We start from the raw sequence: 52,718 nt of genomic DNA, 5'->3' as shown, positions 1-52,718 counted from the left end.
GACGATCTTATACGGTGCTGTCCCGACATAGATCAGGGTCCGGGTGATGCCGTTGGTTGTCGGATAGCCTTGGGAATCCGTGACAACCGAGGTTCCGAGACTTGCGGTCAGATCGGCATCGGCATAGACCGTTTTGGCATTAGTGGTCTGAGCGTCATAGAAATAGATCGTCGCTCCAGAGATCGGAGCACCGGTTGAATCATCTGTGATGCGTTCCCCAGGGGGGAACACATAGGTTGAGTCAGTCATGCGGGGGGTCCTAGATGAGAGAACCGGTATTCAACCCGGGCGGGATTGCCGCTCTGGTTGTCATCATCGGTACGCTTGCGTTTTGCTTCTGGTACGGATCTTACGTTCGATCCTGGATTGATTCCGGATCGTGGTGGCTACTGGCGCTCGCTGGTGTCGCGCCCTTCGTTCTCGGCTATTTCGTCGGTGATGCGCGCGACCGGGAAGACTATCACCGTATTTTCAATTGGCTTGCGCGGAAGTTTGGCTCTCGATGAGAGGCTGCCGCGTGTTCTGTCCAACCGCATTCAGGATACGGATGATCGTATCGCGCTGAGCGGCCGTCGTTTGCCGATGGTTGGCAAGCTGTATCAAGGCATTGACGTAGGTGTCACGATCAATCCCCCGGGCCGTCAGGATACGCGCTTGGTCCGCCATGATGCGCCCGGCACGTTCCCCCAGGGCATTATTCATCAGAGCGTTTACGCCGCGCCGCGCGATCGCGAACACGAGTTCCCCGGTCGACCTCGGAGCCTCGGTATTCACGGGCGCTCCGGCGCCGACCGGCAATCGGCTTTGCCCCGCCTGACGCCGCGCGGTCGCTGAATTCCGCATGATCTCATTGAAGCTTTCGGCCATGCGGTTTTCCGCATCGACCATACGGGCCAAGTGATTGGCGTTTCGTCCACCTGCAATTTGCGCAACGTTCTGCCTGGCAAACTCGCTGTTAAGCGCACGCCTCGCGGTGGCATCCCCGTTGGTTCCGAAGTTCGTTGCCGCGCGGCCCATGATCTGGCGCAGGTTATTGCGCGCGCCGTGGCGGTACATGGTCTGACCGGCCTGTGAGAGGTTCGAAAGTTCGTCAGCAACAATGTTTGGGTCGCGCTTTGACGTAAACACGGTCGAACCCAGTTCCGCCGCTTCCCGGCCTTCCAAGCCATCTCCGGCAATGGCTCGGCCTCGGGCCCATGAGCTTTGCGTGGGATCTGCCGCGTTCAAGTGCGTGTCGACGGTGGTGCGCAGCTGGCGGGCAAGATTGCCGTAAATGCGGGCTTCGTTGCTCCCCCGCTCCGCGCTGCGCGCCAAATCATCCACGGCGCGTTTGAGATAATCGTATTCCAGACCTGTCGGGACAGCTTCGGGTGCTGTTCTCTGTACCCCCGTCATGGCCTGCATCGGATCATTGACGGGCCGCAAACGGAATTGCTGACGATAGCCATCGGCGCGCGCGAGCGTCTGAGCCCGGTTGAACGCTGACGCTGGGATGCTGTCGAGCACATTCTGGATTTCGGGCGTGATCGGAATCGAGGTGTTGTGAAACTGCTCGTAATGCGGTTGTGCGGCTTGACGTGCGCCAGTGTTCACCGCCTCAACGAATTGGCCGAGGTTTCGCTCTGGGCCGAGTGCTCGGTCGACCCCGGCGCGGATACGGTCGGGAGCATCGGCACGACGTGCATTGAGTTCACCACGGACGATCGGAAGCTGGGGACCGTGCGTGTTGGCGAGCGTCTCAGCCGATCCGCGAAGATCCTCACCCATATCGAGCAGCATGCCTTGCGGGCCGAGTTCCTGGGCCTCTTGCGCATAGCGCTGTGGCGTTAGACCTGACGATGCAATGTCGTCGGCAACGCGATTGACTGCGCCTCTTTCAAACGGTTGGAGAGCGGGCGGCAACGTCGCGCCTCGGTTCGTAGCGTAGCTGACGGCGTTGCCGATCCCTCGGGCGACAACTGGAGCGACGCCACCCACAGTTCCGCCGATGGCTGCGCCCTTCACCGCATTCAGTACGCGGTTTTCACCCTCCCCTTCGCCGCCGCCGTACAGCGCGCCATACCCGGCTCCCGTGAGCGCGGCATTGCCTATTTCCGGCAGCAAGGTCGTACCGCGAAAGACGCGAGCAGCGCCAAATGGAGCACTGGCGACGACGCCCCCGACCATCGCGGCGCCCTTCTCGAGGCCACTCGCATTGTTGTCGATGTAGCGTTGACGAGCGTCCTGATAAGCCTTTGCCTCATCATAAGGCGCACCGATGCGGCCGCCGCTGACCTTGTTCAGTCCTGCATCGATCCCTGCCGACGCTTCATCGAGCCAGGATCCGAACGGCAGATATTGCGCCGGGCTCGCATGAGGTGCAAAGCCACCGGCCGCTTCCTTCGCGACGCGTTCGTCCATTCTCTTGTCGAGATCGGATCGTTGCGGTTGTTCGGGCTGCGCCGCTGGTGTTTTTGGGTCCGGAACTGCCGATTTCTGCACGTACGCCATGATGTCGGCATCCGATGCATTGTCCGGCGCATTGACTTCATACTGCGCGCCGTCTGGGCCACTCACATGGAATGTGGCCATCAGTTCACCCTCTTGATGGTCCAGCCGTTATTCGCGGGCGCTTGGGGGGCCGCGGGAACGGTTCCGGGAGTCGTCGGCGTTCGCGTTGCTTGCGTCCTCGCCCGATCCATCCCCCTCTGCACGATTGCGGAATAATCATCGAGCGCGCGGTCGAAGTCTTCCTGGCTCTGTGCTCTGTCCATCCGAGCGAGCGCTTGCGTTGCCTTCGATCCCTCCGCTTCGGTGATCTGGCCGCCACCGCGAAGCGAATTGAAGGCTTGCAAGAAGACTTGCCCCTTTGCCTGATCGACCAGATTGACGAAACCACGCTGTTGAGTTCCCGGGATGCCGGGCAGGACGCCATAAACGCCGACACCGTATTGCTTTCCCGGATGCTTGCGGATCGCATCGATAGTGTCGAGCGCCAACTGTGCGTTATCGATTTGGCGCGGAAGATCGGCTACGGCCTTACCTTCGGCTTCGCCTTGTTCTCGGAGGCTCGCGGCACCGGCCACGTCCTTATTCACCGTCCTGATGGGCTGGCCCGTCGCCTTGTCGATGATTTGCGTTCCGGTTCCGGTATCGATTTCGCCCGTCCCGCGTGATGGCGTCAAACCTCCAAGCTCCGTGCGCTTGACCTGCCCTCGTCCACCAAACTGAACCGCTTCATATCGGCCGGTATCAGGGTTCAGGAAGATCGCACCGGTTTTGCCGTAGGCTTCCCCGCCGTTCGCCGCTTCCGTGTTCAGCTTGTTGATCTTGGCTCGCGTTTCTTGAAGGGCCAGATCCTTCGCTTGGCTGTCTCGCGGGTCGAGGTACATTCCCGCTTGTGCTGCCATGAGCTTTGGACCATTGGCGGGGTCCAGTTCTTCCCCGGTCAATGCCTGACCCGGAAACATCTTTTGATGAGTTGAAATCAAGTTCTGATAGGCTTGCGCCCGGCGGGGATCGCCTACTGGGAACGCCTGATCGATCGCCGTGGCTCGTTTCCCGAACAATTCGACATTCTGACGGTCCGCCGCCTGTTTGGCTTGGCCTTGTTCAAATGCAAATTGCTGATCGGCTCTGTCAGAAGCCCGTTGTTGAAGGCCGAACTGCCGGTTCTGGTTGTTCTGCTGCATGATGCTGTCGAGTGCAGCGTTGACCGGCTCCAGGTTGATCCCTTGGCCGGTACGATAAGCTGGGAGCGGAATGTAAGCCATTAATCAGCCCTCGCAAACGCACCGAAAAGGCTGCGAGCGGCACGGTTATATGCTGCTGCAGCGTCTTCCTTAGTCTTATAGTTTCCGAGAAAGTGATGACGTCCATTCTTCATAATGGATGCGGAAAACATAGCACCACGGCTGTTTTTCTTCACGCCGCGATACCCTGTCTTCGACTTGCGAATTACACTGTTGGCGACATTTTCTCCGTAGGTCGCCTCTCGTAAATTCTCCATCCGATTGTCAGATGGATCGCGATTGCAGTGGTCGATCAGAAGTTTTGGAAATTCGCCATGAACATACAGCCACGCCAACCGATGCGCATAATGGCAGACGCCATCTATCTTAATCTTGCGATAGCGTTTGGCGTCGAGAAAACCGGCAACGGCTCCTTTCTTTCTCATTCTGTCAGTCGGAGCAATCCAACGAAACTCCCCGATCTCTGGATCATATGAGAGAAGTTGCTTGAGACGTTCTTGATCCAGCATCACTTTACTCCGTTGTAGGCGCCGTAAGCCTTGGCGCCTGTCCCGAGCACAGCGAGCACGTTGTTCAGACCAGCGTTACGCGTGCCGGCCATCGCGTTTCCGAAATTTATCGCATTGCCCGCTTTGGTCGCGCCGTAATCAAACGCGTTTTGGCCTTGTGCCGTTCGAACACCGGCCTGCTGTCCCGTGGCCGAGAGGCCCGTCTGGCCCATGCCCTGATATCGGTCGAGCACGTCGTTGTAGTTTTGAAGCAGAACACGTTGACCGGCGAGCGCCGCCGTTCCGGAAGCGCCCATGCCCCGAGCATTGAGGTTTTTCAGGACCGCGTTGGTGTCTTCACCAAGCTTTCCGGACCAGAGCGGATCGGACGTGATGATGTCCTGAGCCGATGACCTCGCGTCGGTGCCATTGAGCCCGAGAAGATCGCCGTACATCTTCTGACCGGCGGTTCCTGACGACACGTACGGATCGAACGAACCTGCCGCCTGATCGTAGTACCCCTGCGAGGTGTTGTAGCCCTGATCGAGAGCCGCGTTGGCGTTCTTATTGGCCTTGTTGATATCAGAGCGCGCGGAGGCGCCCGTGAAGTCCGAAAAGAACCCCATGGGATTTCCTTATTCAGTCAGAGGGAGACGGCTAGCGGAAGGACACAGTGGCGCCGATAAGCCCGATTGCGGTGCCAGCGTTGAACGTCGTCGAAATGTTTGCGGTCGTGTTCGCTATGGCCAGGAGGCTGGCTCCGGAGAGCGCCCCTTCGCTGGCCGTTACTTGCGCTAGAGCAAAGTCCTGCGTTGCCCCGGTCCATGCAACAGAAGAATATGTCCCGCTACCAAGTCGCGCGGCTGACACAGCAAAGCCACCGGCAGGAACGAAAACCGAGGTATTGACGACTTTATTCCAGGTCGATCCGTTGAAGTCCTGATCGATACTTGTGGCGACTGGGACGATGCTCTTGAGCCGCGTCGCGGCATAGACCCCGATAACCGATGTCCATCCGCCCCCCGCCGAAGTCGTGATTGCGATGTTTCCAGAGGTGCCGGTCGGAACTTGCGCGATCCATATCTCGACCGGCAGGGTGTTATTAAAATACCAACTGATGGCGCATCGCGTCGCGCTGACGCCGCCGATGGTCACCGACGTAACCGGAGTTGCTGTCGTGAGGCTCGACGTTAGTGAAACGATGATGCAACGGTCACTGCTAGCCGTTCCGAACGACACGCCGGTATAGGTGTGAGTTCCTGACGTAGTTGGTTTTCGACTCGATGTTAGAAACGTCAGGCTAGCGGGTAGCGCCCCCCCGTAACTGATCGAGCGCCGTCTGACACTCACGTGCGGGTAATCCAGAACGTCAAGCGAAGCCCGGCACAACTGCTATTGGATGATATCGTAACAACGGACGTTCCATTGGCTGCGATGACGTTGTCAGAGGTATGCGTCTTCGTTTGCAGCGTCGAGGAGACTGAATTTGCTCCGCCCCCCAAAGGCGTGGTGCCGATCTTCGTCGTCGCAATGCAGGTTCCCGACCGACATTTGCTGCCAACCTGAGTGATCTTGTATCCGAACGGGCAATCGATCTCGAACAGATAGTCCTGGTTGTCCGGGCTCTCGATGGTGAAGTCGATGGCTTCCTGTTTGGCATTGATTTCACCAATACCCGAGAACGCCCCAGAAATCCCTTTCTGCACACTACCGAGCCACTGATAGAACCGATCCGAGATGTTTCCGTTCGGATCGAGCAAGGCTCTCGGTGGCGGTGGCGCGAGCGGCGTATTCGTCATGCCGCATCCATTTCAAGATCAGCAGAGGCCGCATAGAGCGCCCGGTCGACCTTTGCCGACCACGAGAACCGGTACACCCGGCCATTTTCAGGGGCCTGCCCCAGCCGATGCGTACGGATGCGTGTCAGGTTCCTCCCCTGCTGCCCGAGCTTGATCATCCGTTGCGTGCTGAACGTCTGCCCGCCGTCATGCGACCATTCCAGCATGATCTCAGGATCAACGTCCTGCGGGTCGCCTTGGCCCGTTCCAACGCCCCTCTGCACATCGAGATAGAGCGCGTTATGCGTCACTCTCTGAGGGAAGGCATGAACTGTCGGTGGAATGACGGACGATACCAGCGGATCGCCTGCATCGTCCTTGAACTGCGGTCCCATCTCAAAGAGCGCGCCGGTGTCGGCATCTCCTGCGATGAGTTTCGTGCCGAACGGAACGACGAAGGCAATCCGCCAATTCTCCCGACCGTAGGTCTGACGCTCATGCCACCGCTGCATTCTCGTGTCGTAGACGTGAGTCCACTGCGGGCAGGTCAGAGCATAGAACGTATGACCTCGCGACGACCAGGACGCGGCCCGGATCGTTGACGGGTCTTCGACTTCATGAATGTCGCTTTCGACCTTCGGTGTGGAGATTACCTGCGCGCTGTCGCCTGATCCGAGCAATCGGACCGTGCGATCATGGGCAACCCAGGCAAACGTTTCGGCAACCGTGGCAACTGAATTCGACGCGAGCAATCCAATCGGCATGACGAATGACCGGGCGTATGGGAAGTCCGCGCCACCGCTGTCCTGCCAAACCTCGATTGTCTTCTCGCCAAAGAGATAGAACTGCGCCTGCAGCGCCGCGATGCGGATCAGAGCATCGGGGTCGCCATCGGCCGTGGCAAAGTCCAGTCCATCCCATGCGCTGGCGTCGTCAATGGCGCCGATCTGCCATTTGTTCTGTGCCGTTGTGATCCCGAAATACCCGTCCGAGAATGCGAGCGTGATCGGCGCGAACAGATCGGGGTCCGTTACCTGCGCCAGCACATCGCCCCGGCAGTAGAACATTAGGCCATCGCACACGATCGCGATGTCGGGCACTGCTCTGCGGTTTCGTTCCATGAATACCGGAGCGGTCTTGGAAATGTTCATCGACCCTATGAGGGTCTGAACGCCGGTCGTTGTCACCTTATAGAGCGACACGCCCGCGACGACGTACAGGACGCCATCCACAACGATTCCGGCCCGGCACCCCTGCCCTGCCGCCACGCCTTGCAGAAGCGCGAAACCTTGCAACCCATCCGAGGAATAGATTGCGTTCTTGACCTTCCCCTCCTCGCCAATGGGAGAGAGATAGCAGTTGATGAGCTGCGCCGCGCCACCCTGATTGAACCGGGCCTGGCTTGATCCGGACGGAAGCGCGAGAGGAACGATACCCATCAGAAATCATCCGCATAGGTTGGCATCTCGGCCGAGCGCACATTGACCGTTCGGCGAAGCCTCCGCCGCAAGATGCGCATCCCTTCATCCAGGCTGCGGGCATAGTCAGCAGGCGGCATGGCGGCAGCTTTCCCGAACGCCTTCTCGACCGTCAGGGCGACCATCTGGGTGAGCGGCTCGAAGATTTCGGCCGGCACCTGCCCGATGTTCCAGTACGTCTCGTCGTTCAACGTCATCTCGTTGAAAAGGTCGCGATAGCGGCCGATGACGTACATGCTGTCGCTGGCCGACGGCGACTCCTCCGCTGCGATGATGTTGAAATGCAGCAGGACATTCGTCGCCAGCTCAAGCTCAGTTCGCGTCGTCGCCATTGTCGCTCACGGGTTGAGCGGGCTTGGCGCCGCGCTTCTTCGGCTCTTTATTCGCTTCCGTTCCGTCTTTCTCAAACAGGACGCTGTTGGAAAGCTTCCGGACTGCGTGATCGTCCGTCACGTCATGCTCGGTTCCGGGATACCACTGGAACCCCATGAACTCGGACGGCTCGCTACCGATAAATTTGAATTTCATCTGATCTCCTCAAAGAGAAAGAGCGGCAGTTGCCCGCCGCTCTCGTTTCATCAGGCCGCAACCAGCGGGGTCGTGTCGTAGTCTTCGTCGACGATGCCCTTGAGCACGCCTTTCAGCGTCCCCGCGACACCGGTGGTCGCAGCAGTGTTGACGTAGGCTTTGATCAGCGTGCGGGCCGTATACTTGTAGAGGAGCCCGACATCTCTAAGCGTCTGAGACGTGCCTGCGGCCTGCCCGGAAAACGCCGCGATGAGACGGTCTTCGTCACCATCATCGCCAACGTCCCACAACAGGCCCGTGGATGAGTCCATATCGGTCGTGTTGAAGACGATGCCGGTCGGCATGAAGCCTTTCGGCACCCAAGCCAATCCAACTTCATCGTTGGCGTTGTCGATCATGGCCGTCGAAACAGCCACGATAAACGGGATGACGACTTCCTGCGTAGAAGCGCCGGGACCTTTGGTCTTGCCGCCAGGAAGAGACTGAGAGGTTGCGTAAATAGCCATTGTTCGGGTTCTCCTTAGGCCACGGCCGCGTGGTAGACGGTGACGATGCCAACGTCCTTGCCGTTGTTGATGCCCTGCGGGTTGTTGTTCCAGCGCAGCTTGTCGATGCCGTCCGCAAACTCGATGCCGACGCCTTTCAGGAAGCCGTAGTCATCGTCTGCACGGGTCGTCGGGATCGCGGCCTGCTTGTTGACGAAGCCGATGGCCTGGGAGCCGCACAGGAACGAAACACCACACTGAATGGTGCCGTTCGAGAACGTCGTCTCAGGGTTCGGAGCGTCCGCCGTGTCCTTGCCCTGATAGAACTCAGGGATTTCACGATAGATGACGCCGTCGTAGATCAGGTCGCCGTCCTGGAAGAGCGGGTTCGAGTCCACATCACGAGGACGCGCGTCACGATTGGCCTGCTGCATGACCGGGTCCGCTTTGAGATCGCGGAAGCCCAGCGGATGGCAGAACATCACGTAGAACTCCCGGCCCTGCGTTCCGGTCTTGTAGGGCCGGATCATTGGACGCGCCTGGCGGGCCATGAAGCGCGCCAGCGATCCGACCTTGGTCGACAGCTTGTCGTCCGTGTTGTCGATTGCGGTCAGGCCGGTCGCATGCGTCGGCGAATAGTTCGCCTGCGTGCTGCCATAGAGGATGCGATCCTTGTTCTTGGCAGAGAAAGCGTTTCGGGTGGTCGCATCGGCTGCCGAGAACGGCGTACCGTCCGACATTTTATGGAAGCACTCGATCAGCCGGTATTTGACGTTCTCGGTTGACCAAGTCTTCAGCGAAGGACGGGCCTGGGCCATGAAATCGACGGCAGATTTTTCCCGCTCCTTCTTCGTCGTGAGCACGGCCTGTCGCCGGAAATCCCAGGTGATGTCCTGGTAATACTGATCAAGCGGTTGTTCGCTACCGGTCAACGAGGTATTGCCGGTGACGCCGGAGCCGCCAAGCTTGCCAATCAGAGGAATACGGATCGTGTATCCGTCCGTCTTCAGATCGTTCACGACGTGGATGATGTCGGTTTCGGCATCGCCCATGTAGGTGTCAAAGCCGGTGTCACGGATGTACTCCGTGATGAACTTCGAGCGCCATTTGGTAAGCTCGAGCCCGGAAAGGGTCGGAGTGGTTGCCATGTTGGATGATCTTTCGTGATCAGGGGTTGGGGATCACGAAGCGCATCTGATGCGGCTTACTTTCGTTTTCGGTTTGAACCGAAAACGTTGCCCATGATGGCTTCGTCGCTAACGGGCACAGCAGCGTTCGATCCCGTTCCGGTCGCGTCTGCGAGGGAGCCTGGGAACTGCTGTACTGGGGGCGGCGTCTGTCCCGGCATCACTGCCCGGTTTCCGGTCTTCAATTCTTCCAGCACCTTGGCGCGGATCTTGTCCTCAAGCGTCTTCTCGTAGGCGTCAGGATCTTCACCCACTCGGGCCAAGACCTGCTGATGACGGTGCCATTTCACCAGCTCGCCGTAGCAATCTCTGCTGCCGACGAAGGATTTGAGAACACCGGCCTGCTGCGCTGCCTGAAACGCGGCATCGACGATCTGATCGCCGTGCTTGTTCCGGGCAAACATCTCGGAGGTGTTCAAACGCTGGTTGAGGAGAGCCTGTTGGAATTGTTCCTGCTGGAACGCCATGGCGCCGGCCGGATCGAGGTTCGGATCGGGCGGCGGTTGATGCGGTTGGGCTTGCGCCTGAATTCTGCGCTGGATTTCTTCGACCTGGGCCTGAGTGCGGCGCCAGTTGTCTTCGGCATCCTTGCGCAGACGAGCTTCTTCATCCCGTGCTTTTTCCGCCGACTGGCGTTTTTCACGTTCTGAGGTCAGCTCTTTGAGAGGGACAAATCTCCCTGTTGATGGATCGCGGTATCCTTTGGGCTCCGCGTCGGTTGCTTCAGGCTTTACCTCTGGCTCTGCCGCTTCTTTCGATTGCGGTTCGGCTGTCGGTTCTTCTGCCTTGGCTTCCGGCTCGGCGGGAGCGGCGGTATCTGCCCCCCTCTCGCGGCCACTCGAAAACACGTCATTCAAAAGGGTATCGTCTGCCGACTGTTCAGTCGTCATTGTCTCTCTCCGCAGTATCGTTGCTGGTCACGAAAGCAGCCGATGTCGCCCGGCTGGTGCGAGGTTCATCCGATTACGCGCGGATGGTCGCGAAACGCCGCTTGAGGCGGCGAGTCTTACGCACGTCTACGTAGTGGCAAATAGCCGACGCGCTCGGCATAGGCTTTCTGCTCTGGTGTCAGTTCGGGCGGCTCGCTCCATCGCCCGTTTGAAACGTCACAAATCCACTTCCATGCCGCTTCGCTGCCCTTAAACAGGGGCGAGAACAGGTCGATGGATTCATTCATTCCGGCTTGTAATCCTTGAAGGGACGCTCGTGGCCCGCGGCGACTTCTCTCGTCGCATCCGCCCTGAGCGCGAGTTCATCGAGACGATGCCAGAACGCGTTGCAGTCGCGCTTGGCGTTACCGGCGAGCGCCGCATCATGATTACTAAGCAGCGCCGTGAGATGCCGACGGAGGGAGCCAATGCGGTCGAGGCAATCGTAAACTTCGTGCGCCCGAGCAATCGCGCTCAGTCGTTTCATTTCGGCGTCGAGGCTCATTGCATCCCTGCGATTTGTGGGTTGACGGGTAGTCCGCCCGGCATTCCTGACGGAGGCGGTAAGGCTGCGTTCTGTTGCGGCAACGGTTCCCCGGGTTGCTGCTGATCGTCTGGATCAGCCGGCGGCTGCGGCGGTGACGCGTTCTCCGCGTATTGCTCGATTGTCGGCTGAGCGTAGTGGAATGGGAACATCTGCAACGCTTGCTGAGCGATACCGAGATTCGGCATAGGTGCCGGTGCTTGCGGGATTGCGTTGCCCATCTTGTCAATCATCGGTTTCTGCTGCTGTGGCGTCGATGCCGTCAGCAAGGCCGCCGCCGCTTGCGCCCGGTAGAGTTCGCTCTGCGCCACGTTCTTGTCGACCGTCGATGCCTGTACCAGCTGTTCAAGCCGCGCCATACGCTGCTGCATCTGCTGCACAACCGGGTCCGGCTGTGTCGCTTCGTCGATCATCTTGAACAGACGTTCCTTATTCGGAGCGTTAGAAAGTTCGATCAGCACCTTCGGCGGGACCGCGTTCGGACCAAGCTGCGATAGCGTCTGCAGCAATTCCTCGTTCATCGTGATAACGTCCGGGCCTTCTTCCATGATGATGTCGACATCGATCATGGCGACGACGTTCTGGCTCACCGCCTGCCCGGTCTGAGGGTCGATGTTGTACTGGTTGAGCCCGATGAACTGCGGCGCGTCGTTCTCGTCCGTGATCCTGATCCACTTCTCTGCGGTCCAGGACTGCTTGATGCGCGACCAGAGCTTGCGATAGACGCGGAGCTTCCAGTCCCTGTTGCGCTCGAACACGGGAGACAGTTCCGTCATGCCCGAGTCACGTTGAGCAAGGATCGCCCGGCCGGACTGATCGGCGACGCCGCCACCCTTGCCGATCAGGCCAGGGTTGGGCCCGAGGTTTTCAAGCGAGGCCTGCGCCTGCTCGAGCAATTGCATCTGCCCAGCAACGTCCATCGAGTGGTCGACAATGCCGACCTCATTGCCCCAATCTCCGTCGTGCTCGATCATGCCGTCGGGCTTCGCGAGTTCCGATCGCGTCTTATCGACGTCTTCGAGCGTTCCTCTGCGGAAATGCAGCTGCTTGGTCGTGAACAGGTGCAGAGCCTTGGACCGGCGATGGTTCGCCTCGTCCTGCATCGGCTTCATGCTGCGGATCGGGCCGTAACGGTTGCCTCTCTCGTCAACATACGGCGACCATGCCGCGTACGGGCAATCCGGCTTTCCTTCGTCATCGAGATACGGCGAAACTCCGCCGTCGAGCATCACTTCGCCGACGAAGTAGCAGTACGTCCACCCCCGCGGTGTCTTCTCCCAGAACTCGACGACGCGAACGCGGCGGCTTTCGAACTCAGCCCAAGCAGTCTCTTGGTTCTGATCGACACGGGAGAGGATGCCGCCGGCCGCCACACTGTCGATGACCTGCTGAAGCTGTTGCGCCTTGTCCGGCCATTTCTCCTTGGCGTCGTCAATGTCCATCCAAAGATGCAGGCCCATGTAGCGAGCATCTTCGAAGTCTGGGCGCTTTGAGCGAGGGTCGTAGAAGAAGCGATCACTCTGGACGGATTTGATCTCGGGATCAGGTCCGGTCATGCCCTGCTTGATGCCGACGAAGCAGACACCAATCCCCCGCACGAGGCCATCATGCGTGCCGCCCGAGCCTACGAAGTCCCATCGGTTGATGTCGCAGGCATAGCGCATGCCAGCCGTGGCAACGTCGGCAGACTGCTCGTCATTCGGCGTGCGCGGATAGCCTTTGGGGTCACGGCGCATGCGCTGCTCAACGCCGACGAGGAAATCGATCTTGCGCGCGATGCGGTTGTCGAAGATCGGCGCCTGACCGCGTATCCTGAGCTTTCGGGCTTCTTCCTCTGTCCAGTGCCCCGTGCTGTTGTAGTAGGCCTCATGGACAAGCTGCTCTTGGATTTCGTCCGACTTGTTCGTCTCGTAGGCCGTGAACCATTTGCGGTAGCGGCCAAGGTCGGGCGTAAACGCTTGCGCCTCTGCCGGAACGAGGGCGGTGCTTGGAGTCATCGAGACTTCCATCCGTCGCTATTCCTATCCTCGTTCAATCGCTTGTAGCCGCTGGCTTGGGCCGTCGTGGGTGCTGGCGCCTTCCGAGACCACGGACGTGACATGCAGGCGTACCGCCCCTCGTCGCCCGCGTGGTCTTCGCCGTCCGTATCGATGTCTTCCGGCCTTGTTTGGTCGTGTTGCAGGGCGGGCACCGTCCGTATGAAGTCCAGACAGTTCGAGAAGACCGCCATCATTGGCCGTCCCTCCTCGTCGCCGATCATCCGTTGTCGAACCTGATCCCAACCGCCCATTGCTCCGCGAGCCGGAACTCGCGCATTGTCAGCGCGCCGGAAGACCAACGACCTGGTCTTCGTTCTCGCTGCATCACGCATACGATCTGCTATCGACGGTCCGCCATCAGCTGTGAACGCTGCCGGATCAAGGACGCGGTAATCGATCTTCTCCGTTGTCGGCTCGCGGTCGACCAAGCCAAGAGCGACCTGCTCCGCCGTAAGCTTTAAGCCTGTGTTCGGCTTCCCTGTCTGCATCCCGTACCATTCGCGGTAACGCACAAGGCATCCGCGCGGCAGAACGATCTTGCGCCCCAATGCTGTCTCGGCCTCGAAGTCGTCGCTTACGACGGTCCACCATCCGAAGCTGAACGGCTTTGCTGATCCCCAGTCGCCAGACATCAGCTTCGTCCAAAGCTCCGGCACGGCAAACGGCCGGATCACGTGCCGTTCAGTTGCCCAGCAATCGAAGAACGCGCCTTCAATGACATCCCAGTCGCCAAATCGCATCGCCTGGACGAGTGATTTTGACCCCAGCCCCGACAGCTTCTGCTCGTAGCCAGGGTCGTCCGTCGTCATTGACGGGTTGTCTTCGAGAACGGCGCGTATGAACTGGCGCTTCATGCCGCCGTCTTCGGGCTCCATGTCCCTTACGGCATAGCTTTCGGCACCATCAACGAAGGTCGACTTAACCCAGAGATGACCGACGTTCCCAGGGTTGGCGCCCGCGAGAATACGGGGAAAGCGGCGCTTCCAAGCCTCTTGGAGCTTCAGGCCCACCATGCGAACGCGGGAGCGGAGAAAGCGATACATGCTTTCGGTGAAGTGCGTGAGTTCGTCGATCAGCAGGACGTGTATTTCGGCGCCCTGATATTTGTAGATGTCCTTCTCATCCTTGCAGTGGCAGAGATAGATCTTCGATCCGTTCCAAAATCTAATCTCATCATCAACAATGCGGACGAACCCGCACAGAACCCACGGCGCCAGCATAGCGCGAAAGCCTTTCGGGCCCTCCATGTGGTTCTTGATCAGATCTTCGCGAACGCGGCGGAACAGATAGACCTGCAATCCTGGTATCGCAGAGCACCAGAGCGTTGCCGCGACACGCATAAGGTGCGATTTTCCCCCGCCTGCAGCACCCCCGTACAGAACCTCTGTCGCATCCGTTTCAAGCGCTAAGGCTTGCTTCGGATGGAGTTCAAGGTTGATTTCGGGAGAGACTGACATTCAACACGGGGACTAGCGGGGCGCCGTCTTTGCCAGTCAGTTCGTTCTTGTCGACGACCAACCCATGAAGCTTGGCTTTGCCCATAGTTGCCGACACGGCGGCGCTGGCTTGGCCTTCCTGCTTTGCCAAGTTGCGGGCCTCTTCGAGCTCTATCGTGAGACTTTCAATCGTCACGTTGTGCTTTTCGCGGGCTTCTGCCTGAAGTTCATGAAGCCTTGTCTGAACCTTGTCTTCAGCCAGCATCTTTGATGCCCTCGGATGAACGGTCGTATCCTTCCAATTCACCGCTGCCGGCTTTGCCCTGCGAAAGGCTTCCGACGCATTACCGGTAGCGTGATATTCTTGGACAAACCGCTCTCTGGCGGGGTCGAGCATCATCTGTAATCCCTGCAGCAACAGTCATGGCCCGCAAAGCGTGAGGCCTGGACGTTGAAGTTGCCCTCTATTGCAATCACGTTGCCGTCAGGATCGGTGCCCTCCCAGCGTGTGAACCAGCGCCCGGCACAATTGGGCGTAACGATTGCCGCATAGTTGCCGGCCGATTGCCTCGTGACGTTGGCATCAGTGCCGTAGACGTAGGTGAATGACTGGCAGCTCGGAGACCGGAGCTTGAGGGTGACAGTATCCGGATCAGACGGCGTGACATCGGAATCGGTGAACGAAGCCGATAGCCTCACTGCGGCCCCTACGAAGTATTTCGATGGCGCGAGCATCTATCTCACCTTCCAGAGACCAGGAGCGCCGCTAGCTTGGATATCCAGAACCGGGCTCGCATTCATCTTTGCTTTCCCGACTGCGGCGCCTGACGCAGTGACCTTTGCAGGAAGATCAGCAAAATCTTCATCGAAGATCTGGAAGGCGTCGAACTGGAAGGCGTCTGGCTGAAAGGCCGTGTTGTCTGCCATTTGTTACGGCGTCGCCTCGTACGTATCCCACCATTTGACTGGGTAGCTGACTCCGCTCAGCACAGGACTTGCCGCGGGCAACGATCTGACGATCAGCCCGCCATCGGTCCCGAACTCAATCTGGCCAACACCGCTGGCAGTTCCGACCGGTGCGCGCACGGTCGTATCGATGGGGCGTTCACAGGCCGGCAACTGGCCAGCTGCAAGAATGACGGTATCTGCCGATGTCGTTCCGCCGCTCAGCGCGCCTTCCCAATGAAGGATGCCGTGCTCGTCGACCATGCGTCGCAGATTGCTCTGCGCCCAACTGTTCGAGTACGTCAGTCCGGAAGCGCTGCGCCAAATGCCTTTGTCTTTGTTGATACCTGGGCTTACGTCAAGGATCATGCGGCGGCTGGCGTCAGTCTGATCGCTCCGGATCGAGCGCGCGCCGCGGAACGTGTTACGCGCTCCAATCGTGTTGTATCTTGGTGCATACCCGTCACCGCCATCGACCAGACCAACGTCCGCGATAGCGCAGAGCTGCATTTGATTTTCATCGATCAAACCTGCGATAGAATTCATCAGCCAAATTGAATAGTTTACGTCACTGCCGCCGCCGAAATTGTTGGCGACGATCCGCCAATGCTTCGCCGGGTAAGCGAGACCCTGGACCTGAATGTGCTGACCTAGCAAATTCGTGCCGCCGTGCTGCTCGACCTGGTTGTTCTCGAAGCTCCAGTTCGACCCGTTCGTGACCAGCAGCGCACCGTCGCGCGTCACGATGCAGTTGCCGGAGATCAGCGTCTTATACGCCCCGAGCACGAGGTTGAGGCGAACGCCAGTCCCGGGTCCGAACATCAGGTTGTTCAGAATGCGGTGCCCGTCGGCGCAGCCGTCTAGGTTGATGGCAAGGCCGCCCGAACTTTGAATGGAGATATTGCAGCCTTCGATCGTGTTGAAATTGGTGTCGCCTGCCGGTGTTGCGCCGCCGATGCGAATGCCACAGAGGCCGCCAGTGATCATCCCATTGCGAATATGCGTTTCGAAATGCGGGTTCTGGCCCGGCGTGGAGTTGGCCGGGTTGACGTTGATCGCGCAGTTGGCGCGGGCGTCCGCAATCCAAGTGCCGCCCTCGATGATCATGTTGCGCACGTCGCTGGACGCGGGATTTGTTACCGCGATGCGCAAGAGATCATCGGAGGAAACGGCGCTGCTCAACGTCAATACGGCGTTCGGGTCGAGCTTCAGCGATTTGTGCTTCGACATGACGAGCGGCACCGTGCCGACATAGCTGTCGGCCGGAAAATAGAGAATGTCGCCTTTCGGCTCAGCATCAAGTGCCGCCTGGATTTTCGCCCAGTCCCCGGCATCGTTACCGCCCTTAACGCCGAAATGGTCCTTTACGTTGACGTAGGTATCACTGACCTTGATGACGGAGCGAAATTCGGCAGCTTTGCTGGAATCGAGGCTTGAAGGAGAGACCTTCCCGGGCGCGATTGTGTCTTCGGGCTGGACGGCGGTATCAGCCTTCTCACCCTGGGCAGTCGTCGCGAATTGACCGTCAAGCATCTCCGCTACGTCGGCGCCCGTCAGCTCTTGCGCAGTTCCAACGTCCCCATCCTTGCGACCGAGAATGCGCGATCCTGACATCTTGAGGTCATGCTCGTCATTCCAATTGGAAGGACGAACAAGTCCCGGTTTTGGCTGGTCAGGGACTGTGCTCTCGAACTTATGCTTGAGCGAGATCACCATCAGAGGCTTTTCATAATCCAGCCGGCAGCCGCAACCTCAATCCCGGGATGCGCGAACGCCTGAATGCCGAGATTGATGTTGAAAAAGAACATCGCCAAGCCGAGCGCGCACACGACGCGCCCGGCCAAGTGAACGATCTGCATGAAGTCCATGTTCTGAATGTTCATGCGAACGCTCCCTGCGGATTGAGACGGGCTTGAGCCGCGCGCGCGGCATGGACAATGCGCTCCCGATCTCGTTCTACTGCCGCTAGCGCTTCCGCCCCACGCGGATCAAGGTAGTTCGTCACGTAGGTCGTGTTATCGGGCTCCTGGCCCCAGACCTTGCGATAAGCCCAACGATAGGTGCGCGACAGGAAAGACCATTTCCGGCGCGGTCCTTCCGCCGTCAGGCGTGCCGCTTCATCGCGCATCGATCCGAACGAGATGAACACCGAGATGACGAGAACCGAGATCAGGCCCGTCAACTGCTGCGCGCGGGACTCGCTCATGCCGCCCCAGTCCGTCAGCATGAACAGGTCGGCGCGATCCTCAGAGGTCACGACCTTCGTGCTCGACGCTTCGCTGCGGGCGATGACGACTTCCTGCTCGAGACGCTTCACGTCCTGGTCTGCTGCGTTAGCCGCCTCGATCAGAGCCGGGTGGGTATCAGCCCACGAAAGAGCGGCCTTCGCATCGTTGTAGTCGGCGCAGAACTTCCGCGTCTGAGGGCCTTTAGTCGTCTGGCACTCGTTCGTCAGGTTCCAGTAGCGGGTGTTCGACTTGACCTTGGCGATTGCCGCTTCGGCCTGCCCCCGGTCGGTGATCTTCTGCCCATCGACGACAGGGATCGTCTCCCAGGCGGCATTGTGCTTTTCCTGGGCGGCGTTGCGGGCCTTCTTCAAGGCGTCCTGAGCCATGTCGAGACGCGTGCGCGCATCCGCCGAGTGCACGAAGGCCGCCTTCTGAATGTTCGTCTTCTCAGCCTGCCCTTCCGCCGCGGCGCCGATCCAGTTGAAGATCGAGAACGAGAACGCCGCAACCCAGATGGTGAGGTTGCAGAACATCGAGAACGGCTTGGCTTCCCAAAAGGCCCGCATCATCGATCGGGAGGCGCTCATCTCGTAGAGCAGGCCGGCGATGCCGAGCGAGCAGCCGAACAGCACCATGAAGCTCGGAACGTCGACGCCGTTCTTCTTCAGGATCGTGACGACGCCAGCGAAGAAGACGAGGCCAATGGCGATGCGATCGAGGTTGATCCGGGAAGCAGGGCGCGAGACTGCTGAAAACAGACCCGAGACAGCCGGGATCAGGCCCCGGCGGGCGGGCGCGGGAATGGTGCTCATGGGAATCTCCTGCGGGTAGGAGGTGAATTTACGATTTAGGTTTCTGACGCCTCAATCGGCATATTGAGATCACACGCCACACGTTGCCCTAACGACGGCCTTGCCTTGAGCGCGGCGCGAACATGCGCCGTGAGTGAAGCAAATGGTATCCGCTCCACAAGACGCTCCAAAATCTCGGCAGAGCGGCGGGAGCGCCACCCGCCTGCGAGCCCGTGAAAGTCAAGAATCGCTAATGCTTCTTCTTTCCAAAGAAGCTGCGCGATGATCTTAGCGTCCCGGCCTGGATTAATCCGAGCTTTTCGTTTGTGCTTCAACACAAGACGGTTGTCGGATACCCGCGCTTCCAAACATCCCCACCACTTGGGAATAATCTTGAGCGCTTTCTTTGCGTGCTTACTACCGACAACGAGGGTCATGCGGTCGAAAACCTTGCCGTAAATGTCGGCCTGAGCGGGAAGTCGCTCTAAGGTATCGCTGTCGCTCTTCAGTTCGTAGCCGCTTAGCTCACCGTTTATAACGGCAACATCAATGCGTACGGTGCCAGACCAAATGCCCATCTCTTCAACGAGACGCGTATCCGAAGCACCAGCGTGCTCGGCCCCCAATCGCGCACGAAGCGCCTCGCGCACATCGCTATCGCGCATAATTATTGATCCCACCCCCCAGAGATAGTCTAAGGCGTCGATTGCCGTCTGATCTGTGCTTGGCCATAAGCAAAAGGCGACAAGGGAGGTTGGATTCCCAAGTCGCCTCTGGTGAGCCCTGTTACGGGCCCAACTAGCGCACCATCCCATCCCAGCAGCTTCAAGCGGAGGTGAGAATGACGGCCAAACCATAAACCCGCCCTCGCGGGCACCCAATAGGGCAAAGGGACGGGCGCAAATCGCCGCCCGTCCCGTTTCCGTACTACAAGATGGAGGGCTCAGCCAATGGGCAGCGAGTCAATTTCAACAGCAAGCCCCGCCGCCGCGCATCCATGGCATTGGATCGGGTGCCAGAGCATGTGTCGTGACAATCCCGGGTCAGGAGACAGTCACGGCGACGGGGATTTCAGGATTGTTTGGGGGTCGTTTTGCTCGCATTTCCGGATTCGGCGGCCCGGATTGCGGGTACCACCGTTGGAAATGCGAGCCTGGCCTTGCGATACTGGGCTTTGTTAAGCTCGCGGTCGGCCGACAAGAAACAGAAAAAGCCGATACGCCACGCTAGAATCTAGCAAGAGCGGTGGAGTGATTTGCCTTGTGCGTCAAGGCCTATCCCAGAGGACCGCGGCGCACGCCGCACATGCGTGACATGGCATCCACAGTTCGCTTTGGTAGCTCAGCCGATATCACTTTCCTCTTAATCGAAGGCGGCTTGTATTCGCCAACTTCCGGGCGGGCGAATTCGCCGAAATATTGCGCGGCCGCCGTTTTATAGGCATCAGCTGCCTCATTGAACGTGCCATAGGTCCCGAGGTTCTTCACCTTTCCCCGGACGCCTATATGCGCTTTGAATCTGTTTCCGATCTTACAGACGCCCTTCGCGCCAGACGTATTATTGGACGCGATTTTTCTGTTCTGTTGGTTCTCCGAGTTTGTAGCAAGCCGGAGGTTATCCAGGCGGTTGTTGGAGGGTTCGCCGTCGATGTGATCGATCTGATCTGGTGGCCATTCCCCATAGATGTAGAGCCACGCTAGGCGATGGGCTGGGTATCTCTTTCCGTAAATGGAAATGTACGTATATTTGCCCGTCGTCGGTGAACAGACCACCGTCCCCCGCCTCTTTCCGGGGTAGTTCTCCGTCCACAGGAAAAGCCCGCAAACCGGGATGTATTTGATCACGCTCTTGAGTTGCTGCTGCGTGAGTTCACCCACCAATTTCATTTGCGCTTTCTCCCCGTTAGGTCCTCTATCACACCAAGAAGCTCCGGCCGCACCCGGACTAACTTGATAATCAGCGCAACGGGTCCCGGTACCGCGACACTTGCCCAATATTGGCCGGTGCGGGGTTTCGCCCCCAACAGTTCCGCAAATTCGGTCTGTGTGTATTTCAGCGCCTTCACGGCTTCACGGTATTCGGCCGGGGTCATTGAGGGGCGATCCGCTCTGCGTTGCCAATACGCAACCTTTAGCATCAAACCCGGCTATTTCAAGCAAAAAATACGCAATCTTTGTTGATTCGCTATTGACGAAAAGCGCAATCATTGCGTATTCTATCAATCGAGCCCCGCAACGGCTGACACCGCGGCAGGGCTCTTGATCTCAACCTTAGCAAGAAGGATTGAAACCCAATGTCTGGACTATCACTCCTATTAGTCTTCGTCACGGCATCACCGGTTCTTATTTTAGGCGCGGTCGTTGTTCTGAGCCTCTTCGTCGAAACGATGATCGAGGGGAGCATCGGCAAATGAGCACCTCTCTCAAGGGGCGGGCACTCGCAATCATCGCCGGCTGCGCTTTTGCGGCTGGCGGGTTGACCATCCTGCTCGACAAAGACCTGACGAGGCCGCTCGAATGGGCTTCGTCGCAATGGCTCACGATTCTGACCGTCTTCGGTACGATCGCGGCCGGGCATCTCATGGTCGACGCCGCGCGCGCCCGCCATCTGTTCGCAACTCTCGGCTTCCTCGTGCTGTTTCTGTCGGGAACCGGTCTTGTCGTGTATTCCTCCGTTGGCCGTCAGGTTGAAACCGCTGGCACCACCACACTCTCGGTCGAAGACAACAACACGAAGATTGCTGACAAGACCGAAGACCTGAAAGCGGCTCGAGCCCGGCGCGACTATGCCGACCGTGCTGCGGATCGGGAGATGACCGGGCAGCGTTGCGGCCAGCGCTGCAAGGACTGGAAGCAGAACTCGAAAGACATCACGGTCGTCATCCTACAGCTCGAGGCGGAAATCGCCGCCCTGGGCCCACAGAAGCCCGTCAATGCCAAGGCGGAAGCGATGGCCGACATCGTGCGGCTGTTCCCTGTCCCCGCTTCAAAGCCCCAGATCGTTGCCGTCCTGACGTTGCTGGTGCCCTTCTTGACCACCCTGTTCTTCGAAGTCGGAGCAATCGTCTCGCTCGGATTCGCGTTCCGGCAAAGCAAGCGTCCGGTTTTAGTTGCCGCAAACGATCAATTGCCGAGTCAGATCAAGTCGTTTGCCTCAGTTGCCGACACGCTTCAAACCTCGTTCCCCAGTTCAGTTGAGTTGCCGGAACCGCCCGAACCTCCGAAAGGCAAGCGTCGCAAGCCGTTCCCGAAAGAGGTCATCGACTTTCGAAACCATCCCGTCGTCAAAGCTCTGCGAGGCAACGGAGGATCCGTCACAAGTCACAGGCAACTGGCTGAGTTGCTCGGCATCGATGAAGGGGCTGCAACCCGGCGTCGGCAAGAGGTCGAAGACCTGCTGGAGGTGACGCGTCACGGGAAGCAACTGAGGATCGCTCTCAGGGCTTAGGCAATTATAGCTTCTACTTGATATAATTCAGAGGGGCGGCTCTTCGGGGTCGCCCTTTTCATTTGCAGCCGGAAGATACCCGTATTCCGTTCGCGTCACGACGATATCGCCGTTGTCTTGGACATCCGCCGTCCACGATGCATAGACCGGAGTTTTCGTGTTTGTTCGATCTTCCCACTGCCATTGTCGGCAACCCGAAGCTCTATCCCAGCGGAGCGTCCAGTCTATCGTGACGCCAAGAGCCTGCGTGCGGGCGTTTTGCTGCTTTCGAAATCGTTCCTGATCTGCTGCCAGACGTGCTGCGTATTTCTCGGGTGGCTTGTCAGGATTCATCCTCGTGTTTTACCTTTTGAGGCGGGCTGTCTTCCGCGAGCCAAATCAGGAAGCCGCAGAACGTCAGAAGTAGAGGCCAAAAGATCAGGTCACCGATGCCGTGATCGATGCACCAATAGATTATGGTGGCAATTTTGATCATGCCACGTCCAGCATATCAAGGTCGACTTCAACCTCTCTCGTTCCATTGAAAAGATTCAGAAACACCCGCGCCTTTGTCCCGTGTAGGCCGGCAATCTGCGCAACCTGATGCGCGAACGGACCCGCAGCGATTGCCGCCATCTCACCAACTCGGAAAGCGCGGTGAGTGTTCACCGACCGTCGGTGCGGGATAAGCCCTCCTGACATCTCTCTGAGCTTCGCCATTTCATAGTCAGAGATCGGTGCAGGCCGGCGCCTACCGAACTCATCTGGAAAACCAACAGCAGCGGTGATGTAGTTCTCTGCCATCAGCTCGAGCCATGAGAACCGCCCTCCGACAAAAATGTAGCCGCAAAACATGGGATAGAGGACGGGGATCGAGACGCGGCGGCCCTTCTTGATCGTCTTCCGGAACTTCGTTTCCGTCGGGCAGAATACTTGGTCGTAGCCCTTTTTCTCGAGCACGCCGGGGCGCCATTCCCCGTTCTCGTCATAACGGCCAGCGAGCAGGAATTCACGTTGTGGATTGGTGCGTATGGCGTACCAGGTCAAGGCGTGTTCCTCTTCACGGCCATTTCCGGCGATTGGTAGAAACACTTTATGGAATACCCGGCTTTGATCAGGCCTTCGCTGTGCTCATCGAATGAAATTCCGATAAGTTCCGCCAAAATCATTGCATTCGCTTCAGCGCGTATCGCTGACTTTGCCGCTGCTGACTTTGCTGCTGATGCGCGGTCCCGCTCTTCTTTGATTTGAATAGCGCATGCGTTACATCGGATGCTCCTGAGCGAATGCACGCGGCGTCCGCAGTCGATGCAAAATCTTGGCTTTATGGGCTTCGCATCGACGATCTCACGCACACCTGTGAATTGGTTTCTCAGGGCTTCCGAAACGCTCATGGCACCCTCCTTATCGGTTTCGTTTTCTTCGACTTCTTCTGCTTGATCTTCGCAGATGTGTTGAGCCCGTATCCGGATATCTTCTCAACCTTTCCGGACTTCGTGATGCGGTAGCCGCGAAGGGTTTTGCCGGTCATCTCTTCAACGTCCTGCCGCTACGCATATGCAGACTATCCACAGCGTCGTCCAAAGCGGATGTGCTGCCATGAAATCTCCAATCGTCACGCCGCCTTGCTCCTATTGTGCCGGTCCATCTATCCACTGATATAAGATGTCTCTTTCCGCTGCTTTGATAGGACAGCCGATGCCGAGCCGCTTCTCTGGCGGATCTTCATCGACATGCTCTTCCAGAAATTCAAGATCGCCGTCGGTCAAGCGCACACCGCCTAACTTAGCGGTGTGATCGCGATATATTTGCAGCCATTTCCATAGGGAGCCGGGCATTATTTCTTCCCCAAAATCTTAGGGGCATGCTCTCCGCACCCGTCGTCCATAAAAGTTGTCGGCCATTCAGCTAATGAATGTGATGGCTTCATATCAATGTCATGGCCCGCGCACCAATGCGGCCATACTCCTAAAATATCTCGCTTCTTCTGCGATTCAGGCGACACCGGCATCTCAATCGGCACATGCGAGCGCTCAACAAAAACTCGAAAAACCGCTCTCGGCGCGTGGCGTCTGCATTGTCCTTTATCGAACTCTTCTTGGGCGTGCTCGCGATCCCAAAACCGACACGTGTCGCATCTCTCCATATCCCAGTTTGGGACATCGCTTATGTCTCTAGTTTTGGGCACGGCGGGCCTCCCGAATGATAAAGTCCAAGATCTGATCCCTAGCGCCTAGATCGAAGCCAGCAGCTTTCAGCGTCTCAGCAAAGTCATTGTGGCACCCAATGAGGATATTGAAGAGCCGCGTTTTCTCACTATCGTCGGATGTTTCCTTGACTATTTGAGCGACCATACCGAACGCCGCAGCTAACGCACTGTCTTCTGAAAACGTAATTCTCATGCTGCTTCCTCCTCGCTGCTACGGCGGTTGCTCTCCATGAGCTTCGCCAGCCATCCCGACATATCGCCGGTTCGGACGTTCGCATTCCGCCACTCAGCAGCCTTCCGATAGCGCTCTGCCTGCTGCTTCGCGTACGCGACCCATTCTCGGGGCGGCATCAGTTCGTCGATGTTGTCGTAAGGCTTGCCGTGGCAGATACGGTTCTTAACTGTCAGGATCAGATGGCTGCGAAGTTCCTTGCCCCATCCTTCTGAAATCGCTTCGCGTACCCATGGATGCGGCAGGAAGCGATCGGAGAATTCCCAACCCACCGGCTCTAGCTTTCCCGTCCGCTCGTTTCTTCGCATGGCGTTGACGAAGCATCGCGCGCGGTACTCGGCAATGTTCATGAACTCAAGGGCTTCGTCGGCTGTGCGGCAATCGAAAATCGATCTAGTTGATGACATTGGCGAGCCCCTGTTCAACCATCTCGTTGGCGATCTGCTCCTTCCAGCTTTCGTCGTTGAGATGCAGCAGGCGAGGCGATGCTGTTGGCGCTCGCCCGGTGGCTGATTTGGCGCCGGAAGGAACCGTGGCCGTCGCAATGCGCTTGGATGCCGCTAGGCGCTTCACACGCGCGTCAGCAACGGCGTTGGTGAAATAATCCCAGCTCCACACCCGCCGCCCCTTGTGCGTCGCGGCCTTGGCGCGCAACGCCGGCAGGATGTCGAGTTCGAGATCGCAGCCCGAGTTGATCCACGTTTGCGGGATCATTGTGTTGATCAGGCCTTGGCAGTTTGCAGGGTTGTCGAGGCAGGCGCTGGCGGCGTCGCAAAGCCGATCGTAAAAAACTTTCAAATCCTCGCAGCGTGGCGTGGCGTCATCGCGCGCGGGTTCTGGTAGGGAAGAAGCTACTTGGGTAGTTGTAGTATTTGTATTCCTTGTAAGAGTCTGGTTGGACACTGGTTGGACACTGGTTGCGCTCTGGTTGGTTGACTGGTTGCGCTCTGGTTGACGCGCTTGATATTTGTCGTAATTACATATCGTTGCGATGTTCGCGAAGTGACCGCCACTCTGGTTGATTTCCAGCATGTTCTCGGCCACGAGAATTTTGACGAAGGTTCTGACGGTTTGCTCCGACCATCCCCACGTCTCGGCCAAGAATGCGCGGCCGATGAGAACCTGCCCGCGATCGAGATCGATCATCTTGCCCTTGTGATTGACGCGTTTTGTCTTCCAAGCGGCATTGGCTATCAGCCATTGCCAAGCTGAGCGGCGGTCGAAGGGGCCAACATTCAAGACCGGATGATCGAAGATTTCGACGGACGTTGAGAACCACCGCGTCTTGTTTTCGCCATTCAAATCACCGACGTTATCTTCGGTGACAGCGTTCGGTGTTGCGTCTGTTGGTGTCATCGGTTTTGTACCCCCAAAACTTTAGCGTCAGAGCTGGCTCCAATCCCCCGGAGCCAGCTCTTTTGTTTTCAAAGTGGAATGCCGCCTCGGAGCTGCGGATCGGCGTTGCCCAAGATTGCTGCGCCCGCGCTTTTCAAATCGCTGTACGTGACCGTGCATTCAGCATGGTGCTTCTCGCCGCCGAGATCGTACTTCGCGACCGTCTTGCCGTTCTCATTCATCGCGCAAACGGTGCCGCCGTAAACGTAATAGTCGGAACCGTCCGCGTAGATGAAACGTAGGCGTCCCTTTGAGGGAACACGCCCGATCTCGGTTACTAAGGATTGGCACAGTAAGCGATTTTCGAGGAACTCAATTTCCTTGATGGCGAAGACTCTTTCCGGGCCATCCGGTTCGATGTATTTCACTGTCAGCATTCTGTTTCGTCCTTCTGTTGCTTCTGCGTAGAAAAGTGCCGTGACGATCTGATTTGCGGACATAGGTGTCCCCCCAATTTTGGGGCCGCTCACACCTCCGATCAGATCTCTCTCAGTTAGTAGGATGCACGGCATCACCCCCAGGAAAGCGGTGCGAGCGGAAAACGCAAAACGGCAAGGCGGTCGCGTGGGGCGTGCGTTAGGTGTCTCGGCGGGAGATAAGCGCCTACCGCCCTTTCGGAACGGATCACCTTGGCAATACGCGACCGCCCAGCGGCTTTGCGCCGGGTGTACGCTTACGCAACTGAGACTAGGACTCGTGGTAGGGTCAGGCCCTCAACAGGAGGGACCGACATGGACGATGAGATCAGAGGCCGACTAACAGAACGCGCGGCCGACGTTGCTTTCGGTTCAATGATCAAAATCTTGGTTACAAGATTTCTTTGGAGCGAGGATCGCGATACCTTCCGACGGCGTCTCGCCTCGTTTGAAACCGCCGTTGTCAACGACATCAACGTAGGGCCGCCATGGCCAAAAGTTCCCGACGAATGGAATAAATTTGCGCAGGAAGCCGCCAGCGGATTTGCGACACAAATCATCGCCTCCATCGTCCATAAGACGGACGATCCGTGATGCGTCGACGTTGCAAACCTGAGGCATCTCCTGAAGAGCTCGTAATGCAGCAGCATTGTTCATGCGACTCTCGCCTCCGCTCTGCGCTTAGGGACTTCGATGATCATGCAGTGCACGTCCTATCGTTTTGCGATGCACACTGACGGTTGCATGGCGGAATCATTGTCCCCCGCTCATGGTATGAAAGGCGTCCGCGTAACTTGACCTTACTTTTTTCATTCGCTATGGTCAAGACCTCTGCGCTCGTCAGTTTGCTTGACGTGCATAAGTCCGCGGGTAAGGCAGAATTACCCGCTATGGAAAGGCTCGAAGATCAGGTGAAGAAGGCGTTGGCCAAGAGATTGAAGCTCGCCCGAAAGGAGGCTGGCTTCCGCTTTGCAAACGAGTTTTCGCGAGTGCTCAATATCGAGGAGCACACCTATCGCTCATGGGAGCGAGGAACGCATATGCCCGACGTCTACACGCTTACACGCATCTGTAAGCTGCTGAATGTTGAGCCAAATGACCTTCTTCCTTTGGCTATAAAAAAAAGATCATCCAGCGAGAGTTCGGGTGGGGAATCAAAGGCCGCGTGAAACCATCTACGGCCCCGATTGGTTCCGGTGGGTGCTTGATGCCGCTCAAGAAGCGAGCGCGCTAGACCGATCCGAACTATTCAATCAGAAAGAATAGCTTTCCAGAGCACACACGCAACGCTCCACGTCACCAGCCAAAATGGGCAGGCGATGAGAATGCCGGCCAATAACCCATAATCCCCGGTGGCGCGGTCAAAGATCCAATAGCTTACCCAGATCGCTATGATTGCGATAAGGCCCATCAGAGCTAGAGATATCAGCGCTCTCAGGGCGGTGCCCGCCAACTTCCACACCCAAACAATGCCGTCGATCGCTCGTCGCCAGAACGGAAGCGCCCGACGAGCGGCACACTTTTCGGCTTCGCGCGCCATACGTTCCGCAATTATTCTCGCGCGCGGGTCTTCTGGCGCTAGATCGTGCGTCACCCACGCGAGTTCCGGCGGAGGAACACTGAGGCCGTCTCGATACAGAAAATAGGCGCCGCGCATCGCGCTAAGAAGACCGAAAACCGTTAGCGCACCAGCAATCGGCACTACTCCCTGAGCGATTTCGCTTTCCGGCCACCACAGCAAGCATGCGCCGATAATCAGGACCCCAGAAACAACGGCTGACATCCCGCCTTTCAGAATCTCCATGCCATCTGGCGTGGCCAAGTAGGTGAGCAACGCTGCTGTCTCGTCGTCGATCTCGCGATCGTTTCCCATGCCATCCCCCACTACGATCGATAAGCGCAAGTAATTGGCACCATACAACAATCGCTCGAATTGTGACAGACTTCGGCCCATGCGCGTAATTCTATCTTACTTTTTATGTTGACGCGCAGAGAAAAGTAAGTCTAAGTTACTCACATCAACGAGCGACAGACCATCCCGTCTCCATCGTCGATACCGCTGCCCTGGGGTGTTCCCACCGTCTTAGCAAACCGCCACTGGGGCAGCGGTCAGCAGATTTCCAATCTCGTGCCGTGCGTATCCAAGCGGGGGCGGCATGAGCATCGAAGCCGGGTGGGCCAGTGGATGAGAGGGACACTGTCCTCTGTCTCGCCCGGCACTTAGGGGGGATTACAAAATGCAGACCCGAGACTGCTATGGCATCCGAGCCATTCCATTCTGCGACACGGAATTCGAGGTCGATGGCCTCAAGATGATGTGGGGCGGTGAAGCTCACATCGAGACCGATGGAACGATCATCTTCATATCGCGGGAATGGCTCGGCGAAGGCGATGACCGCATTACATACCGCGTTCCGAACTCCCACGCCGTTACCGACAATCTGACAGATCGCGCCGTGAAGGCGCTGGCCAAGGTTCTCGAAGTCGATTGCAAAGACGAGATCACCGACGCCGTTACGGATCACGCGGTTTCAAATCTTGAGCAGGTCTGGTCGCCCCGTTCCGAGTGGGGAACCCATCGCACTCTCCGCGGGAGGGTCGCCTGATGCTCCCTCTTCAATTCGATTTCAAACGCCGTCCGGCAATCGACAGCAAGTGCTTCGACCTTGCCGAGCACTTCATTCCGTTTGCTCCGACTGCTGACAAACGCACGCTTGCCGGTGAGTTGCAGCAGGTCGTCGACGACTTCTTCTTCGACAAGACGCAGGCAATTCAAAGCAAGGTCCGGGCAATCGCTGAGGACATCGCGTGATGCTCGAACACTTCCTCGAATTCGTCCGGCAGAACCCTGGCTTCTCGATCTTCGTTACGGTCGCTCACACCATGGCGTTCTGTTGGGCTGTCGCGATCTTCATCAACCGTCGCTGAGTTCAATGTGGAGTTCGTCATGCTTTCAAAGTTCGATCTCGGAATAACACTGCTCGTGCTCTGGGCCATCGGTGTCATGGGAATGGCCCTCTACTACTCAGGATAAAATGATCGACCGCCGACTGTGGGAGGCCTTGGGCCTCGCAATTCTAGCGAGTGCATTCGGGTGGTTTGCGTTGGGTTTGTTGTACGTTTCAGGGGGATTTTAGATGCTGCCGTCGTTCGCAAAGTCATCGTTTCGAGAACTGCTCGAACGCGCATCCAAGACGCAGCCGACAAGCAATATCCGTCCGCTGCATTCACTCGACAGCCTTGCACGCGCCGCACTCGATTCAACGCCAACCGTCGTTGATCTCGAATGCCAGTGTGACCGCCTGAAGAAGGCTTACGAAGATGCGAAGGCGGAAGCGGAAGCTTATCTCGAAACTCTCAAAACCGAGTTCGAAGCAGAGATTACCAAGGCTGAAGTTGCCCTGGCGCAGGCCAAGGATGATCGGCTGCGGGCTCAGTATCGCGCGCTCCGCCAGCAAGTTGATCTTGGCGTGTTCGAGGGCGTGAGAAGCCTCGACGAACTCGTGCGCAACAAAGACCTGAAAGAGGCCTCCAATGGCACTGACTGATTACGCCAAGAACATGCAATCCAACTTCGAACTCCGGCGCGAGATCGAGCGAATGTTCACTGAGTTGAAACGTCGAAGCTCCGCTGAAGCCACCGTCGTCGTTCAGCGGCTCTCGAACATCAATCGTCAAACATCGGCAGGGAGGAATGTCGGATGAGCGCTCTCGCAACAATAACTCAAACGCCCGTCGCTATCACGCCAATGGAGATGTTAAACTCCGCCATTACCCGCGGTGACAGCCTCGACAAGCTCGAACGTCTCATGGATCTAAATGATCGGTGGGAGAAAGCGCAAGCCAAGAAGGCATTCATCGAAGCCAAGGCCGCGTTCAAAGCGTCCGCTCCGGTGATCACGAAGGACAAAACGAACAATCAATATAATTCCCGATACGCGTCGATCGGGAGCGTCGTCAACGCCGTCAATGAGGCGCTGAGCAAACATGGTCTGGACGCCGACTGGCAGTTTGATCAGTCGAACGGCATCCGCGTCACCTGCATCCTAACGCATGTCGCTGGTCATTCGGAGAGCGTCTCGCTTGTCGGAACTCCGGATACATCGGGCGCGAAGAACCCGCTGCAGCAAATCAAATCGACGCTGACCTATTTGAAGCTCGCGACGTTCGAGGCGGTCACCGGCATTGCCACCAAGGAAGGTAATCGCGATGACGACGGAAACGCTTCTGGCGTGGTTTCATTTATCAGTGATGAGCAGGTCGAGGAACTGACCGCACTGATCACCGAGACAAAGACTGACATCGCCAAATTCCTCGAGATCGGCAAGGTCGAAAGTCTATCCGATATAACCACCGCAGATTTCGGGAAGGCGAAAGCCCTTCTTCTCTCCAAAAAGAAGAAGGACGTTTCCAAATGAACGTCATCGACTGTGAGCAGAATAGCGCGGAGTGGCTGGCGGCGCGCTGCGGAAACCTTGGGGCCTCGAGCATTGCCGATATGGTCGCCAAGACGCGAACAGGCTGGGGCGCATCGCGGTTCAACCTAGCTGCCCGTATCGTTTGCGAACGCCTGACCGGAACCCCGCAAGAGTCCTACACGAACGCCGCGATGCAGTGGGGACACGATACCGAGCCGCAGGCGCGCGCAATGTATGAATTCATGCGCGACGTTGCCGTTCAGCAAGTTGGCCTCGTCCTGCATCCGTCCATCAACAAGAGCCACGCTTCTCCGGATGGTCTTGTTGGCGATGCCGGCCTCATCGAAATCAAATGCCCCAACACCGCGACGCACATTGAAACGCTGCTGAGCGAGGATGTGGAAGGCAAATACATCAAGCAGATGCAGTGGCAGATGGCTTGCTGCGGCCGGGCTTGGTGCGACTTCGTTTCGTTCGACCCGCGCCTGCCGGCAGAAATGCAGATGTTCGTTCAGCGCGTTCCCCGCGATGACGACTTTATCGCGGAGTTGGAGCGCGAGGCCCGGTTGTTCCTTGCGGAGATCGACAAAACGATCGCGACGCTTTCGGACAAATACCTAAGTCGCGAGGCCGCCGAATGACCTCCGATGCCACGGGCGTATGCCTGCTCATTCTCATCTTCGTTGTGGCTGCGGTTCTTATTTCAAAAGCTGTTGCGCCTCAGAACGATTCCGAAATCCGACCAAGGATCGTGAAGACGATTGCTATCAATGTGAATGAGGAAGCAGGGCTGTGAGATCACCCTGGCACCATGAGCCGCGCAAGTTCCTGACAGAGCAGCAGGCGGCGAAGCTGTTTCTCGAACGCGGCGGCGTGTGCAGTCAATGTGGGCGCAAGCTCATGCCGGCTGATGACTGGATCGTGGAGCACGCGCTTGCTCTTGAGAATGGCGGCACGAACGACTGGTCAAATCTGACGCTCACATGCGCCTGGTGCAAGCCGAAGAAGGACGCTCACGATCACGCTACAGCTGGCCACGGACGACGCATGGCCGCCAAGCACATCATCTCGAAATCGATGCGTAAGAAGTCGGCTCTCTCAAAGAAGCCGGGAACGAAATTCAATTGGGCCGCTGGACGATACGAGCGCCAAGAGGACGAGTCATGACCACACCCGATAAAGAAGAAATGCCGACAGAAGATAGGACTGCGGGACCTTGGACGATCGAGGGGCCTGATCAGTTTGGCGATTACAACATTCATCATCCGGCGGATCGCCTGGCGATCGGAGCCGTCGTTTCGAATTTGCGTCCGCCCGAGGAAAATGCGGCCAACGCTCACTTCATCGTCACCGCCTGCAACGCCTATGAGCCAATGAGAGAGGCGCTACAACAAGCGCGTCGAATGTGTTGGACCGCTGTTCGGCTAGGGATCGATGACCCGGCATTTGATCCTGACAAGCACGCCATAATCCAGAAGATCGACACCGCTCTCTCCACCCTCCCTGTAAACGATCGGCATCATTCAGGAAGTGATTCCTATCAAGCTGACGCCAGTGCACCTGCTCTGTCCGAGAAAGTCACCTTGCCATCAGAGCAAGAGGCACTCCTGCTTCGCGATTTCGAGAGCTACCGATCTCGCGGCACCGAATTTGTTGGCGCTTATCGTGCGGGACTTTCATCAGCAATGGGCATTTGCGATCTGCTTGCAGATGAGTGTGGTTCACGCACGAAGGCGACGCGACGAGCCTTCGAGGCGTTGAAGGTAGCTGCGGATCGCATCGAACATTTTCGCAGAATGTGTTCTGCCGAGTTGAATTTCTCGAACGACGCCGAGCGCGATGGCGTCAGCTTGAAATCCGATACTTCCTCTCAGCCTTCAAGCGAAGCGGGGAAGCTCAGCACTGATGAGGTGCTGTGATGTCGAGCCGCTTTAGATGCTGGACAAGCTGGTGTCGGCCTGGGCGTCGATGCTGTCTTTGCAAGCACAAAAACCGCGCTGCTCTCAGCGCCCCCTCTACAGATGAAAAGGTGCGCGGATGACGTGCGAACGCTGCCAAGGGAACGGCGAGATTGTCACCGATTGGGATCGGTATTTGAACCCTCGGACCGGCGACAAAGGTGATGAAGCCGTAGCCGAGTGTCCCGATTGCGGAGGCAGTGGCACGGTTGAAGCCCCCTCTACTAATGGAGCGGTGAAGTGAGCGGGACACCTAATCAAGACGAATGTCGCGGGACGCTTGTTCGTGGCTCAGACGGGGTTCTATCGTGCCCTGAATGCGGCTGGCGCTTTGAGCCTGGATCGCCAAAGTCCCGCATGCGCAAACCGACTGCGATCGAAGCCAAAGACGCCGAGATCGCGTCCCTTCGCGCTCAACTCGATGGCGTGAAACGGGCTGCTGAAGTGCGTGACGGAACCGTCGCTGCGCTGAATGAAACTTGCGTCAATCAGGGTTTCGAGATCGCCGACCTCAAAACGAAACTCGATGAGGCGAGAACCGATCGTGACGCCTACAAGCGCGATGCCGCAAGAGCGCTCGAACAACTCGGTAAGGGGCTCGACGACCAAATCGACGCCGTGCGCGCGGCTGCGATAGAGGAATGCGCGGCGATTGCTGAAGCGTGTGACATGCGCCTGCTTGAATACCCGAACGACACAGCGCGCACTCATTATGAGAGCGCAGTCATGGACGCCAGCATGAGCATTGCAACGATCATCCGCACCCTTCTTTCGGAGAGCAAGTCATGCTGAGCGACATCCTCCTGATGAAGAAGCAATTCAAAGTCGGCAGTCGCGTCGTGCCATCGGAGTACGGGCGCGTGCAGCACATCGTGCAAAAACGCGTCAACAGAGGCACGGTCGTTTCCGTCAGCAATGTATCGCCCGCTGGTTATGCGGGGACTGTTACCGTCCAATGGGACTGCTACAAGCGCGCGCACTCTTATGCGGCGTGCTTCATCGATCCTCTGATGACGCGAGGTAAGTCATGAGCATTGAGATCAACGAGGACTATTTCGAGGTGTTCATCGATGGCCCCGCAATCGCCAAATACTTCACCGCGGCTGAACGCGATGAAATCAAGCGACGTGTGCGGACATCATGCTCATCCTCCGAAAGCGCCCGTATAGCAGAGCTTGAAAAGGCGCTGAAACAGGCAAAAGACGCGCTGATCTCGATGCGGGATTTAGCGCGTAGGACATCAGCGCTCCAAAGCCGCGCGCACGTCGATCTTGGAATATCAGTAAACCACGCGATTGACGAAGCCCGCACCACTCTTGAAGCATCTGAACGAGGGGGTGAATAGATGGAAAATGCTAACAACACCGCATACGATCTCGTTGTCAGCTTTTCCGGGCTCTACGGGACAATGCCTGAAGAACACGCTTTTGTTCACGGATGCGAATTCGGCCAGCTCTGGCAGCGCATGACGAGTGGCTCTGAAGCCGAGATCGAAGGCACATTTCATTCCGCAAATCGTGTCGTCATCGAGCGCGCATGTGTATCGCAGGGTTGGTCGGCTGAGTTCGAAGACGCCAAAGATGACGACGGAAAATCGTATGACGAATGGCTTTTTGTCAAACTCAAGAAAGTGAAATCGGCGTCGCACAATCCACACGGACTGCGCGTGGTGGCATCTGAACGTTGGGGTTCGTGATGTTCATTTTGTATACGGCGCAATTCAAGATCAGGCGCGTATCGTATTGCAGCAGCCTACCGGTCGATCCGAGCGCTCGTTATTTCCAGTGCCTCATGGTCCCTGGCACCGTCGACCCGATGCGTGACTGGGAGTTCGACATATGACCGACCTCCCCACACTCAAATCCTTGCAGAAGCAGTCCGCTCTCCGAGTGCGGACTCTGGGAACCGACTACTTCGAGGTGAGCGCATCGAGCGTAGAATGGTGGACGGCCAAGCGGACGGCAGAATGTTGGTACATAACCAACGCGTTCATGCGCGAGGTCACACCAACCGGAAAACGCGGGCGCGAGATCATTGCGGCCATCGAGAACAAACTAAAAATGGATGCTGTTCGCAATTGCTTGAGGGCGTCGAAATGACCGACCTAGAATCCCTCCGCTCCCTACAGAAGCGCATACGTGAGGACTCAGCAAGCGCCGTTGAGACGGATGCGTCACGCTCAAAACCCCGAAGAACACGAACCAATTTATCTGGATTTACTGTCGAGCAACGTTATCAACACGACACAGAGCGCCGTCGAAAATGGCGACAAAACAACCCCGACAAAGAACGAGCCAGACACAAGAGATACTATGCCAAAAATACGGATAAACACCGCGCGACATGCGCCAGGGTGCGCATGGAACGTCTAGAGGAGCGCCGCCAGAAGGACATTGAAACTTATCGGCTGACGCGATCAGACTGGCGAAAAGATATCGTCCACAAAGTTAGTTCTGCGCGCCGTCGCGCCGGGAAACTCGGCATGGAATTCGATTTAGATCATGCATGGACGCTCGAACAGGTCGAGCGTCTGCGGTTGGACCCACGATGCCCCGCAACTGGCGTTGTCATGTCTCCAGGCCGTGGACAGAACAGAGGGAAGCCATTCCCGACTACACCCTCAATTGATCGGATCGACCCTGCTAGAGGTTACACGAAAGATAACGTTCGCTTCGTTTGCTATTTCGTGAATTGCGCCAAGCGAGATTTCGAAAATGCTGCAATCGAAGCCATAGTACTCGATTGGGCCGCGAGAATCCAAGAAAGCGCCGTCTCCGCCCTCATTGCCCAGGAAGAAGCAAAGGAGAAAGCTGATGCCAGCTGAAGTCGGGAAATATCCGAACGGCGATACGTTCGTGCGGGTGCGGCTTTCTCAGGGCGACTATTCGGTTCGAATTGACGCGACGGTTGAGGGCAGCGGAAAAGACGCCGACGTGGCAACTGAAATGCTGCATGTGGCACTCAGAAATCTCTCGGATATGGCGAGCGATGCCGCCGACGCTATGGGCGACGGAGAGGAAGAAGCAAAGCATACGGAGAAAGCGGGATGACAAAGAATTCCGACACTCTTCCAGCTGAACAGTCGGCGCCAAAGCGGTCTCCGTACGTCTACAGGTGCCAAAAGCATAATTACGTTCTTGAGACGACGGCTCCAAAGATCGGTGCGACGCTCAAGATCTTTTGCCCAATCTGCAAGGACGAGTGGTTTGCACAGCATCTCACAGAACTAGAAAACGAAAACCCCGACGCCGGAAAAATGGTCCCGGTTCCTAACATCACCCAGTCTAAGGAAGGGTAGAGAATGGGAAACAGCGAAACAAAATCCGACTTCCCTCCAAGCCCGATCTGGACGCTGGCCGAAGAACTGGCCGATTGGGCGGCGCAAGATTATCCGCTCAGTGGATGGGACGTGATCAACATGCTTTGCGAACGCGGCCTTTTACACCCTGAGAATGCGAAGCAGATCGCTGATGCCGCCATGCGCAGGCACAACGGGCCTCCTGCCACAGAACTGAACAGAGGCGACTTCGACGAAGACGCAAAGATTCCATTCTGAGGACTAAGCCCAATGCAAGAAGCGACAGACACTTGCGCTCACTGCGGCGGACCAAAAGCCGTCCGCAACCCATCCGGATCGTGTGACCACCTCTATTGGCCTGATTGCCTGTCGTACGAAGCACGGCTTGCAAACGGCTTCGAGCCAACGAGAGATCAGATCATCGAGCGCCAGCAGCAAGTCATAGACCTACTGATGAAAGCGGTAGAGCCGTTCAAAGAATGCATCGACGGCTTTGATACTGCGGAAGTCGACGACGAAGAGATCCGTCTCATTCTTCTTGGCTCCGACCTTACAGCCAAGGATCTCCGTCGTGCTCGTGAAGCAAAGGTAGAAGCTCTCAGGATTTTGGGAGAATAATTTGGTGAGCGAGAAATTCTGCGCAGTTACCGCCGAACAATTGCGAGAAGTCCTCCACTATAATCCTGATAGTGGTGTGTTCGTTTGGAAGGTCCGCGTCGCTCGACCTGTCCGGATTGGCATGATAGCGGGCTCTCAACAGAGTTGCGGATATCGAAACATAAAAGTAGGCGGCCACATGTATCTCGCCCACCGGCTTGCATGGCTATATATGACCGGGAAATGGCCGAATGCACTGCTAGATCACATCAATGGCATTCGAGATGATAATCGGTTCGCGAATTTGCGCGAAGCGACCCAAACACAAAATCAATGCAATTCCCGCAAACGCCGCAACAATACCTCTGGACTTAAGGGAGTTAGTTTCTTTGCGCGCCGAAGCTGCTGGCGTGCTCAGATCCGGGTGCACGGCAGATCAATCGGCCTTGGCTACTTTGACACTCCGGAACAAGCTCACGCAGCCTACATTGCAGGTTCACAAAAATACCATGGTGAGTTCGCGAGGACTGAGTGAAAGCCATCCGTTCACTACACCACTCACATCCAGGACTTGAGAGGGAAGAATGACTGAAATCGAAAACCAAACAGCGCTTCTAGAGGCAGAGATAAAGCACCTTCGAGACGGACTTTCTATTCTTGCTGATCCCAACAGCTTCAAAGGCGATGACGGGGCCATAACGGTGAGGACCAGCAACTTTGCGGAACAGATATTGGCAAGGTCACCGATGCAGTTGCTTGAGAGGGAGAAGGAGTAAGGGGAGATGACGAAATCTCGCGCTGATCGCCTGAGCAGATTGCCGGCCAATCTGGCGCCGCGCGGGTTGTCGCGCGAGGAAGCCGCGACTTACATCGGCATAAGTCCCGGTAAGTTCGACAAAATGGTCGATGACGGATTAATGCCTAAGCCCAAACCTATAGGGGGCCGCCGCGTCTGGGATCTCCGCAAGCTTGACTCTTACTTCGATGCTCTGCCCGATACCGATGGCGATCGTGATTCTCTTGGTGACATCTGGGACCGCGCCGCCGTATGACCGTGGGGGCGGACATGCGCATCGGATACCGGTATCTCGTCGAGGATACCGACAGGCACGGCAATGTGCGCATCTATTTTCGGTATCCGGGATATCGGAAGATCCGTCTCCGAGAGAGACCGACGTCGCCCGAGTTTGCAGAACGTTATAGCTCCCTCATCGAGCAGTTTGCGACGGGTTGCTATAAAGAAGCCGAGAAGACATCAGTCAGCGCGGTACCAGGGACCCTAGGGTGGCTCGTCACGGCCTTCCGCGCATCGAAGGATTTCTCCAATCTCGATCCGTCGACACAGCGCACGAGAGCACGCGTACTCGAATCGATGCTGAATGAGCCGATTTTTCAGGAGGCCGCTGAGACATTCAGAAACTTCCCTCTAGACCGCATTAAACTGTCGGACCTAGAAGTTTTGCGCGACCGCAAGAAGGCTCTGCCGGGTGCCGCAACAGACCGGGTCAAGGCACTTCGGCCGATGTTCAAATGGGCGACATCCAAAAAGCATTGCGTTGCGAATCCCGCGATCAGCCTAACTAAACCTCGTTTGATCTCGAACGGTCACCACACTTGGCTACCGGATGAGATTGAAGCGTTCCAGCGCCGCCATCCGTTAGGAACTAAGGCGCACCTCGCCCTATCTATTATGCTGTATACCGGCGCCCGGAGATCGGATGCGGTGCAGCTTGGCCGGCAGCACGAACAAGGTGATTCTCTCCGATGGACGGCCCACAAGAACCGGAACCGGTATCCCACCATCATTCACATCCCCATGCTGCAGCCGCTTGCCGCCGCAATACAGGCCGGGCCCACCGGTGACATGGTCTACCTTTTGACTGAGTACGGTAAGCCCTTCACGATCGCCGGTTTCGGGAACTGGTTTCACGACCGATGCATCGAGGCTGGTCTGCCACAATGCTCCGCACACGGGCTGCGTAAAGCTGGATCAACGCGCGCGGCGGAAGCCGGCGCCACGGCACATCAGTTGATGGCTATGTTCGGTTGGCGAAGCTTGGCGGAGGCCGAGATATATACGCGCGCCGCCGAGCGGAAAAAAATGGCGGCCTTGGGCATGGCGTTCTTGGAAAAGGGTGTCCAGGCAGGAGAAAGCGTCCCACCAATCCCAGATATAAAATCTAGTGGGACAAATAATAAGAAAAAGCCAGCGAAATCAGATGCGGCCGGTGCCGCTGGCGCTCCCTACGGGAGTCCCACCGCAACGTTCGGTTCAGGCGTATCTCACGCGCTTTTCATTGCAGGTTTATACGGTCTCATTCTTTACGCACAATTGCATCTGCGCTTTCGCGAAATCCTGTGGCTAACTGCGGGTGCAGCCTGCGCATGCGTGATCGTCACTTTGGTAGCGGCCCCGCATATCGACGGCAGATTGCTCCTCGTCGGTCGAACCGATAATCCCATTCTCGCGGCTGGAGCGATGGCCGCAGGCCTGTTCGCGGCTATCACCTTGCTCGCCTACCACATCGACATTCGGCGTACGCCGCTGAAAGCGTTGCTTGCGGCGACGATGATCTGCATCACGCTGACCGCAATTTATCTTACCGGCAGCCGCGGACCGCTCCTTGCGCTGATACTTGCGCTCGCCCTGACGACCTTGGTCATTTGTTACGGATCTCGAACGCTGCTCTTCGTCAGCGCGTTTGGCGCGTACGGACTGGTAGCCGCCGGCGTCTTATTTTATGGCCCGATCCGCGACGTACTCTGCCCCGAGATCGAGCTCGCTTGCCGTGATCCGTCGCGATACGGCATCTGGATGCAAAGCCTCGATGCGATCGCGAGCCATCCACTTTGGGGAGTCGGATCCGCCTTTCGCTTCCCGGGTGAAATTCCTCACGCCCACAATACCTATCTTGGGATGGCTCTGCACTTCGGGATTCCGCTCGCCATTTTTTTCATTGCCGTGATGGCCGTCGCGCTTTCTCGCGCATCCGAGCTAAAAAATAAGGATGAGAAGTTTTTCGTCGTAGCGATGCTCATTTTCGCCAATGGCTTCATGGCATCGGATCTGAGCGAGCCGCTGCGTTCGTTCAACACGCACTATTTGTTTTTATGGACGCCGATTTTTCTAGCCATGATCCGGCCGCACGTTGCTCAAGACGAAACGCATATCGAGGAAGAACAGCGATCCTCGGGGTGAATGGCGACAGCCAAACCCGAAGCACATTTATCGCGGAACTTCGGCGATGTGATCAGTGGATCGTTTGCGAGATCGGCTCTTGATCCGGGCTCTGATGCGCACCTTTGCCAGGCTTCGCACCAGACTCCGGCTGATAACCCTCGACAACGCGCGTCAAAACCCTCTTGAGCGCAATCATATCTTCGGCCTCGATCGCCAGCATCAACAGATCGAACTCTCGCTCAAGATCCTTCAACGGCAGAAACGGCTCGTCGGACTTGTAGATGCGCTGATGCTCGGTAGGCTTGGTGCTGGCGCCGATGAGTAGCTCTTCGTACAGCTTCTCGCCTGGCCGTAAGCCGGTAAAAGAAATTTCGATATCGCCGTCTGGATTTTTATCGTCGCGGATTTCGCGATTGGAGAGGCGCACCATGAGACGCGCGAGATCGAGAATGCGGACCGGCTCACCCATTTGCAGCACAAAAACTTCACCACCGGTCGCCATCGCACCGGCCTGTATCACCAGCTCGGCCGCCTCATGGATCGACATGAAATAGCGCACGACATCAGGATGCGTGACGGTGAGCGGGCCGCCATCGGCGATTTGCTTGCGAAAAAGCGGCACCACGGAGCCGGAACTGTCGAGCACGTTACCGAAGCGTACCGCCGTGAAAACCGTTCCGCTTTGACTTGCCGCTTCGGCCTGCACCACGAGTTCCGATAAGCGCTTCGACGCGCCCATCACGTTCGTCGGACGCACCGCCTTGTCGGTCGAGATCAGAACAAAGCGCTCGACCCGGTTGCGTACGGCAGCCTTGGCGATGACGAGCGTGCCAAGCGCGTTATTGATGATTCCGGCGGTCGGATTGCTCTCCACCATCGGCACATGCTTGTAGGCTGCCGCGTGGTAGATCGTCTCGACGCGGTGCTCACTGAGGAGAGCGTTGACCAGCCTTTCATCGCTGACCGAGCCGAGAACCGGAACGACGCGAGGTCTGGCAGCATCTTCAGGCAGCTTCGCCAACGCGTCTCGGATTTCCATATCGATTTTGTAGAGCGCCGGCTCCGAGATTTCGAGCAGCACGAGCAGGCGTGGCAGCTGCCACACGACTTGATGCACCAGTTCGCTGCCGATAGAGCCGCCCGCACCAGTCACCAGAACCGACTTGCCCCGCGTATTCCGAGCCAGAAGCTCAGGACGCGGCATCACCGGATCGCGGCCCAAGAGATCGTTGACATCGACGTTGCGCAAGCTGTTGACACCGACATGCCCGGACGTGAAATCCTCGTACGCGGGCAAAACCTTGACCGTCACCGGAAGCTTCTCGAGTTCTTTCAGAACCTCGCGCCGCTCCTGCCTCTGCGACCCGGGCAAAGCGACCAAGACTTCACACGGTGCTTCGGATTCGATCAGCGTAGCCAAACGGCTCGGCGGATAAACTTTGACTCCACCAGCATACTGACGCCAAAGCGTAGGCGAAGAATCGATGAATGCGATGATGTCGCGATCGCGCGCGCGCCGCACGTTGTTAAGCAGCTCGATCCCCAGCCGGCCCGCGCCGTAGATCAGCGTTGGCCGAGGTGGCACTCGCGTATACTCACGCGCGGTCATGATATCGGCGCTATTGAGGATCGCCTTGATCGCATAGCGCACCGCAATGAGAAACAGCGTGCCGAGTATCCCATAGGGAATGATGATCGAGCGCGGAATGCCATTCTGGCCCGAAAGGAACACCAGCAGCGCCCAGATCAACGTGGAAAGGCCGACGGCAAGCCCAATCTGGCTCGCACCGCGATAGCCGACGAAGCGTGTAACGACCCGATAGACGTTGAAACGCCACAGTATCGCGAGGGTTATGAGCGGCGCGGCTAGAACCAACGCCCAGGTGCCTTCGCCTTCCGGAACATCGAGGTGCCCAAGGCGGATCGCCATCGGCAGCCGCAGCGCAATGATAAGCAGCACTGCATCGACGACAATCAATACCGCGCGCTTGTGATAGCGCGGCATTTCAAAGATGCGGCTCCTCATGGCACCCCGATAGAACTAGACCGCTTAGCAATATTTTCTTTTGATCGAAATGCAAGCCATTAGTGGTTGGCCTGTCTCCATAATTCGTGCCGCAATGTCTGTTTTATTACACAGCAAGACCACCTCAAATCAACGTCACTGCAATCCCGGAAACGATCACGTTTGATTGCAGATGCTTCACGGTGACAAATGCTCCTTGTGTTTAAAGTAGCGACACATGAAACGCGTAGCTTCACAAAGCGACGACGCATCAAATTCCTCTACAGCTTCGATGTTCATCGAATACGACAACGAAACCACGAACGGAACGGACCACCTCGATTTTTCAGCCCACTCGAATTGGAGATTGCAACAGCATCCAATGATGCTGCCGGAAAATGCATAGACATTGCGGGAATATTTCTCCGCATTTCAACTGGATTTGCTTAGCCCAATAATTTGGCATTCGCCGTAATGCCACATCAAACACACTTAGAAGCGAATTCAGCATTTGTTCTATTTCGCACAAATGTCCTCTCGGACCCCGCTCAAAATAGCATCGGATTACGATGCATTTTTCGTCAGTTCAGGGCTACGCCCTCTCGCCTCGGTTCCGCTCGGAACCGACAACGCCACTCGCAACGCGGACTCTCCAACCACCGTTCGATCAAAAAAAGTCGGAGAGAGTTTGCTGCAGAGCACCAAGGAAACTTCATAAGCCCTGCATTATAACACACGAGCCATATAAGCGGCGGCAACGGCAGGATGTGATCAAACAAGCGACAAGCCCAGAAAACACTCGCGCGTAGAAACGGCATCTCGTTGTCACAACGGCAGTGCAGCATAACAAAGATCTCCGCAGCCTAACAATGTTGCTTTACTCGAATAAAACATTCGCTATACGAAACCGCGATTAATGAGCGATAGCCGCGGAGCAGATGCATGTCCCAAGGATCCGACATCGAAATAGCGCGTCGTGCGAAACTGAAGCCGATCACCGACGTCGCCGCAAAATTTGGAATTCCGGCAGACGCTCTCATTCCCTACGGCTGGACCAAAGCAAAGGTCTCCGCGCAGTATCTCGACAGCATCCAATCCTTCAGCAACGGCCACCTGATCCTCGTCACGGCGATCAGCCCGACGCCGGCTGGCGAGGGCAAGACGACGACGACGGTCGGCCTCGGCGACGGCCTGAACCGCATCGGCAAGAAGGCGATCATGGCGCTGCGCGAGCCGTCGCTTGGGCCGTGCTTCGGCATGAAGGGCGGCGCCGCCGGCGGCGGTTACGCCCAGGTCGTGCCGATGGAAGACATCAACCTGCATTTCACCGGCGATTTCCACGCCATCACCAGCGCCCACAACCTGCTTTCCGCGCTGATCGACAATCACATCTATTGGGGCAACGCCCTCGGCATCGACCAGCGCCGCGTCGGCTGGAAGCGCGTCCTCGATATGAACGACCGCGCGCTACGCTCGATCGTCAACTCGCTGGGCGGCGTCTCGAACGGCTTCCCGCGCGAGGATGGTTTCGACATCACGGTTGCCTCCGAGGTCATGGCGATCCTCTGCCTGGCGAAGGACCTGAAGGATCTCGAAACCCGCCTCGGCAACATCATCGTCGCCTACACGCGTGACAAGAAGCCGATCCGCGCCCGCGATCTGAAAGCCGACGGCGCCATGACGGTGCTCTTGAAAGATGCGCTGCAGCCGAACCTCGTGCAGACGCTCGAGAACAACCCCGTCTTCATCCACGGTGGTCCGTTCGCCAACATCGCGCACGGCTGCAACTCGGTGCTCGCGACGACGACGGCTCTGAAGCTTGCCGACTACGTCGTGACCGAAGCCGGCTTCGGCGCCGACCTCGGAGCCGAGAAGTTCTTCGACATCAAGTGCCGCAAGGCGGGCATCGCGCCGTCGGCCGTCGTCATCGTCGCGACGGTGCGTGCGCTCAAGATGCATGGCGGCGTCGCTAAGGATGATCTCAAGGCCGAGAACGCCGCGGCGGTGGCCAAGGGCTGCGAAAACCTCAAGCGCCACATCGAGAACGTCAACAAGTTCGGCGTTCCGGCCGTCGTGGCGGTGAACAAGTTCGTCACCGACACCGACGCCGAGATCGCGGAAGTGCAGAAGGCCGCCGAAAGCATGGGCACGAAGGCGTTCCTGTGCACGCACTGGTCGGACGGCGGCAAGGGCACGGAAGACTTGGCGCACCACGTCGTCAAGGTCATCGACGAGGGCAAGGCGAACTTCAAGCCGCTGTACCCGGCCGAGATGAAGCTGCGCGACAAGGTGAAGACGATCGCGACCGAAATCTATCGCGCCGCCGACATCGCCTGCGACGCGAGCGTCGAGACGCAGTTCAAGGACTTCGAGGCGGCGGGCTTCGGACACTTCCCCGTCTGCATGGCGAAGACGCAGTACTCGTTCTCGACCGATCCGAACAAGCGCGGCGCGCCGACCGGCCACATCGTGCCGATCCGCGAACTGCGTCTCGCTGCCGGCGCCGAGTTCATCGTCGTCGTCACCGGCGAGATCATGACCATGCCCGGCCTGCCGAAGGTCCCCTCCGCCGATAGCATCCGCCTCGACGACAAGGGCCTCATCCAGGGCCTGTTCTGATCCCTATCGGTTCCACAATCGCCAGTCCGCCCTTGCCCAGCGCAGGGGCGGACAACCCATTTAAGCAATCAAGTGAGCTCTGATGACCGCAACGATTATCGATGGAAAATCCGTAGCCGCAAAAGTGCGGTGGCAGTGCCGTGAGCGCGCTGACGAACTCCAGGCTCGACACGGCGTGGTGCCCGGGCTCGCCGTCCTCATGGTCGGAGATGACCCCGCATCGGCCGTCTACGTCCGCAAAAAAATTCAGGCCTGCGCCGACGTCGGCATCCAATCACACAAGTTCTTGTTTTCTCGAGACGAGAAACAAAGCGTTGTGATCGATAAGATCCGCGAGCTGAGCGCCGATCCGAAAATTCACGGCATCCTCGTGCAGTTGCCGCTGCCCAAGCACTTCGATCTGCAGGAAGTCCTCGGCGCCATCGATCAGGAGAAGGACGTCGATGGCTTTCACCTCTATAACGTCGGCGGTCTTGTCGTCGGCGGCACGGTCTTCCCTCCCTGCACGCCTTATGGCGTCATGCTGATGCTCGACAACTCCGGCGTCGAGATCGCCGGACGCAATGCCGTCGTCGTCGGGGCAAGCAACATCGTCGGCAAGCCGATGGCGCTCATGCTGATGAACCGCGAGGCGACGGTCTCGGTCTGTCACGCCAAGACGCGCGACCTGGCGCAGTTCACGATTCTTGCCGACATCCTTATCGTCGCCGCCGGCTGCCCGAACCTCATCACTGGACCGATGGTGAAATCCGGCGCTGTCGTCATCGACGTCGGCATTAACCGCCTCCCCAACGGCCAGCTCGTCGGCGACTGCGATTTCGAAGCGGTGAGCCGCAGAGCATCGAAGATTACACCGGTGCCGGGTGGCGTCGGTCCGATGACCGTGACGATGCTCCTCGTGAACACAATAAGCTCCGCCGAACGCTCTTGCGCGGATCGTTCCCCAGCCATCGCGGGCGCTGTCGGCGCGGCGCTTATCGACTGAATAAAAATATGTTATCTGCGATAAAAATTAGTTCTTCTTGATAATCGATCGCATACACTGGCTTTCAGGTCCTAGTGGTTCCTCCCATTTTGACCCACGAGTCCAACTTGCCGGGGAATTTCTTCCCCGGCCATTTCTCCCTTTATTGTCGTGGGTTTGCATTTCCTGGCCGACGATAGACTCGTCTGATGTCGTCATCGTGCATTCGGCCTAGCAGCTAGCGAGGCGAGAATGACCGGCAGACGCTCCAATTCACGCGAATCCATTACCGCTCCCGTCGTCATCCTTCACGAAGCGGCCGCCCAATGCGGACATCTGGCGGCCCAGACACTCGACGCCGCCGAAACACAAAATCGGCTCATCGAAGAAACGAACCAGCGCACCAGCAGCCTTGCCGAGTCCCTCAGGGCGGCGAACCAGGGCTTGGAAACCTGCAGCGCGAACGCAACGAACATTCAGACTGAAACGCGCGATGCTCTCCGGAGCATGTCCGACGCCCTCGATGGCGATTTCAGCGCGCTGACGGAAATCATTTCCAGAAAATCCGAGGATACGAAAAAGATTCTGGCAACGATCGTCGAGATCGGCCACCAGATCAAAATCCTTTCGATCAACGCGCGGATCGAGGCCGCACGTGCAGGCGAAGCGGGGCGCGGCTTTGCCGTCGTTGCGAACGAAGTCGGCCGGCTCGCGGAAACGACGATGGACCATGCGAAGGAGGCCGAAGTTCTGTTGAACTTCGCCGACGTCGAAGCCCAGATCGATAAATCTGCGCACGAGTTCCGATCCGCGGTGACGTCGGTCCGGCAATCGAGCGATGACTCGCTCGGACGCGTCTCGGCGACGATCGACGAGATGACGCACAATCTCGCGGACGTTGCAGATAATAACAAAGTTATCGACGAACTTGTCGATATGCAGAGAACCGCCGGCCGCCGCCTTCGCGCACGCCTCGGCTGGGCGCTTCAGGAACTTGACGACGTCGCGTCTGCAACGGCCAATGCCGACGATGCCAACGAGCCGCTGCTCGACGTGGCGCGACGATGGAAGCTCTCGCCCGCAACGGACCGCCTCGAACAAATCAAACGGCGTGGCGTGCTACGCGTCGGCGTAGAACCGGGCTTCGTTGGATTGTCATTCCGGCGCCGCCCGCGCGAACCGCTGATGGGCCTCGACGTCGATTACGCCCGCGCCTACGCGCAATCGATCGGCGTAACGTGCGAGTTCGTCGAGTATCCGTGGGACGCGTTGACCGGTCTGCTACACGTCGGCATCAAAGAGGGCGAGCAGCCCGTCGATGTGATTTGGAGCGCGCTGCCGCCGAACGCAACTTATCGCCAAGTCGCATATTCCGACACGTACACGTATCTGCCGTTCGTCCTCGCGCGACGCGTCGGCGATATGCGAATTCGCAAGCTCGACGATCTCGACGGAAAAGTCCTCGGCATCATCAACGACCCCGGCGCGTTCGAAGTCCTCGATACATACGGCGTTCGCTGGTCCGCCAACAAGGACAAGCCCGGGCGAAAAATTTCGCTCGCCAATCTCGTCGCCTATTCCGATCAGGGCCGCATCCACGATTGCCTTGCCGAAGGAAAGGTCGACGCATTCTGCGTGGATTTGCCGATCTACCATTGGGCTTGCTCCAATCCATCGAGCCCATGGTTCGGCAAAATCGAAATCTTACCGGGCAATCTCGCGAGCAAGCTCTACTATTATACCGTCGCAGTCGCGGCGAGCCCGGCGAGCGCGTCGCTTCTCAAAAGCGTCAACGCCTTCATTGGAAGCTTCCGCGCCAGCAGCCGCTGTAACCAAATCGAACAGCAATGGCAGGGGCGAGTGCACGACGGAACGCATTGCTATCGCGACGAGCCGGGCAACCTTCTAGGCGAAGCCGAACTCAGCGCATGGCTCGCGCAGAGCCAGATGAGCTGATAGCAAGGCCAGCTGATCGAACGGCCAGCTGAGCCGGAGTTCAGCCGAGCTTTCGCTGTCGGTGTTGCCTGTAGCACCGGCACGGCCGCATTGTAGGTCACCGCAAAGTCGGCATTTTCTCCCACAGGTTGTTGTCAATGGATAGTTGCCCCTAAAGATAGAAATAGGTATTTGCTTTTCCGCGCTGAGGACATCGCGAGTGCGATGGCCCGATGCGGGCGGGGCAGACATGACCAAAAAGAAAACGGCTTTAATCTCGGGTGTGACCGGCCAGGACGGCGCATACCTTGCCCGGCTGCTGCTCGATAAGGGTTACATCGTGCATGGGATTAAGCGGCGGTCGTCATCCTTCAACACGCAGCGAGTCGACGAAATCTATCAGGACCCGCACGAGGACGACGTATTGTTCTTCATGCACTACGGAGACCTCACGGACGCGACCAACGTCATCCGGCTTGTGCAGGAAATTCAGCCTGATGAAATTTACAATCTGGCAGCGCAAAGCCACGTTCAGGTCAGCTTCGAAACGCCGGAATATACCGCCAACTCCGATGCCGTCGGCGTCTTGCGGTTTCTCGAAGCGATCAGAATTCTAAAACTCGCGAATTCCGTTCGCTTCTATCAGGCTTCGACGTCCGAGCTTTACGGCAAGGTACAGGAAACGCCGCAAAAGGAATCGACGCCATTTTATCCGCGCTCGCCTTACGGTGTGGCGAAGCTTTACGCGTATTGGATCGCCGTCAACTATCGCGAAGCCTACGGAATGCACGCATCGAACGGCATTCTGTTCAACCACGAAAGCCCGATGCGCGGCGAAACGTTCGTCACGCGCAAAATTACACGGGCCGTGGCAAGGATCGGCGCCGGACTGCAATCGACACTTTATCTTGGCAACCTCGACGCCAAGCGCGACTGGGGCCATGCCAAGGACTACGTCGAGGGCATGTGGAAAATCGTTCAGAGCGATCAGCCCGGCGATTACGTGCTCGCAACCGGCGAAACACACGCTGTTCGCGAGTTCGTTGAATTGGCGTTCGCGGAAATCGGAAAAACCATCGACTGGACCGGCGCCGGCGTTGACGAAGTCGGCCTCGACACAAAAACTGGCGCCGAACTGATCCGTATCGATCCAAGATATTTCCGTCCGACCGAGGTCGACGTTCTACTCGGCGACCCAACGAAGGCAAGGAACGAACTCGGCTGGCACCACAAAACGACGTTTTCTGAACTCGTGAAGGAAATGGTTGCGGCTGACATTCAGCTTCTTGATCGTGAGAGCTGGCGCAACACGCTCGCTGAATGAGCTATAGCAAGGCCATGCCCTTCGATCTGAAAAACAAGCGCGTCTTCGTCTGCGGCCATCGCGGCATGGTCGGATCGGCGATCGTCCGTCAGCTTGCTCACGAGGACTGCACAATCCTGACGGCGGATCGCGAGCGCCTCGACCTTCGCGGGCAGACCCAGGTCAGAGCCTGGTTCAACGCCGAAAAACCCGACGTTGTGTTTCTCGCTGCCGCCAAAGTTGGAGGCATTCTGGCGAACGACAGCAAGCCCGCCGACTTCCTCTATGACAATCTCGCGATCGAGTTGAACGTGATCGAAGCCGCTTTTCGAACGGGCGTCGAAAAGCTGCTGTATCTTGGATCGTCCTGCATCTATCCGAAGCTCGCGCCGCAGCCCATACTTGAGAATGCGCTCCTGACCGGCAGCCTAGAGCCGACCAACGAAGCGTACGCGATCGCCAAAATCGCCGGGCTCAAATTGTGCCAGGCTTATCGCCGGCAATACGGCGCGGACTTCATCGCCGCGATGCCGACCAACTTGTATGGGCCGGGCGACAATTACGATCTTACATCCAGCCACGTCATCCCCGCTTTGCTCCGCAAGGCGCATGAAGCAAAGCGAGCTAGCCATTCGGAAATCACAATCTGGGGAAGCGGCACACCACGGCGCGAATTCCTGCACGTCGATGATGCCGCGAGCGCCCTCGTCCACCTGATGAAAGTCTACTCCGGAATGGAGCACGTCAACGTCGGCACCGGCGAAGACGTGACCATCATGGACGTCGCCAAGCTCATTTGCGACGTCGTCGGATTTACTGGAACAATCGCTACCGATCCGAGCAAACCCGACGGAACGCCACAGAAATTGCTCGACATCTCGAAATTGACCGCAACAGGCTGGCGGCCCCGCTACGGCTTGCGGGACGGGCTCGTCGACACGTACCGGTGGTTCGCGGCCAACGAAGCAACTTCCCGCCTCACCGCCCAATCCAACGAATAGCTTGCCCATTGTGGCAAGCGTGGCTGCCGAGGCGCACCGCCATGCCGCGATGGCCTCAGATTGACTTGGGTCATGGTACGCATACGGACCAACGCCCAGCTATACAAATATTGACGCCAGCGCGTACCACCCCCTCGGAACACCCCATTCGGAAACGCCGGTAAGGCTCGCATTTCGCGTATCACATTGTATCGCATAGCGATTTTTAATCGCGTCTGCCTCACTAACTGCCCTGATAGCACACGGTTCAGTCGCTCATGGAGACCCGCGCATGATTCCATCATCTGAAGCGTCGGTCGATGGCGACGTCAGCAGGCCTTCGGAGAACTCCTTAAAAGTAACGGAGACCGAATCTCCGTTCGAACTCGCTGAGCTGTTCTTTTCACGCACCGAGTCGCGCGGACGCATTCAATCGGGCAACGCCGTTTTCCAACGCGTGAGCGAATACCCCTGGGCGGAGATGATGGACCGCCCGCACAACATCATCCGCCATCCCGATATGCCGAGAGCCGTCTTCTTCGTCTTATGGGAGCAGATCCGCGCCGGGCATCCCGTCGGCGCTTACGTCAAGAACAGAGCCAAGAACGGCAACTACTATTGGGTATATGCCGTCGTAACCCCGATTGAGGGCGGCTATCTATCGGTTCGCCTCAAGCCGAGCAGCGATCTCTTCGCCGCGGCATCGACGCTCTATAAGTCGGTCCGGCGAAACGAGATCACCAGCGCGATAAAGCCGGCCGACAGCGCGGCTGCGCTCGTGCACAACCTGCGCGCCAGCGGTTTCCGCGACTACCCAGCGTTCATGACAGCCGCCCTGAGCCGCGAGATGCAGCAGCGGAATGCCGCAATGGGGCGACCGGCTTGGCGGCTGATTGATCTGTTCGATAATCTGGTGAGCGCGGCCGACACGCTGCTTTCGACGACCGATCGCATGCTCGCAATGATTTCGACATTCAATCACACGCCAACCAACCTGCGGATACAGGCGTTGCGGTTGGGAGACAAAGGGCGCGCAATCGCCGAAATCTCCTCAAACTACGATCATATTTCAAAGGCGATCGTGACCAACCTCCAACACTTGGAAACGGCGTCAAACGAGGTGTTCTCAGGAGTCAATGAAGGATTGTTCCTCGCCTGCACCGCCCGGCTGCAGGATGAAATGGCAAGCCTTTTCGATCAGGAAGTCTGTGATGACACAAACGCGGCGAGCGAGGAAGCAAAACGCCTTCGCCAGCAGACCGACGACTACAAAGCGCGCGCAGCAGCGAAGTTCGAGCTGATCAAGGTACGCATCGGACACTTCTTCGATCTGACCAGCGAAATGAAACGTCTTCTCTCAGGACTGATCGCCGTGCGCGTTATGGGCAAGGTTGAAAGCGTCGGTCTGAGCAACGGAATTTTTTCCGATCTCATCGCCGACCTCGAGCAGGGCCAGCAAACGCTGACACGCGGCCTGGAAGACATTGCAAAGTTGAACGATCGCATTCGCGAAACTGTGGTCGAGCTGGACACACTCGCCTAGTCGCGCGACATCGCCAAATGCAATACGCCCGCGGCCTGCGGTGACCTCATTTTGAACTGACGATCTCGAACGCCAACTCCCAAGGCGTGCGCTGCATTGCACGCGGGATCGTCACGCCAGTACCCAGACACTCGGGACAGAAATCATAGACACGGGAAATCAAGCTCTGACACGGAGTGCGGCTGGTTGCGTGCTGCATCGTGCCCCCGCGAAAAACGAAACCCCTGCCGCGGCACGTGCAGCATGTTGCGCCAGGTGTCTGAATATCGGACATGGGCAACCTCGATCCGCTTTACGTCTTGGTGGGTCGTGATGATCCTGCCGTCATAAACCGATGAACCGCATATTAGATGACTGCTTCAACTCCGTCAGCCCGGCTAATGGTCCAAGAATGTCCGTGGTAACAAGTCGTTGAAGGCGATGAAGCTTGTCGCCGAGACGCCGTCAACTCTGTGGCAACAGGGCTGCCAGCCCTTTGACCGATCCAAATACAAACACCTGAGTGGGCTCGCTGGTTCTCAAAGACCCGCGGGAAGTTTGGCTGCCATCATCTTCCGACGGTCATACTTGCGCCCGTCGCTGACGAAAGTACCGTCGCCGACCGCGTGCAGCATGCGCGTCTCCTTTCGTTTGGTGTCGAAATAGGCTGCGACGGCCTCGAGCACGACGATGTCATGCTTCGGCACGAAATCGATGACCTTGCATTCAATGTTTGCAAGGCATTCCGCAAGCAGCGGCGCTTTGACGGCTTTCCCGTCGAGCGCAGTAAACCCGAACTTCGCGAACTTGTCGGTATCTTCCCCCGAGCACGTACCAACGCCAACGACCTGATCGAGCAGGTCAACGGTGGGAATGGCGATCACGCACTCTTTGGTCTTTCGCAAAGCAGCAAAAGAATAGTTCCAGCTGCCGGTCGTCAGCGCAAACTTGGGCGTAAAGTCCATCACCATCGTCCAGGAGATGGTCATGATGTTGTTTTTGCCACGATCGCGCGTCGTGACGAGCACAACCGGACCCGGCTCGATCAACGTGAAGGCCCGGCTTAGTTTCATTGCTCTCATGCCGGACCCACTCTCTACTGTACTTGCCCCGCCGGTACGCCTCAGTGATCTCCGGCGCCGGCAAGATCAAGCCTCGATGATCACCTTCAATGCGCCCGTCTCGGACGCGCGGCTGAACGTGTCGTAAGCCTCGAGGATTTGATCGATCTTGAAGCGGTGCGTGATGAGCTTTGCCGGATCGATTTTCTTCGCCGCGACCGTCTTCAGCAGCATCGGCGTGGTAACAGTGTCAACAAGGCGGGTCGTTATCGTAATGTTCTGGCTCCAAAGGCGCTCGAGGTGCAGGTCGACTTTGACGCCATGGACGCCGACGTTCGCAATCGTCCCGCCCGGAGCGATGATATCCTCGCAGACCTGAAACGTCGCAGGCACACCAACAGCCTCGATCGCCGTATCGACGCCGCGACCGCCGGTCAACTTCATCACGGCGTCCACGGCCTTCGCTCCAGAGCCATTGACGGTCTTGGTCGCGCCGAAGCGCTTGGCAGCCTCAAGCCGATTATCATCGAGATCGATCATGATGATTTCGGCCGGTGAATAGAATTGCGCTGTCAACAGCGCCGCAAGACCGATCGGCCCGGATCCGACGAT

At 57.6% G+C, this 52,718-nt stretch carries 70 protein-coding genes (2 of these 70 running past the window's edge); 32 read left to right on the top strand and 38 right to left on the bottom strand.

The genetic code is table 11. From position 1 onward, the window contains the following. Positions 1–249, bottom strand: the 5' portion of a protein-coding gene (locus HDEN_RS00810; protein ID WP_013214217.1) for a DUF2793 domain-containing protein. Its footprint begins 1,101 nt before the window's first position; only the first 249 of its 1,350 coding nucleotides appear in the window; it begins with the start codon at positions 247–249; the stop codon falls past the left edge of the window. Positions 250–263: 14 nt separating this feature from the next. Here HDEN_RS00810 and HDEN_RS00805 point away from each other — a divergent pair, with 14 nt between their 5' ends. Further along, on the top strand, positions 264–506 hold the full coding sequence (locus HDEN_RS00805) for a hypothetical protein (RefSeq protein WP_041921476.1): 243 nt from the start codon (positions 264–266) through the stop codon (positions 504–506). Here the strand turns inward: HDEN_RS00805 and HDEN_RS00800 are convergent. The 24 genes from HDEN_RS00800 to HDEN_RS00690 form a co-directional block, all read right to left on the bottom strand. Continuing rightward, positions 472–2,571, bottom strand: a complete 2,100-nt coding sequence (locus HDEN_RS00800; protein WP_013214216.1) for a hypothetical protein — start codon at positions 2,569–2,571, stop codon at positions 472–474. The genes HDEN_RS00805 and HDEN_RS00800 overlap by 35 nt on opposite strands. Then, positions 2,571–3,752, bottom strand: coding sequence for a hypothetical protein (locus HDEN_RS17635; protein ID WP_013214215.1), 1,182 nt, complete (start codon positions 3,750–3,752; stop codon positions 2,571–2,573). The genes HDEN_RS00800 and HDEN_RS17635 overlap by 1 nt, the downstream gene beginning before the upstream one ends. Next, on the bottom strand, positions 3,752–4,240 hold the full coding sequence (locus HDEN_RS00790) for an HNH endonuclease signature motif containing protein (protein WP_013214214.1): 489 nt from the start codon (positions 4,238–4,240) through the stop codon (positions 3,752–3,754). Before HDEN_RS00790 ends, HDEN_RS17635 begins: the two co-directional genes overlap by 1 nt. After that, positions 4,240–4,845, bottom strand: a complete 606-nt coding sequence (locus HDEN_RS00785) for a hypothetical protein (RefSeq protein ID WP_013214213.1) — start codon at positions 4,843–4,845, stop codon at positions 4,240–4,242. The genes HDEN_RS00790 and HDEN_RS00785 overlap by 1 nt, the downstream gene beginning before the upstream one ends. A gap of 31 nt (positions 4,846–4,876) precedes the next feature. Further along, entirely contained in the window at positions 4,877–5,458 is a 582-nt protein-coding gene (locus HDEN_RS00780) for a hypothetical protein (protein ID WP_150103158.1), read from the bottom strand. Positions 5,459–5,565: 107 nt separating this feature from the next. Beyond that, positions 5,566–6,018, bottom strand: a complete 453-nt coding sequence (locus HDEN_RS00775) for a hypothetical protein (protein WP_013214211.1) — start codon at positions 6,016–6,018, stop codon at positions 5,566–5,568. Next, positions 6,015–7,436 carry a hypothetical protein gene (locus HDEN_RS00770; protein WP_013214210.1) on the bottom strand — a complete coding sequence of 474 codons (1,422 nt, stop codon included), beginning with the start codon at positions 7,434–7,436 and terminating at the stop codon, positions 6,015–6,017. Before HDEN_RS00770 ends, HDEN_RS00775 begins: the two co-directional genes overlap by 4 nt. Then, a complete protein-coding gene (locus tag HDEN_RS00765; RefSeq protein WP_013214209.1) occupies positions 7,436–7,807 on the bottom strand; it encodes a hypothetical protein in 372 nt (123 codons plus the stop codon). Before HDEN_RS00765 ends, HDEN_RS00770 begins: the two co-directional genes overlap by 1 nt. Beyond that, positions 7,788–8,003 carry a hypothetical protein gene (locus HDEN_RS00760; RefSeq protein ID WP_013214208.1) on the bottom strand — a complete coding sequence of 72 codons (216 nt, stop codon included), beginning with the start codon at positions 8,001–8,003 and terminating at the stop codon, positions 7,788–7,790. Before HDEN_RS00760 ends, HDEN_RS00765 begins: the two co-directional genes overlap by 20 nt. Positions 8,004–8,053: 50 nt before the next feature. Continuing rightward, positions 8,054–8,509 (bottom strand): hypothetical protein, encoded by a 456-nt coding sequence (locus HDEN_RS00755; protein WP_013214207.1) that lies wholly within the window; start codon positions 8,507–8,509, stop codon positions 8,054–8,056. A gap of 14 nt (positions 8,510–8,523) precedes the next feature. Then, on the bottom strand, positions 8,524–9,636 hold the full coding sequence (locus HDEN_RS00750) for a phage capsid family protein (RefSeq protein ID WP_013214206.1): 1,113 nt from the start codon (positions 9,634–9,636) through the stop codon (positions 8,524–8,526). Positions 9,637–9,692: 56 nt separating this feature from the next. After that, complete coding sequence (locus HDEN_RS00745) at positions 9,693–10,565, bottom strand: hypothetical protein (protein ID WP_013214205.1); 873 nt, start codon at positions 10,563–10,565, stop codon at positions 9,693–9,695. Between the two features lie 116 nt (positions 10,566–10,681). After that, positions 10,682–10,852 carry a hypothetical protein gene (locus HDEN_RS18255; RefSeq protein ID WP_013214204.1) on the bottom strand — a complete coding sequence of 57 codons (171 nt, stop codon included), beginning with the start codon at positions 10,850–10,852 and terminating at the stop codon, positions 10,682–10,684. Further along, a complete protein-coding gene (locus HDEN_RS00740) occupies positions 10,849–11,109 on the bottom strand; it encodes a hypothetical protein (RefSeq protein WP_013214203.1) in 261 nt (86 codons plus the stop codon). Before HDEN_RS00740 ends, HDEN_RS18255 begins: the two co-directional genes overlap by 4 nt. After that, positions 11,106–13,145, bottom strand: coding sequence for a portal protein (locus tag HDEN_RS00735; RefSeq protein WP_245256687.1), 2,040 nt, complete (start codon positions 13,143–13,145; stop codon positions 11,106–11,108). Before HDEN_RS00735 ends, HDEN_RS00740 begins: the two co-directional genes overlap by 4 nt. Continuing rightward, positions 13,142–14,644 carry a phage terminase large subunit gene (locus HDEN_RS00730; protein ID WP_013214201.1) on the bottom strand — a complete coding sequence of 501 codons (1,503 nt, stop codon included), beginning with the start codon at positions 14,642–14,644 and terminating at the stop codon, positions 13,142–13,144. The genes HDEN_RS00735 and HDEN_RS00730 overlap by 4 nt, the downstream gene beginning before the upstream one ends. Then, the gene (locus HDEN_RS00725; protein ID WP_013214200.1) at positions 14,616–15,023 is read right to left on the bottom strand and encodes a terminase small subunit; all 408 of its coding nucleotides are present in this window, start codon (positions 15,021–15,023) and stop codon (positions 14,616–14,618) included. The genes HDEN_RS00730 and HDEN_RS00725 overlap by 29 nt, the downstream gene beginning before the upstream one ends. Continuing rightward, positions 15,020–15,358, bottom strand: a complete 339-nt coding sequence (locus HDEN_RS00720; protein WP_013214199.1) for a hypothetical protein — start codon at positions 15,356–15,358, stop codon at positions 15,020–15,022. The genes HDEN_RS00725 and HDEN_RS00720 overlap by 4 nt, the downstream gene beginning before the upstream one ends. Further along, positions 15,359–15,550 carry a hypothetical protein gene (locus HDEN_RS00715; RefSeq protein WP_013214198.1) on the bottom strand — a complete coding sequence of 64 codons (192 nt, stop codon included), beginning with the start codon at positions 15,548–15,550 and terminating at the stop codon, positions 15,359–15,361. A gap of 3 nt (positions 15,551–15,553) precedes the next feature. Beyond that, positions 15,554–17,284, bottom strand: a complete 1,731-nt coding sequence (locus HDEN_RS00710; RefSeq protein WP_013214197.1) for a pectate lyase family protein — start codon at positions 17,282–17,284, stop codon at positions 15,554–15,556. Next, positions 17,284–17,451: a hypothetical protein gene (locus HDEN_RS00705; protein ID WP_013214196.1), complete on the bottom strand. Its 168-nt coding sequence runs from the start codon at positions 17,449–17,451 to the stop codon at positions 17,284–17,286. The genes HDEN_RS00710 and HDEN_RS00705 overlap by 1 nt, the downstream gene beginning before the upstream one ends. Further along, complete coding sequence (locus tag HDEN_RS00700) at positions 17,448–18,608, bottom strand: hypothetical protein (protein WP_013214195.1); 1,161 nt, start codon at positions 18,606–18,608, stop codon at positions 17,448–17,450. The genes HDEN_RS00705 and HDEN_RS00700 overlap by 4 nt, the downstream gene beginning before the upstream one ends. A 35-nt stretch (positions 18,609–18,643) precedes the next feature. After that, positions 18,644–19,252, bottom strand: a complete 609-nt coding sequence (locus HDEN_RS00695) for a sce7726 family protein (protein WP_049775114.1) — start codon at positions 19,250–19,252, stop codon at positions 18,644–18,646. Positions 19,253–19,861: 609 nt separating this feature from the next. Then, the gene (locus HDEN_RS00690) at positions 19,862–20,473 is read right to left on the bottom strand and encodes an HNH endonuclease signature motif containing protein (RefSeq protein WP_013214193.1); all 612 of its coding nucleotides are present in this window, start codon (positions 20,471–20,473) and stop codon (positions 19,862–19,864) included. Between the two features lie 523 nt (positions 20,474–20,996). Between HDEN_RS00690 and HDEN_RS00680 the strand changes: the two genes are divergently transcribed. Next, a complete protein-coding gene (locus HDEN_RS00680; RefSeq protein ID WP_013214190.1) occupies positions 20,997–22,034 on the top strand; it encodes a hypothetical protein in 1,038 nt (345 codons plus the stop codon). Between the two features lie 27 nt (positions 22,035–22,061). Here the strand turns inward: HDEN_RS00680 and HDEN_RS00675 are convergent, their stop codons facing one another. The 9 genes from HDEN_RS00675 to HDEN_RS00645 all read right to left on the bottom strand — a co-directional run bounded on the left by HDEN_RS00675 (position 22,062) and on the right by HDEN_RS00645 (position 26,226). Continuing rightward, positions 22,062–22,367: a hypothetical protein gene (locus tag HDEN_RS00675; RefSeq protein WP_013214189.1), complete on the bottom strand. Its 306-nt coding sequence runs from the start codon at positions 22,365–22,367 to the stop codon at positions 22,062–22,064. Between the two features lie 138 nt (positions 22,368–22,505). After that, positions 22,506–23,060: a transcription termination/antitermination NusG family protein gene (locus tag HDEN_RS00670; protein ID WP_013214187.1), complete on the bottom strand. Its 555-nt coding sequence runs from the start codon at positions 23,058–23,060 to the stop codon at positions 22,506–22,508. Beyond that, positions 23,057–23,407 (bottom strand): hypothetical protein, encoded by a 351-nt coding sequence (locus HDEN_RS17875; RefSeq protein ID WP_013214186.1) that lies wholly within the window; start codon positions 23,405–23,407, stop codon positions 23,057–23,059. Before HDEN_RS17875 ends, HDEN_RS00670 begins: the two co-directional genes overlap by 4 nt. After that, positions 23,404–23,544, bottom strand: a complete 141-nt coding sequence (locus tag HDEN_RS18250) for a hypothetical protein (protein WP_013214185.1) — start codon at positions 23,542–23,544, stop codon at positions 23,404–23,406. The genes HDEN_RS17875 and HDEN_RS18250 overlap by 4 nt, the downstream gene beginning before the upstream one ends. Before the next feature lie 100 nt (positions 23,545–23,644). Then, a complete protein-coding gene (locus tag HDEN_RS17870) occupies positions 23,645–23,851 on the bottom strand; it encodes a hypothetical protein (RefSeq protein WP_013214184.1) in 207 nt (68 codons plus the stop codon). Positions 23,852–24,187: 336 nt separating this feature from the next. After that, positions 24,188–24,415, bottom strand: a complete 228-nt coding sequence (locus tag HDEN_RS00660; RefSeq protein ID WP_013214183.1) for a hypothetical protein — start codon at positions 24,413–24,415, stop codon at positions 24,188–24,190. Continuing rightward, positions 24,412–24,861, bottom strand: coding sequence for a hypothetical protein (locus HDEN_RS00655; protein ID WP_013214182.1), 450 nt, complete (start codon positions 24,859–24,861; stop codon positions 24,412–24,414). The genes HDEN_RS00660 and HDEN_RS00655 overlap by 4 nt, the downstream gene beginning before the upstream one ends. Next, a complete protein-coding gene (locus HDEN_RS00650; RefSeq protein ID WP_013214181.1) occupies positions 24,848–25,810 on the bottom strand; it encodes a hypothetical protein in 963 nt (320 codons plus the stop codon). The genes HDEN_RS00655 and HDEN_RS00650 overlap by 14 nt, the downstream gene beginning before the upstream one ends. A gap of 68 nt (positions 25,811–25,878) precedes the next feature. After that, on the bottom strand, positions 25,879–26,226 hold the full coding sequence (locus tag HDEN_RS00645) for a hypothetical protein (RefSeq protein WP_013214180.1): 348 nt from the start codon (positions 26,224–26,226) through the stop codon (positions 25,879–25,881). A 354-nt stretch (positions 26,227–26,580) separates the two neighbouring features. Between HDEN_RS00645 and HDEN_RS00640 the strand changes: the two genes are divergently transcribed. Further along, positions 26,581–26,859 carry a hypothetical protein gene (locus HDEN_RS00640; RefSeq protein ID WP_013214179.1) on the top strand — a complete coding sequence of 93 codons (279 nt, stop codon included), beginning with the start codon at positions 26,581–26,583 and terminating at the stop codon, positions 26,857–26,859. Positions 26,860–27,059: 200 nt separating this feature from the next. Next, positions 27,060–27,434 (top strand): helix-turn-helix domain-containing protein, encoded by a 375-nt coding sequence (locus tag HDEN_RS00635; RefSeq protein WP_150103156.1) that lies wholly within the window; start codon positions 27,060–27,062, stop codon positions 27,432–27,434. Between the two features lie 80 nt (positions 27,435–27,514). Here HDEN_RS00635 and HDEN_RS00630 read toward each other — a convergent pair whose 3' ends face one another. Beyond that, complete coding sequence (locus HDEN_RS00630) at positions 27,515–28,138, bottom strand: hypothetical protein (RefSeq protein WP_013214177.1); 624 nt, start codon at positions 28,136–28,138, stop codon at positions 27,515–27,517. A gap of 364 nt (positions 28,139–28,502) precedes the next feature. Between HDEN_RS00630 and HDEN_RS00625 the strand changes: the two genes are divergently transcribed. The 22 genes from HDEN_RS00625 (at position 28,503) to HDEN_RS17630 (ending at position 39,735) form a co-directional block, all read left to right on the top strand. Continuing rightward, the gene (locus HDEN_RS00625; protein ID WP_013214176.1) at positions 28,503–28,871 is read left to right on the top strand and encodes a hypothetical protein; all 369 of its coding nucleotides are present in this window, start codon (positions 28,503–28,505) and stop codon (positions 28,869–28,871) included. Next, a complete protein-coding gene (locus HDEN_RS00620) occupies positions 28,871–29,077 on the top strand; it encodes a hypothetical protein (protein WP_013214175.1) in 207 nt (68 codons plus the stop codon). The genes HDEN_RS00625 and HDEN_RS00620 overlap by 1 nt, the downstream gene beginning before the upstream one ends. 325 nt (positions 29,078–29,402) lie before the next feature. Beyond that, the gene (locus HDEN_RS00615; RefSeq protein ID WP_013214173.1) at positions 29,403–29,813 is read left to right on the top strand and encodes a hypothetical protein; all 411 of its coding nucleotides are present in this window, start codon (positions 29,403–29,405) and stop codon (positions 29,811–29,813) included. Then, complete coding sequence (locus HDEN_RS18245) at positions 29,800–29,970, top strand: hypothetical protein (protein WP_013214172.1); 171 nt, start codon at positions 29,800–29,802, stop codon at positions 29,968–29,970. Before HDEN_RS00615 ends, HDEN_RS18245 begins: the two co-directional genes overlap by 14 nt. Continuing rightward, positions 29,967–30,683 carry an ERF family protein gene (locus HDEN_RS00610; RefSeq protein WP_013214171.1) on the top strand — a complete coding sequence of 239 codons (717 nt, stop codon included), beginning with the start codon at positions 29,967–29,969 and terminating at the stop codon, positions 30,681–30,683. The genes HDEN_RS18245 and HDEN_RS00610 overlap by 4 nt, the downstream gene beginning before the upstream one ends. Beyond that, the gene (locus tag HDEN_RS00605; RefSeq protein ID WP_013214170.1) at positions 30,680–31,324 is read left to right on the top strand and encodes a lambda exonuclease family protein; all 645 of its coding nucleotides are present in this window, start codon (positions 30,680–30,682) and stop codon (positions 31,322–31,324) included. Before HDEN_RS00610 ends, HDEN_RS00605 begins: the two co-directional genes overlap by 4 nt. Beyond that, complete coding sequence (locus HDEN_RS18240) at positions 31,321–31,479, top strand: hypothetical protein (RefSeq protein WP_013214169.1); 159 nt, start codon at positions 31,321–31,323, stop codon at positions 31,477–31,479. Before HDEN_RS00605 ends, HDEN_RS18240 begins: the two co-directional genes overlap by 4 nt. Then, the gene (locus HDEN_RS00600) at positions 31,476–31,850 is read left to right on the top strand and encodes an HNH endonuclease (RefSeq protein WP_013214168.1); all 375 of its coding nucleotides are present in this window, start codon (positions 31,476–31,478) and stop codon (positions 31,848–31,850) included. Before HDEN_RS18240 ends, HDEN_RS00600 begins: the two co-directional genes overlap by 4 nt. Further along, positions 31,847–32,602, top strand: coding sequence for a hypothetical protein (locus HDEN_RS00595; RefSeq protein ID WP_013214167.1), 756 nt, complete (start codon positions 31,847–31,849; stop codon positions 32,600–32,602). Before HDEN_RS00600 ends, HDEN_RS00595 begins: the two co-directional genes overlap by 4 nt. Positions 32,603–32,998: 396 nt before the next feature. Continuing rightward, a complete protein-coding gene (locus HDEN_RS00590) occupies positions 32,999–33,433 on the top strand; it encodes a hypothetical protein (protein WP_013214166.1) in 435 nt (144 codons plus the stop codon). Next, positions 33,427–33,672, top strand: coding sequence for a hypothetical protein (locus HDEN_RS00585; RefSeq protein ID WP_013214165.1), 246 nt, complete (start codon positions 33,427–33,429; stop codon positions 33,670–33,672). Before HDEN_RS00590 ends, HDEN_RS00585 begins: the two co-directional genes overlap by 7 nt. Further along, positions 33,669–33,986: a hypothetical protein gene (locus tag HDEN_RS00580; RefSeq protein ID WP_013214164.1), complete on the top strand. Its 318-nt coding sequence runs from the start codon at positions 33,669–33,671 to the stop codon at positions 33,984–33,986. The genes HDEN_RS00585 and HDEN_RS00580 overlap by 4 nt, the downstream gene beginning before the upstream one ends. Then, the gene (locus HDEN_RS00575) at positions 33,987–34,337 is read left to right on the top strand and encodes a hypothetical protein (RefSeq protein WP_013214163.1); all 351 of its coding nucleotides are present in this window, start codon (positions 33,987–33,989) and stop codon (positions 34,335–34,337) included. Positions 34,338–34,479: 142 nt separating this feature from the next. Next, the gene (locus HDEN_RS00570) at positions 34,480–34,740 is read left to right on the top strand and encodes a hypothetical protein (RefSeq protein ID WP_013214161.1); all 261 of its coding nucleotides are present in this window, start codon (positions 34,480–34,482) and stop codon (positions 34,738–34,740) included. Beyond that, positions 34,737–35,465 carry a hypothetical protein gene (locus HDEN_RS18080; RefSeq protein ID WP_013214160.1) on the top strand — a complete coding sequence of 243 codons (729 nt, stop codon included), beginning with the start codon at positions 34,737–34,739 and terminating at the stop codon, positions 35,463–35,465. The genes HDEN_RS00570 and HDEN_RS18080 overlap by 4 nt, the downstream gene beginning before the upstream one ends. Beyond that, a complete protein-coding gene (locus HDEN_RS00560) occupies positions 35,455–35,691 on the top strand; it encodes a hypothetical protein (protein ID WP_013214159.1) in 237 nt (78 codons plus the stop codon). Before HDEN_RS18080 ends, HDEN_RS00560 begins: the two co-directional genes overlap by 11 nt. A 251-nt stretch (positions 35,692–35,942) precedes the next feature. Then, positions 35,943–36,197, top strand: coding sequence for a hypothetical protein (locus tag HDEN_RS00555; protein ID WP_013214157.1), 255 nt, complete (start codon positions 35,943–35,945; stop codon positions 36,195–36,197). A gap of 12 nt (positions 36,198–36,209) precedes the next feature. Continuing rightward, positions 36,210–36,557 (top strand): hypothetical protein, encoded by a 348-nt coding sequence (locus HDEN_RS00550; protein WP_013214156.1) that lies wholly within the window; start codon positions 36,210–36,212, stop codon positions 36,555–36,557. Positions 36,558–36,561: 4 nt separating this feature from the next. Next, positions 36,562–37,071, top strand: coding sequence for an HNH endonuclease (locus HDEN_RS17860; protein WP_013214155.1), 510 nt, complete (start codon positions 36,562–36,564; stop codon positions 37,069–37,071). A 49-nt stretch (positions 37,072–37,120) separates the two neighbouring features. Further along, positions 37,121–37,312, top strand: a complete 192-nt coding sequence (locus HDEN_RS00540) for a hypothetical protein (protein ID WP_013214154.1) — start codon at positions 37,121–37,123, stop codon at positions 37,310–37,312. Between the two features lie 6 nt (positions 37,313–37,318). Next, on the top strand, positions 37,319–37,588 hold the full coding sequence (locus tag HDEN_RS00535) for a helix-turn-helix transcriptional regulator (protein ID WP_013214153.1): 270 nt from the start codon (positions 37,319–37,321) through the stop codon (positions 37,586–37,588). A 14-nt stretch (positions 37,589–37,602) separates the two neighbouring features. Next, positions 37,603–39,735, top strand: coding sequence for an O-antigen ligase family protein (locus HDEN_RS17630; RefSeq protein ID WP_169305470.1), 2,133 nt, complete (start codon positions 37,603–37,605; stop codon positions 39,733–39,735). 52 nt (positions 39,736–39,787) lie between these two features. Here the strand turns inward: HDEN_RS17630 and HDEN_RS00525 are convergent, their stop codons facing one another. Beyond that, a complete protein-coding gene (locus tag HDEN_RS00525) occupies positions 39,788–41,722 on the bottom strand; it encodes a polysaccharide biosynthesis protein (RefSeq protein WP_013214151.1) in 1,935 nt (644 codons plus the stop codon). Between the two features lie 942 nt (positions 41,723–42,664). Here HDEN_RS00525 and HDEN_RS00520 point away from each other — a divergent pair. The 6 genes from HDEN_RS00520 (at position 42,665) to HDEN_RS00495 (ending at position 51,066) form a co-directional block, all read left to right on the top strand. Further along, the gene (locus HDEN_RS00520; RefSeq protein WP_013214150.1) at positions 42,665–44,341 is read left to right on the top strand and encodes a formate--tetrahydrofolate ligase; all 1,677 of its coding nucleotides are present in this window, start codon (positions 42,665–42,667) and stop codon (positions 44,339–44,341) included. An 82-nt stretch (positions 44,342–44,423) separates the two neighbouring features. Then, on the top strand, positions 44,424–45,326 hold the full coding sequence (gene folD, locus HDEN_RS00515; protein ID WP_013214149.1) for a bifunctional methylenetetrahydrofolate dehydrogenase/methenyltetrahydrofolate cyclohydrolase FolD: 903 nt from the start codon (positions 44,424–44,426) through the stop codon (positions 45,324–45,326). 231 nt (positions 45,327–45,557) lie between these two features. Next, entirely contained in the window at positions 45,558–47,261 is a 1,704-nt protein-coding gene (locus HDEN_RS00510) for a methyl-accepting chemotaxis protein (RefSeq protein WP_013214148.1), read from the top strand. Positions 47,262–47,490: 229 nt separating this feature from the next. Further along, a complete protein-coding gene (gene gmd, locus HDEN_RS00505; RefSeq protein ID WP_041921467.1) occupies positions 47,491–48,564 on the top strand; it encodes a GDP-mannose 4,6-dehydratase in 1,074 nt (357 codons plus the stop codon). After that, a complete protein-coding gene (gene fcl / locus HDEN_RS00500; protein WP_013214146.1) occupies positions 48,561–49,544 on the top strand; it encodes a GDP-L-fucose synthase in 984 nt (327 codons plus the stop codon). Before gmd ends, fcl begins: the two co-directional genes overlap by 4 nt. A gap of 271 nt (positions 49,545–49,815) precedes the next feature. Continuing rightward, positions 49,816–51,066, top strand: a complete 1,251-nt coding sequence (locus HDEN_RS00495) for a PAS domain-containing protein (protein WP_013214145.1) — start codon at positions 49,816–49,818, stop codon at positions 51,064–51,066. A 518-nt stretch (positions 51,067–51,584) separates the two neighbouring features. On the opposite strand, the gene HDEN_RS00490 is transcribed toward HDEN_RS00495, so the two are convergent. Continuing rightward, complete coding sequence (locus tag HDEN_RS00490) at positions 51,585–52,127, bottom strand: flavin reductase family protein (protein WP_013214143.1); 543 nt, start codon at positions 52,125–52,127, stop codon at positions 51,585–51,587. A 66-nt stretch (positions 52,128–52,193) separates the two neighbouring features. Then, a protein-coding gene (locus HDEN_RS00485; RefSeq protein WP_013214142.1) for a zinc-dependent alcohol dehydrogenase family protein crosses the window boundary here: on the bottom strand, positions 52,194–52,718 show its 3' portion. The gene runs 513 nt beyond the window's last position; only the last 525 of its 1,038 coding nucleotides appear in the window; its start codon lies off the right edge, out of view — the gene reads right to left on this strand; it ends in the stop codon at positions 52,194–52,196.

This window comes from Hyphomicrobium denitrificans ATCC 51888 (assembly GCF_000143145.1).
Taxonomy (GTDB): domain Bacteria; phylum Pseudomonadota; class Alphaproteobacteria; order Rhizobiales; family Hyphomicrobiaceae; genus Hyphomicrobium_B; species Hyphomicrobium_B denitrificans.
This window is presented reverse-complemented; position numbering and strand designations above follow the sequence as displayed.

Bases quoted from the DNA above. Each gene is read 5' to 3' on its own strand.
- HDEN_RS00625 (WP_013214176.1), top strand. From the start codon at position 28,503: ATGCAGACCCGAGACTGCTATGGCATCCGAGCCATTCCATTCTGCGAC.
- HDEN_RS00770 (WP_013214210.1), bottom strand. From the start codon at position 7,436: ATGGGTATCGTTCCTCTCGCGCTTCCGTCCGGATCAAGCCAGGCCCGG.
- HDEN_RS00590 (WP_013214166.1), top strand. From the start codon at position 32,999: ATGCGCAAACCGACTGCGATCGAAGCCAAAGACGCCGAGATCGCGTCC.
- HDEN_RS00605 (WP_013214170.1), top strand. From the start codon at position 30,680: ATGAACGTCATCGACTGTGAGCAGAATAGCGCGGAGTGGCTGGCGGCG.
- HDEN_RS00745 (WP_013214205.1), bottom strand. From the start codon at position 10,565: ATGACGACTGAACAGTCGGCAGACGATACCCTTTTGAATGACGTGTTT.
- HDEN_RS00785 (WP_013214213.1), bottom strand. From the start codon at position 4,845: ATGGGGTTCTTTTCGGACTTCACGGGCGCCTCCGCGCGCTCTGATATC.
- HDEN_RS00560 (WP_013214159.1), top strand. From the start codon at position 35,455: ATGCCAGCTGAAGTCGGGAAATATCCGAACGGCGATACGTTCGTGCGG.
- HDEN_RS00655 (WP_013214182.1), bottom strand. From the start codon at position 24,861: ATGTCATCAACTAGATCGATTTTCGATTGCCGCACAGCCGACGAAGCC.
- HDEN_RS00695 (WP_049775114.1), bottom strand. From the start codon at position 19,252: ATGCGCGATAGCGATGTGCGCGAGGCGCTTCGTGCGCGATTGGGGGCC.
- HDEN_RS00640 (WP_013214179.1), top strand. From the start codon at position 26,581: ATGGACGATGAGATCAGAGGCCGACTAACAGAACGCGCGGCCGACGTT.
- gmd (WP_041921467.1), top strand. From the start codon at position 47,491: ATGACCAAAAAGAAAACGGCTTTAATCTCGGGTGTGACCGGCCAGGAC.
- HDEN_RS00580 (WP_013214164.1), top strand. From the start codon at position 33,669: ATGAGCATTGAGATCAACGAGGACTATTTCGAGGTGTTCATCGATGGC.
- HDEN_RS18245 (WP_013214172.1), top strand. From the start codon at position 29,800: ATGGCACTGACTGATTACGCCAAGAACATGCAATCCAACTTCGAACTC.
- HDEN_RS00520 (WP_013214150.1), top strand. From the start codon at position 42,665: ATGTCCCAAGGATCCGACATCGAAATAGCGCGTCGTGCGAAACTGAAG.
- HDEN_RS00750 (WP_013214206.1), bottom strand. From the start codon at position 9,636: ATGGCAACCACTCCGACCCTTTCCGGGCTCGAGCTTACCAAATGGCGC.
- HDEN_RS00645 (WP_013214180.1), bottom strand. From the start codon at position 26,226: ATGCTGACAGTGAAATACATCGAACCGGATGGCCCGGAAAGAGTCTTC.
- HDEN_RS00595 (WP_013214167.1), top strand. From the start codon at position 31,847: ATGACCACACCCGATAAAGAAGAAATGCCGACAGAAGATAGGACTGCG.
- HDEN_RS00800 (WP_013214216.1), bottom strand. From the start codon at position 2,571: ATGGCCACATTCCATGTGAGTGGCCCAGACGGCGCGCAGTATGAAGTC.
- HDEN_RS17630 (WP_169305470.1), top strand. From the start codon at position 37,603: ATGCGCATCGGATACCGGTATCTCGTCGAGGATACCGACAGGCACGGC.
- HDEN_RS00765 (WP_013214209.1), bottom strand. From the start codon at position 7,807: ATGGCGACGACGCGAACTGAGCTTGAGCTGGCGACGAATGTCCTGCTG.
- HDEN_RS00705 (WP_013214196.1), bottom strand. From the start codon at position 17,451: ATGAACATTCAGAACATGGACTTCATGCAGATCGTTCACTTGGCCGGG.
- HDEN_RS00610 (WP_013214171.1), top strand. From the start codon at position 29,967: ATGAGCGCTCTCGCAACAATAACTCAAACGCCCGTCGCTATCACGCCA.
- HDEN_RS00760 (WP_013214208.1), bottom strand. From the start codon at position 8,003: ATGAAATTCAAATTTATCGGTAGCGAGCCGTCCGAGTTCATGGGGTTC.
- HDEN_RS00725 (WP_013214200.1), bottom strand. From the start codon at position 15,023: ATGATGCTCGACCCCGCCAGAGAGCGGTTTGTCCAAGAATATCACGCT.
- HDEN_RS00650 (WP_013214181.1), bottom strand. From the start codon at position 25,810: ATGACACCAACAGACGCAACACCGAACGCTGTCACCGAAGATAACGTC.
- HDEN_RS00570 (WP_013214161.1), top strand. From the start codon at position 34,480: ATGACCGACCTCCCCACACTCAAATCCTTGCAGAAGCAGTCCGCTCTC.
- folD (WP_013214149.1), top strand. From the start codon at position 44,424: ATGACCGCAACGATTATCGATGGAAAATCCGTAGCCGCAAAAGTGCGG.
- HDEN_RS00740 (WP_013214203.1), bottom strand. From the start codon at position 11,109: ATGAGCCTCGACGCCGAAATGAAACGACTGAGCGCGATTGCTCGGGCG.
- HDEN_RS00630 (WP_013214177.1), bottom strand. From the start codon at position 28,138: ATGGGAAACGATCGCGAGATCGACGACGAGACAGCAGCGTTGCTCACC.
- HDEN_RS18250 (WP_013214185.1), bottom strand. From the start codon at position 23,544: ATGACCGGCAAAACCCTTCGCGGCTACCGCATCACGAAGTCCGGAAAG.
- HDEN_RS00700 (WP_013214195.1), bottom strand. From the start codon at position 18,608: ATGAGCACCATTCCCGCGCCCGCCCGCCGGGGCCTGATCCCGGCTGTC.
- HDEN_RS18240 (WP_013214169.1), top strand. From the start codon at position 31,321: ATGACCTCCGATGCCACGGGCGTATGCCTGCTCATTCTCATCTTCGTT.
- HDEN_RS00690 (WP_013214193.1), bottom strand. From the start codon at position 20,473: ATGAAATTGGTGGGTGAACTCACGCAGCAGCAACTCAAGAGCGTGATC.
- HDEN_RS18255 (WP_013214204.1), bottom strand. From the start codon at position 10,852: ATGAATGAATCCATCGACCTGTTCTCGCCCCTGTTTAAGGGCAGCGAA.
- HDEN_RS00535 (WP_013214153.1), top strand. From the start codon at position 37,319: ATGACGAAATCTCGCGCTGATCGCCTGAGCAGATTGCCGGCCAATCTG.
- HDEN_RS00715 (WP_013214198.1), bottom strand. From the start codon at position 15,550: ATGGCAGACAACACGGCCTTTCAGCCAGACGCCTTCCAGTTCGACGCC.
- HDEN_RS17875 (WP_013214186.1), bottom strand. From the start codon at position 23,407: ATGAGCGTTTCGGAAGCCCTGAGAAACCAATTCACAGGTGTGCGTGAG.
- HDEN_RS00790 (WP_013214214.1), bottom strand. From the start codon at position 4,240: ATGCTGGATCAAGAACGTCTCAAGCAACTTCTCTCATATGATCCAGAG.
- HDEN_RS00615 (WP_013214173.1), top strand. From the start codon at position 29,403: ATGCTGCCGTCGTTCGCAAAGTCATCGTTTCGAGAACTGCTCGAACGC.
- HDEN_RS00540 (WP_013214154.1), top strand. From the start codon at position 37,121: ATGACTGAAATCGAAAACCAAACAGCGCTTCTAGAGGCAGAGATAAAG.
- HDEN_RS00735 (WP_245256687.1), bottom strand. From the start codon at position 13,145: ATGACTCCAAGCACCGCCCTCGTTCCGGCAGAGGCGCAAGCGTTTACG.
- HDEN_RS00755 (WP_013214207.1), bottom strand. From the start codon at position 8,509: ATGGCTATTTACGCAACCTCTCAGTCTCTTCCTGGCGGCAAGACCAAA.
- HDEN_RS00585 (WP_013214165.1), top strand. From the start codon at position 33,427: ATGCTGAGCGACATCCTCCTGATGAAGAAGCAATTCAAAGTCGGCAGT.
- HDEN_RS00710 (WP_013214197.1), bottom strand. From the start codon at position 17,284: ATGGTGATCTCGCTCAAGCATAAGTTCGAGAGCACAGTCCCTGACCAG.
- fcl (WP_013214146.1), top strand. From the start codon at position 48,561: ATGAGCTATAGCAAGGCCATGCCCTTCGATCTGAAAAACAAGCGCGTC.
- HDEN_RS00525 (WP_013214151.1), bottom strand. From the start codon at position 41,722: ATGCCGCGCTATCACAAGCGCGCGGTATTGATTGTCGTCGATGCAGTG.
- HDEN_RS00730 (WP_013214201.1), bottom strand. From the start codon at position 14,644: ATGTCAGTCTCTCCCGAAATCAACCTTGAACTCCATCCGAAGCAAGCC.
- HDEN_RS00660 (WP_013214183.1), bottom strand. From the start codon at position 24,415: ATGAGAATTACGTTTTCAGAAGACAGTGCGTTAGCTGCGGCGTTCGGT.
- HDEN_RS00555 (WP_013214157.1), top strand. From the start codon at position 35,943: ATGGGAAACAGCGAAACAAAATCCGACTTCCCTCCAAGCCCGATCTGG.
- HDEN_RS00680 (WP_013214190.1), top strand. From the start codon at position 20,997: ATGAGCACCTCTCTCAAGGGGCGGGCACTCGCAATCATCGCCGGCTGC.
- HDEN_RS17870 (WP_013214184.1), bottom strand. From the start codon at position 23,851: ATGCCCGGCTCCCTATGGAAATGGCTGCAAATATATCGCGATCACACC.
- HDEN_RS00620 (WP_013214175.1), top strand. From the start codon at position 28,871: ATGCTCCCTCTTCAATTCGATTTCAAACGCCGTCCGGCAATCGACAGC.
- HDEN_RS00805 (WP_041921476.1), top strand. From the start codon at position 264: ATGAGAGAACCGGTATTCAACCCGGGCGGGATTGCCGCTCTGGTTGTC.
- HDEN_RS17635 (WP_013214215.1), bottom strand. From the start codon at position 3,752: ATGGCTTACATTCCGCTCCCAGCTTATCGTACCGGCCAAGGGATCAAC.
- HDEN_RS00495 (WP_013214145.1), top strand. From the start codon at position 49,816: ATGATTCCATCATCTGAAGCGTCGGTCGATGGCGACGTCAGCAGGCCT.
- HDEN_RS00675 (WP_013214189.1), bottom strand. From the start codon at position 22,367: ATGAATCCTGACAAGCCACCCGAGAAATACGCAGCACGTCTGGCAGCA.
- HDEN_RS00775 (WP_013214211.1), bottom strand. From the start codon at position 6,018: ATGACGAATACGCCGCTCGCGCCACCGCCACCGAGAGCCTTGCTCGAT.
- HDEN_RS00510 (WP_013214148.1), top strand. From the start codon at position 45,558: ATGACCGGCAGACGCTCCAATTCACGCGAATCCATTACCGCTCCCGTC.
- HDEN_RS00550 (WP_013214156.1), top strand. From the start codon at position 36,210: ATGCAAGAAGCGACAGACACTTGCGCTCACTGCGGCGGACCAAAAGCC.
- HDEN_RS18080 (WP_013214160.1), top strand. From the start codon at position 34,737: ATGACCGACCTAGAATCCCTCCGCTCCCTACAGAAGCGCATACGTGAG.
- HDEN_RS00490 (WP_013214143.1), bottom strand. From the start codon at position 52,127: ATGAGAGCAATGAAACTAAGCCGGGCCTTCACGTTGATCGAGCCGGGT.
- HDEN_RS00575 (WP_013214163.1), top strand. From the start codon at position 33,987: ATGGAAAATGCTAACAACACCGCATACGATCTCGTTGTCAGCTTTTCC.
- HDEN_RS00720 (WP_013214199.1), bottom strand. From the start codon at position 15,358: ATGCTCGCGCCATCGAAATACTTCGTAGGGGCCGCAGTGAGGCTATCG.